This is a genomic window from Amycolatopsis sp. NPDC004747 (assembly GCF_053601335.1).
The window spans coordinates 168,649-224,521 of sequence record NZ_JBSGBQ010000011.1; the positions used below are offsets into that span (position 1 = coordinate 168,649).

A 55,873-nucleotide genomic window follows, 5' to 3' on the forward strand; every position below is an offset into this window, starting at 1 on the left:
GCCCCGGCGAACAGCCGCCCCAGGCGACCGCGATCTGCGCCCCGGCGAGCAGCCGCCCCAGCGAGCTCCGATCCGGCACGCCCCAGGCTCCCCCGGCGATCCCCGCCCGGCTCAGCGCGGGGTGAGCACGCAGAACTCGTTGTCCTCCGGGTCGGTCAGCACCCGCCACGGCAGCGTGGGCCCGCCCAGGTCCGCCGGTGCCGCACCGATCGCGATGACCTCCCTCACCGCCTCGGCGTGCTCGGTCTCCGCCGGGGGTGCCACGTCCAGGTGCACGCGGTTCTTCACCCGCTTGACGTCGTCGTTGCGCAGGAACTCCAGCCACGGCCCCCGGCCGGACGGTGCGCGCAGCCCCACCAGGCCGTCGTCTTCGCGGGCCCGGACCGGCCAGCCCGTGATCCGCGTCCAGAAGGCCGCCAGGAGCTCCGGGTCGTGGGCGTCGACCAGGATCGACGCGACCGCGCCGGTGTCCGCGTACCGCTCGCGGGGTTCGAGGACGCAGAACTCGTTGCCTTCCGGGTCCGCGAGCACCACCCAGGGCACCTCGCCCTGCCCGAGGTCGACCCGGCGGCCGCCCAGCTCCAGGGCGCGCGCCACCAGCTCGGCCTGGTGCTCCGGTGTCCTGCTCGCCAGGTCCAGGTGGATGCGGTTCTTGACCTCCTTGGGTTCGGGAACCGGCACGAAGACGAGGTCGAGGTCCCAGCCATCGCTCTCCGGAGCCCGGACGTCGATCTCACCGGGCTCCTCGACGGCGACGTGCCAGCCGAGCAGCGCGGCCCAGAAATCCGCCAGGACTTCCGGCCGCGCCGCGTCGATCACCAGGTTCACCAGGCGCGTGGTCATGCGGCGCAGGCTAACCGCCACCTCCGACAGTTCCGGTTCGGCTTCCCCACCGGCCGGGTCATCGGGTCGCGAGCCGCAGCAGGGCCCAGAGCTGGGCCGCCTGGTCGTGCACGCCGCGCACGGTCACCGCGGTCAGGGACGCGCGGCCCCAGAGCCACAGGTAGACCTGCGCGGGCTTGGCCGTGACGACGTCGTCCGCGGCCTCGGCCTCCTCGGCCGAACAGCGCCAGGCCTCCGTGGTGTCGGGTCCCGCCCGCGCGATCCAGCTGTGCGCGCCGGCCCGGACGCCGACCGAGCCCGCCTTCGTGCCGGTCAGGCCGAGCATCGGCAGCTTGTGCCCGAACCAGAGGGTGAGCACCTCGTCGATGCCGTCGATCGCGACGTCGTCGGGCACGCCGCGCGGCTCGGCGCCCGCCGCCTGCTCGACGTCGACCCGGTGGACGACCGTCTCGTGCAGCATCCGGCGGCGCCAGAACCCGTACGTCCGGTCCGCCGGCCACCAGGTGTCGGCGGGCTCCTCCGGGTCGTGCGCGGCGAGCTCGTCGAGCAGTTCGGTGAGGCCCGCCTCCAGGAATTCCCGCAGGCTCTGGCCCGGTTCGGGCTCCTGCGGCCAGTCTTCGGGGCTGCGGCCGTCGGTCAGCCGGCGCCGGGCCATCCGGTAGAGGCTCCCGACGTGCCGGGCGACCTCGCCGAGCGACCAGCCCGGGCAGGCGGGCACCGGTGCCTCGGTCGGCGCCGCGTGCACCACCTCGGCCAGCAGCCTGCCTTCGATTCCCAACGCCGTGAGCAACCGCCCCTGGTCGACCGGGCCGTGCTCACGCGACATGGGCTTCCCCGGTGATCGGCAGGCCGTGCACGAGACGGCGGACGAGTTCCAGGAACGGCGTGGCGGCGCCCACCAGCCCGGCGGCGGACTCGGCGGTGACCTTCCCGGTGATCCCGGCCTGCGCGGCGGCGCGGGTGGCCGAGTTGCTGGCGAAGAAGGCGGACCACTCCCGCAGTTCGGGGGCGACGGAGTCGAGCAGGTCCCAGGTGCTGGCGGGCCGGGCCCGCCCCCGGTGCGGCCGCCCCCGCGCGGCGAGCACCGCGGCGGCTCCCCGGAGGGCGGCGAGGTAGGCGCCGATGAAGCGTTCGGCGGGCCGGCTTTCCTGGGTGGCCTCGGCGAGCCCGCGCCGGGCTTGCGCCAGCAGCCCGGCGGCGGCCGGCGAGGCGGGCGGACGCAGGGACATGGGCAGCTGGGACTGGTCGGAGTCCGCACCGGGCGGACGGAGCGAACTGGGCAGCCCGGATCCGCCACCGGCCGGCGGCTCGGGAACGGGCGACGACACGATGGGCGGCTCGGCCTGCGGCGCATCCACAACCGCCGCCTCCGGACCAGCACCGGCAACAGCCGAAGCCCGCCGCGACTGCCCCGGATCCACGAAAGCGGCCTCACCCGGCCGCACCTGCAGATCGGAAATCGGCGACGACACCTCACCCGGCTCCGCCTGCGACGCATCCACGACCGCCGCCTCCGGACCAGCGCCGGCAACAGCCGAAACCCGCCCCGGCTGCCCCGGATCCACGAAAGCGGCCTCACCCGACCGCACCTGCAGACCGGAAATCGGCGACGACACCTCACCCGGCTCCGCCTGCGGCGCATCCACGACCGCCGCCTCCGGACCAGCGCCGGCAACAGCCGACGCCCGCCCCGGCTGCTCCGCGGCCGGCAGCTCCAGCTGCCCGGAATCCACGACAGCGCGCTCTGCCCGGCCGGCACCCGCCGAGCGGCCCTGCTCCGGGATCGCCGAAGCCGGAAGCTCCAGCTCGGCCTGCCCGGCACCCACCGCCCGCGACTCGGACTCACCGGAATCCGCCGCGACCGAAGACGCGACCGAAGGCGACGCCGCCGCCGAAGTGCACAAGGAGATCGGCAGCTGGGGCTGCCGGGGGTCCGCCGGGTGCTGGCGGGGTTCCGGTCCGGGCGTCAAGCACTGGCGGGACCGGCCGCGCCGGGCCCCGGCCGGGGCCGGCTGCGGGCGCAGCGACATGGGCAGCTCGGGCTGCCCGGGATCCGTGGGGGACACGACCTTGACGGACATGGCGACCCTCCTCCTGCGCGGGTGGGCCCGACCGGGTGTCCGGTGCCGGGACCGGCTCCGGGCACCTGAGCGGTGCGCGCCCACCGAATGTCGAACGCCTGTTCGAACAATTTCCAGAGTAACCCCCGACCCGGTGCCCGCTCAACCCCGGGCGGGCGTGGTGCGGGACACCAGGTCGGTGGCGTGATCTCATAGGTTCATGAGTTCGCTGGAGCACCCCGCCGTCGCCAAGGTGGCGGCCGCGCTGGCCGAAGCCGGGCAGCAGGCCGCCGCCGAGGGCATCCGTGTCCTGCCCGCCGAGGTCCGGACCGCCGCGCAAGCGGCCGAAGCACTCGGCGTGCCCGTCGGGGCCATCGCCAACAGCCTCATCTTCCGCCTGGGGTCCGACAAAAAAGCGCTCCTCGCCCTCACCTCGGGCGCCCACCGCGCCGATCCGGCCACCCTCGAACGGCTGGCCGGCGGCGAAATCGGCAAGGCCGACGCCGATTTCGTGCGGACGCACACCGGGCAGCCGATCGGCGGCGTCGCCCCGGTCGGGCACCCCGAGCCGCTGCCCACCCTGGTCGACACCGCGCTGCGCGAGCACGACGTCGTGTGGGCCGCCGCCGGGCACCCGAAGGCCGTGTTCCCCACGACCTTCGCCGGGCTGGTCGCGTTGACCGGGGGCACCCCGGGCGCGCTCGGCGGCGCGGAGGAGGATGGGCAGCCGTGACCGCGATGCCCGCCGGCTGCTCCCGGTACGTCCAGCTCTCCGCGGAGGAGTTCCGCGCCCGCCTGCCCGAGGCGCTCGACATCTACGTCCGGGCGATGCGGTACCCGGCGGGCACCGCCGAGCAGCGCGCGCCGATGTGGCTCACCCACGCGCTGCGCGAGGGCTGGCGCTGCATGGCCGCGCTCGACGCCGACGACGTCCTGCTCGGCGTGGCCTACGGCTACCGCGGCCGGGCCGGGCAGTGGTGGCACGAGCAGGTGCGCCACGGCCTGAGCCGCCGGTCCGGGGCCGCCGAGGCCGACCGCTGGCTGGCGGACTACTTCGAGCTGACCGAGATCCACGTCCGGCCGGAGAACCAGGGCCACCAGATCGGCGAGGACCTGCTCCGCAGCCTCCTGGAAGGCGTCCCGAGCGCGAACGTCCTGCTGTCGACGCCCGAGGGGACGAGCCGGGCGTGGAAGCTCTACCGCCGCACGGGCTTCGTCGACGTCCTGCGCGACTACCACTTCGCCGGCGACCCGCGGCCGTTCGCGATCCTGGGGCGGGCGCTGCCCCTCGACCCGCGCTGAGCCGAGGGGCAGCGGCCCCTCAGCGCGGCTCGGGCCGCCAGTAGCCGACGACCAGCGCCGCGACCAGCACGGCGGCGCCGCACCACGCCGGGCCGCTCAGCCGTTCCCCGAGCAGCGCGGCGGACAGCACCGCCGCCGTCAGCGGTTCCAGGACCGCCGACAGCGAGCCGAGCACGGGGTGGGCGTCGGCCAGACCGCGCAGGTAGGCGGCGTACGCGAGCGCCGTCGGCACGGCGCCGAGGTAGCAGACGGTCGCGAGCACGTCCGCGTGCAGCGGGATCGCCATGCCGGACCAGCTCGCCACCGGGAGCAGCAGCAGGCCGCCGGTGAGGCAGCCGAACGCCGTCGTCGAAAGCGGATCCAGGCCGGCCACGGGCTTCGCGGTGACCAGGGTGAGGGTCGCGAAGCCGGCGGCCGCGAGCAGGGCGAAGCCGAGGCCTCCGAACGAGACCGCCTCGCCCGGTGACCACTGGAGCAGCGCCAGGCCGGCGAGGGTGCCCGCCACGGAGACCAGCGTCCAGCGGCGGGGTTTCCGCACCGACGCGAGGGTGACGACGACGGGCGCGGCGCCGATCGTGGTCATGGTGGCGACGCTCACCGAGCTGAGCGCGACCGCGGCGAAGTAGCTCGCCTGGAAGAGGGCGAACAGGCCACCGACGGCGAGGACGCGTTTCGCCGCTTCGGGCGTGCGCGGGAGGGCGCCGCCTTTCAGGAGGACGATCGCGACGACACCGCCGACGAGCAGCCGGTAGTCGGCGACGGCGAGCGGGTGGAGGCCGGCCCGCCGCGCGAGCAGCGAACCGGCGAGTCCGCCGGTGCCCCAGAGGACACCGGCGAGGACCAGCGCGGCCGACGAGCGGGCGCGCGTGGGTAGGGCGAGGGACATGAACGCTCCTGCGTCTGCGTCGAAGGAAAGGGAGTTCGACGAACGCGGGGCGGTGCGCACCACGAATCAGCCGCGGGTCATGGGGAGACCACGCGGCGAGGGACCACCCCGCTCAGCCGCGGGGCGGTGGGGTGACGAAGAGAATCCGGTGCACGCGACGGAACCTAGCGGCAGCTGCGAAGCGGGGCCACCGGATTTCCCGGTGACCCCGTCTCGGACTCAGTCCAGGCCGGCCAGCTGCTCCCGCAGCGTGTCCAACCCCATCCCGCCCATCTTCAGCGCCTCCGTGTGGAACCGCTTGATGTCGAAGCCCGCCCCCGCGCGGGCCTGGGCCTCGGAGCGGGCCGCCAGCCAAAGGCGCTCGCCGATCTTGTACGCCGGGGCCTGGCCCGGCCAGCCCAGGTACCGGTCGATCTCGTCGCGGATGTGGGCCTGGTCGGTGATCGTTCGGGTCAGCATGAACTCCAGGCCCAGCTCCGGCGTCCACCGCGAACCCTCGTGGAAGCCCGTTCCCGCCGGGATCGGCAGCTCCAGGTGCATGCCGAGGTCCACCACCACGCGAGCCGCGCGGAACAGCTGCTCCGACAGCATGCCCAGGAGGTCGCCGTCGTCCGAGAGGTAGCCCAGTTCCTCCATCAGGCGCTCGGCGTACAGGGCCCAGCCCTCCGCGTGCCCCGAGGTGAACGCCAGCAGCCGCTGGTACTTGTTCAGCGCCCCCGACTGGTCCACCGCCGTCGCGATCTGGAGGTGGTGGCCCGGAGCTCCCTCGTGGTACACCGTGCTCGTCTCGCGCCAGGTGCTGAACTCTTCGCGGCCCGCCGGCAGGGACCACCACATGCGGCCCGGACGCGCGAAGTCCTCGCTCGGGCCCGTGTAGTACGCGCCCACGCCGCCACCGGGCGGGGCGATCTTGCACTCCAGGGCCATCACCCGGTCGGAAATCTCGAAGTGCTTGCCGCGCAACGACTCCAGGGCGCCGTCGGAAAGGCGCTGCATCCACGCCTCGAACTCCGCGCGCCCCCGGACGCGGTAGCGCGGGTCCGCGTCCAGTGCCGCCGCCGCCTCGGCAGGCGAAGCGCCCGGCTTGACGCGGTTCGCCACCGCGCGCAGCTCGGTCTCGATCCGGGCGAACTCCGCCCAGCCCCACTCGTAGGCCTCACGCAGGTCCAGCGCCGCGCCGACGAAGTAGCGGGACCACAGGCGGTAGACGTCCTCGCCGACGGCGTCCTTCACCGGGGCCTTCGGGGCCAGCTCGGCCCGCAGGAAGCCGGCGAACTCCGCGAACGCCTCGTCCGCAGCCCGCGCGCCCTGCGCAAGGTCCGCCTTCAACGCCGAATCCGGCGAAGGCGCGACGAGCTGGGTGAAGAAGCCCGTCTCCTCCTTCAGGCCCGCCCACGTCTCACACTGCTCCGCCACCTTCGCGACCTGCCGCAGCGCCGCGACGTGCCCCGCGTCGGCCGCCGAAAGCAGGCCGCCGCGCATGTTCGCCAGCGCCTGCGGGACCTCGGCGATCCGGGCCGAGACGACCGCCCAGTCCTGCTCGGTCTCACACGGCATCAGGTCGAACGCCATCCGCAGCTCCTGCACCGGGCTGGAGATGACGTTCAGGCTCGCCACGTCCAGGCCGGCCTCGTGGATCTCCAGCTCCAGGCCGACGCGCTCGCTGAACACGGCCTTGGCGGCGCGCTCGGCGGCGTCCCGCGGCTCGGCGGCGGTGACGGCGGCGTGCGCCCGCGCGGCCAGGCCGGCGCGCTCGGCGTACCCGTCCGCCGAGTAGTCGGTCAGCCGGTCGTCGTGCCCGGCGATGCCGTGCGCGGTCGCCGCGACCGGGTCGGCGGCCGCGTAGTCGTCGACGTAGCGGTCACAGATTTCGTGCACGCCTTCGGAAGCAGTAGAAGCCATGCCCGGCACGCTACCGGGCCACACAGACTCGTTGGTACGTACTTAAGCACGGGCTGGGACGAGACCCAGCCGCGCGATCACCTCGCGCGTCGCCTTCGAGCGGTTGAACGTGTAGAAGTGCAGGTTCGGCACGCCCTCGGCGATCAGCTTCTCGCACAGTTCGGTGGTGACGTCGATGCCCGCCGCGCGGAACGCCTTGGGGTCTTCGGCCAGGGGTTCGAGCCGGTCCAGGAGCTTGCGCGGTGCCGGGGCGCCGGACAGCTTGATCGTCGTCTGCAGGGTCCGCATGGTCGTCAGCGGCATGACGCCCGGCAGCACCGGGACGTCGCAGCCGGTCGCGGCGACCCGGTCGCGCAGGCGCAGGAAGTCCTCGGCGTCGTGGAACAGCTGCGCGATCGCGAAGTCGGCACCCGCCCGCAGCTTGCGGACCAGGTACTTCGTGTCCGACTCCAGGTCCGACGAGCGCGGGTGGCCGTAGGTGTAGGCCGACACGCCGATGCAGAAGTCCCCCAGCGACCGGACCAGCTGCACCAGCTCTTCGGCGTAGGTCAGGCCCTCCGGGTGCGGGATCCAGTCGCCGTAGACGTCGCCGGGCGGGTCGCCGCGCAGCGCCAGGATGTTGCGGACGCCGACCGAGGCGTACCAGCCGATCACGTTGCGCAGCTCGGCGACGGAGTGGTTGACCGCGGTCAGGTGCGCCATCGGCACCAGCGTCGTCTCGGTCGCGACGCGGGCGATGCTGCGGATGGTGCCGTCGCGGCTGGAGCCGCCGGCGCCGTAGGTGATCGACATGTAGGCCGGGTCGTACGGCTCGAGCTCCCGGATCGCCTTCCAGAGGACGGCCTCGTCCGCCGTGTCCCGGGGCGGGAAGAACTCGATGGAGAACTTCGGCCCGTCTCCTCGCAACCGCTCGATCACCGACGTCATACCTCGAATGTTAAGGGTCACCGCTTTAGACTCGATACAGGAGTGAGCGATGAGGGACGACGACGCGAGCTGGGACGAAGACGTGCGCCTGGCCGTTTACCGCGCCTTCGCCGACCGCGGCCGCGCGCCGACCGGGCCGGAGCTGGCCGACGCCGCGGGCGGCTCGCTGGCCGTCGCGAAGCAGGCCCTGCACCGCCTCGCCGACGCCCACCACCTGGTGCTCGACGAGTGCGAGCACGTCGTCCTGGCCCACCCCTTCGCCGCGAGGTCGTTCGGCTTCTCCGTGATGGGCGCGCGCACGCTGTGGTGGGGCGGCTGCGCGTGGGATTCGTTCGCCATCCCCCACCTGGTCGACGCCGAGCCGGAGGTGCTGGTCGCGACCCGCTGCCCCGGTTGCGCGCAGCCGCACGCGCTGGTGGTGAACCGGACCGTGCCGCCCGAGGGCGGCCAGGTGGCGCACTTCCTGGTGCCCGCGGCGCAGATGTGGGACGACGTGCTGCACACCTGCGCGAACCAGCGCCTCTTCTGCTGCGAGTCCTGTGTGGACGCCTGGCTGGCGGAAACCGGGCAGGCCAAGGGTTCCGTGCTCGACCTGGTCACCCTCTGGCGGCTGGCCCGCGGCTGGTACGCGGGCCGGCTGGAGCGCGGCCACCGGCGGCGCGAGCCGCACGACGCCGTCGCCTACTTCGCCGAAGCGGGCCTCACGGGTCCGTTCTGGGCCGCCGGCGCGAAAGTCTGATTCGCCACATCCGGGTGACCCGGCCGCCTGCGTCCCCGCGGGTTCGGCGAGGATGGCGGGATGAACGCGCCCGTCGCCGACAGTGACCTGCCCGCCCACGTCGAGCGCGCGCTGGCCGGGTTCCTCGATCGGGCGGGCACCGCGATCCTCGGGACCGAGCCCACCGTGGCCGCCGGGATCGACGCGCTGCGCGGGTTCGTGCTCGGCGGTGGCAAGCGTTTGCGCCCGACGTTCGCCTGGTGGGGCTGGCGCGGCGCGGGCGGCGACCCGGCCGGCCCGGATGCCGAGGGCGTGCTGCAGGCGGTGTCCAGCCTGGAGCTGATCCAGGCGTGCGCGCTGATCCACGACGACCTCATCGACTCCTCCGACTCCCGCCGCGGCAACCCGACCGTGCACATCGCGGGCGCGAAGCTGCACGCCGACCGCGGCTGGCTCGGCTCGCCGACGACGTTCGGCCTGGCCACCGCGGTGCTGGTCGGCGATCTGGCGCTGGCATGGGCGGACGACATGTTCGCCGACGCCCCGCTGCCCGCGGAAACCCTGGCCGCGGCGCGCCCGGCCTGGCGCGCGATGCGCACCGAGGTGCTCGCCGGGCAGTACCTCGACGTCCGCACGCAGGCCACCGGCGACGCCTCCGTCGAGGCCGCGCTCAAGATCGACCGGCTCAAGACCGCCGCCTACACCGTCCAGCGGCCGCTGCACCTGGGCGCCGCGCTGGGCGGCGCGTCCGACGAGCTGATCGCCACGCTGCTGGAGTTCGGTGGCGAGGTCGGGGTGGCGTTCCAGCTGCGGGACGACCTGCTGGGCGTCTTCGGCGACCCGTCGGTCACCGGCAAGCCCGCCGGCGACGACCTGCGCGAGGGCAAGCGCACCCTGCTCGTCGCGCTCGGCCTGCAGCTCGCGGCCGAGAAGCGCGAGCAGGCGGCGGCCACGGTGATCGCGGACGCGATCGGCGACGCGGACCTGTCCGACGAGGGCGTCGAGACCGTCCGGATGGCGTTGCACCAGGTCGGCGCGGTCGACGCGGTGGAGCGGCGGATCGACGAGCTGACGACGGCGGCGATGGCCGCGCTGGACCGCGCCCACCTGGCCGAGCCGGCGCCCGCGGCGCTGACCGGGCTGGTCGTCAAGGCCACCCAGCGGACGTACTGACGTGCGGACGATCGACCGGGCCGCCGGCCACGTCGTCGTCATCGGGGCGGGGCTGGCCGGGCTTTCGGCGGCCCTGCACCTGCTCGGCGCCGGGCGGCGGGTCACGCTGCTGGAGCAGGCGGACGTCCCGGGCGGCCGGGCCGGCCAGCGCAGCTTCGACGGCAACGCGGTGGACACCGGCGCGAGCGTGCTCACCATGCCGGAGCTGCTGGAGGAGGCGTTCGCCGCGGTCGGCGAGTCCCTCGCGAAGAACCTGCGCCTGACCCGGCTCGACCCGGCCTACCGCGCGCGGTTCGCCGACGGCAGCTCGCTGGCCCTGCGCACCGACGGCGACGCGATGGAGGCCGAAATCCGCGCCTTCGCCGGCGCCCGCGAGGCGGCGGGCTACCGGGCGCTGCGGCGCTGGCTGACCGAGCTGTACGCGGCGCAGAAGGACCGGTTCATCGGGGCCAACTTCGACTCGCCGCTCGACCTGGCCCGCCCCGAGCTGGCGAAGCTGGCCGCGCTGGGCGGTTTCGGGCGGCTCGGCCCCCGTGTCGCCCGCTTCCTGCGGGACGAGCGCGTCCGGCGGCTCTTCACCTTCCAGGCGCTGTACGCCGGCCTCGACCCGGCCCGCGCGATCGGCGCGTACGGCGTGATCGCGTACATGGACACGATCGGCGGCGTCTACTACCCCGAAGGCGGCATGGGCGAGATCGGCCGGGCGATGACCGGCGCCGCCGTGCGGGCGGGCGCGGACGTCCGGTTCGGCACCGAAGCGGCTTGGCTCGAACGGGTGAACTCGGGGGTGCGCGCGGTCCGGACGCGCTCGGGTGAGCGGATCGCCTGCGACGCCGTCGTGCTGGCCACCGAGCTGGGCACGGCCTACCGGCTGCTCGGCGCGCGGCCCCGCCGCCCGCTGCCGCTGCGCTACTCGCCGTCGGCCGTGGTCCTGCACGGGCGGACCACCGCGAAGTGGGACCTCGGGCACCACACGATCTTCTTCGGCGGGGCCTGGGAGCGGACGTTCGCCGAAATCATCCGCGAGGGCAAGCTGATGGGCGACCCGTCGCTGCTGGTCACCCGGCCGACGGCGACCGACCCGGGGCTGGCCGGGCGCGGCGGCGAGATCGTTTCGGTGCTGGCGCCGGCGCCGAACCTGCGTCGCGGCCCGATCGACTGGGACCGCGTGCGCGGGCCGTACCGCGAAGAGCTGCTTCGCACGCTGGAGGCGCGCGGCCTGACCGGGTTCGGCGACGAGTTCACCGTCGACGAGACGATCACCCCGGCGGACTGGGCGGCGCGCGGGCTCGCGGCCGGGACGCCGTTCTCGCTGGCGCACACGTTCACCCAGACGGGTCCGTTCCGGCCGGCGAACCTGGTCCGCGCGGCGGGCAACGTCGTGCTGGCCGGCAGCGGAACCACCCCCGGCGTCGGCATCCCGCCGGTGCTGGTCTCCGGACGACTGGCGGCGGAAAGGATCACCGGCCGGTGAACGAACTCGACGCGGCGGGCATCACCGGCGCGGGCCTCCGCGCGGCCTACACCGAGTGCCGCCGCATCAACGCCCACTACGGCCGCACGTTCTTCCTGGCGACGCGGCTGCTGCCGGCCCGGGCCCGGCCCGCCGCGCACACGCTGTACGGCTTCGCGCGGATGGCGGACGAACTGGTCGACAACCCGGCACCGGGCAGCGACCCCGCGACCGAGCTCGACCGGGTCGGCGGCATGGTCGACGTCGTCTTCGCGGGCGGCGACCCGGCCGAGCCGGTGCTCGTGGCCCTGGCCGACACCGTGCGGCGGTACGGCCTTTCGCGGGAGCTGTTCGACGCGTTCCTGAAGTCGATGCTGGCGGACCTCGAGCCGGTCGAGTACCGGACGTTCGCCGAGCTCGACGAGTACGTGTACGGCTCGGCCGCGGTGATCGGGCTGCAGATGCTGCCGGTGTTCGGCACGGTCGGGCCGCTCGCCGACGCCGAGCCGGGCGCGATCGCGCTGGGCGAGGCGTTCCAGCTGACCAACTTCCTGCGCGACGTCGGCGAAGACCTCGACCGGGGACGGCTGTACCTGCCGACCTCGGAACTGGCCGCGTTCGGCGTCTCCCGTGAGCTGCTCGAGGCGAGGCGGCCCGACCCGCGGATCCGGGCGGCGCTGGCGTACTTCGTCGCGCGGACGCGGGCGGTGTACCGGCGGGCCGAGGGCGGGGTCGCGTTGCTGCGCCCGGAATCGCGGCCGTGCGTGCGGACGGCGTTGACGTTGTACGAGGGCATCCTCGACGAGATCGTCGCGCTGGACTACGACATCCTGACCCGCCGGGCCGTCGTGCCGAAGTCGCGGAGGCTGGTGGTCGCACTACCCCCCTTGGTTTCGGTCTGGGCGAGCGAGACGTTCCGGGGCGGTCGTAGGCTCGGATCATGACCGAACGACGCATCCGGATCGGCCTGCAGCTCCAGCCGCAGCACGCCGACTACGACTCCATCCGGCGCACCGCGTCGGCCGCCGAAGACCTCGGTGCCGACATCGTCTTCAACTGGGACCACTTCTACCCGCTCTACGGCGACCCCGACGGCATGCACTTCGAGTGCTGGACGATGCTCGGCGCGTGGGCGGAGTCGACGTCCCGGGTGGAGATCGGCGCGCTCGTCACCTGCAACAGCTACCGCAACCCCGAGCTGCTCGCCGACATGGCCCGCACGGTCGACCACATCTCCGGCGGACGGCTCATCCTCGGCATCGGCTCGGGCTGGTTCGAGAAGGACTACGACGAGTACGGCTACGAGTTCGGCACCGCGGGCGGCCGCCTCGACGACCTCGCGGAGTCCCTCCCCCGCATCGAGTCGCGCCTGGCCAAGCTGAACCCGGCGCCGACCCGCAAGATCCCGGTCCTGATCGGCGGCGGCGGCGAGAAGAAGACGCTCAAGCTCGTCGCCAAGCACGGCGACATCTGGCACGGCTTCGGCGACCCGGAGGTCGTCGCGCGCAAGGTCAAGATCCTCGACCAGCACTGCGCGGACGTCGGCCGCGACCCGGCCGCGATCGAGCGCTCGTGCGGCGTCCAGGGCGAGCCGGACGAGCTGGGCCCGAAGCTGCTCGAACTGGGCGTCACGACGTTCACGGTCGGCGTGGGCGGGCCGGACTACGACCTCGACGCGCTGAAGTCCTGGATCGCCTGGCGCGACAAGACCCAGGGCTGACGCTTCACCCGCGCGCCCGGTGCGCGGCGACGCGTTCGCGCGTCGCGCACCGGGGCGAGCAGAACTTCCGCGGACTCCCCCCACCCGTGTGGGCGAACGGCTTCCCACACGTGGGTGACGCGCACAGCCCTCCCGGCGGCCCCTGGCGTTCGGCCAGCAGCGACGCCAGCCCCAGCGCCGAGGACGTCACCAGCCACGCTCCCCACGGGCCGTCGTCGGCCGCGTCGAGGTGCAGGTGCCAGCCGTAGCCGTCCTCGTGATCCGTCAGGCGCGGCGGTCCCGCGTACGCGGCGAACAACGCGTTGAGCACCGAAGCCGCCGAAGCCGCATCAGGCGCCGCGAAGACTTCGCGCAGCTCGAGCGCTGCCGCCCGCAGGTCCGCCACTTCCGATGCGGACAGCGAGACGTCCGGTTCGCCGTGATCACGCAGCACCTGCGCCACCGCGGCCGGGTCGGGGGACGGTACGAGCAGGACACCCAGCAGGTCCACCGCGCGCTGCACGGAATCCTGGTGCGGAAAAGCCATGCCCCACTGTAACGTCTTGCCGGTGATAAGACGTTACCTGGCCGGTGCCACGCTCGCCCGGACCGGCGACGAGCTGTCCGGGCCCGCGCTGCTGCTGCTCGGGATGACCGCGGGCCCGCACGCCGGCGCGGCACTGCTCGCCGGGCTGACCGCGGCCGCCGCCGTCGGCGGGCCGGTGTTCGGCGCGCTGCTGGACCGCAGCGCCGCCCCGGGGCGGCTGCTCGCCGTCGCCCTCGGCGGCTACGCCGGCGGCATTGCGCTGGTCACCGCGGTCTTCGGGCAGCTGCCCCTGGGAGCCGCGGTCGCCGTCGCGGTGGTCACCGGCCTGCTCAACCCCGCCATCGCCGGGGGCTGGACCGCCCAGCTGCCCGCCCTCGCCGGGCCCGCGTTGCCGCACGCCAGCCGCTTCGACGCCATGACCTTCACCGCCGCCGCCCTCGCCGGGCCCGGTCTGGCCGGGCTGCTCGGCGGTCCCACCGGCCTGGTCGTCGCGGTCGGCCTGGTCGCCGCCGCGATCCCGGTGGCGTGGTTCCTGCCGACGCGGACCCCGAAGAAGACGCGCCTCAAGGATGGCTTCCGGGTCCTCGTCCGCAACGTGCCCCTGCGACGGGCGACCGTCGCTTCGACGATCTCCTGCGTCGGCATCGGCATGGTCACCGTGTGTTACCCGCTGCTGGGCGTGGCGCACCTGCGCGGCGCGGCGGACGGCGCGCTGCTGCTGGCCGTCCTGGCGGTGGCCTCACTGCTGGCCAACGCCGTCCTCGCGAAATGGCCGCTGCCGTGGGCCCCGGACCGGACCGTCCGGCTGAGCACGCTCCTGCTGGCCGCGAGCTGCCTCGTGGCCGCGAGCGGGCACGTCGTCGTCGCGGCCGTGCTGGCCGGGTTCGCCGAAGGTCCGCAGCTCACGGCCTTGTTCGCGATCCGCCACCGCGAAGCTCCCGAGCACGTGCGGGCGCAGGTGTTCACCACGGCGGCGAGCGTGAAGATCACCGGGCTGGCCGCGGGCGCGGCGCTGGCCGGTCCGCTGGCCGCGTGGTCGCTGCCCGCCTGCCTGCTTACCGCGGCGGGTGTTCAGCTGGTTGCCTGCTGTTCCGGCAGGTCAGAACGCCATGGCCTGGGCGCGCCGCTTGACCTCGGTGCCGTGGCTGGTCCGCAGGGCGTTGATGGGCGTGCTCCCGGGCAGGGTGTCGTCCGCGGTGAACAGCCACCGCAGCATCTCGGTCCGGGAGAAGCCGGAGTCGGCGAGCACGGTGATCGTCCCGGTCAGGCCCTTGACCACGCCGTCCTTGACGAAGAAGTCGCTGGGCACGCACAGTTCGCCACCGCGCTTCAGCGCGATCAGCTGCCCGTCGCGCAGCATCTGCCGGACCTTGTTGGCCGAAGTCCCGAGAACGGTCGCCACCTCCGCCAACGGAAGGACCGCGATGGCGGTGTCGAGGATGTCTTCGGCGACAGGAATCCCACTCACAGGTGACACTGTGCCACATTTCGTCCCCTCACCCGCTAGTGCGCACGGGTGACCCGCGAGGTCTCCTCCACGAGGCGTGGCCGATTCCGTACGATCCATACTCGTGACACGCACCCAACCCAGCCTGGTCGGCACGCTCCTGGAGCGGCGCTATCGGGTGGACCGGCTGCTCGCCCACGGCGGAATGTCTTCCGTCTATCGGGGGACGGACACCCGGCTGGACCGTCCGGTCGCGATCAAGATCATGGACCCGCGCTTCGCCGACGACCGGTCGTTCGTCGACCGGTTCGTGCGGGAGGCGCAGTCCGCGGCGCAGCTGCACCACCCGCACGTCGTGGCGGTGCACGACCAGGGCTTCGACCTGCCGCAGGGTGCGGAGTCGGGACTGGCGTTCCTGGTGATGGAGCTGGTCGACGGCGGGACGCTGCGCGACCTGCTGGACGACGAGGGCCCGCTGGACGTCGCGCTCGCGCTGAGCGTCGCCGAGCCCGTGCTGTCGGCGCTGGCCGCCGCGCACCAGGCCGGGCTGGTGCACCGGGACGTCAAGCCGGAGAACGTGCTGATCGGCCGGGTGGGGCAGCAGACCGGCGGGGCGGTGAAGGTCGCGGACTTCGGCCTGGTGCGGGCCGTGGCGAGCGCGGGCACGACCAGCTCTAGCATCATCCTCGGCACGGTCGCCTACCTCTCCCCCGAGCAGGTCGCCACCGGCGCGGCGTCCGCGCGCGGCGACGTCTACTCGGCCGGGATCCTGCTCTACGAAATGCTGACCGGCCGGGTGCCCTACACCGGGGACACGGCCATCTCGGTCGCCTACCGGCACGTGAACGACGACGTGCCGCCGCCGAGCCTGCTGCGCCCGGATCTGCCGCCCGCCCTCGACGACCTGGTCGTCCGCGCGACCCGGCGGGACCCGCAGCTGCGCCCGGCCGACGCCGGGGAGTTCCTCACCGAGCTGACCGCGGTGCGCGCCCAGCTGGGGCTGCTGCCGGTGACCGTGCCGATCCCGGTGTCCCACGCCCAGGGCGACCTCGCCGACACCGAGCGCACGCTGCCGCGGATCCCGCAGGTGCCGGACACCGAGAAGACGATGCCGGTGCACCGTCCGAACGCGACCCGGGCGCTGAGCCACGCCGCCGGGCCGGCGACCGCGCACGTGCCGCCCCTGGCCCCGCCGCCGCCGCGGCGCCGGAGCCGGCCGGAGCCGGAGAAGCCGCCGCAGAGCACCCGCAACAAGATCCTGGTGATCGCCGCGGCGGTGCTGCTGCTCGGCGGGCTGATCGGGGCGTTCGCCTTCATCCTCACCGACACCGGCGGCGACAAGACCGCGCGGGTGCCGAAGCTGGTCGGGCTGAACCAGGCCGCGGCCGGCGACGCGCTGCGGGCGGTGAAGCTGAACCCGCGGTTCAGCCAGGAGTACGACAACACGGCGCCGTCGAACACCGTGCTGCGCGCCGACCCGGCCGAGGGCACCACGCTGTCGCCGAACGCGACGGTGTCGGTGGTGCTGTCGAAGGGCCGCCCGCAGGTGCCGGACATCCGGCCGGGCACCGCGCTGCCCGACGCCGAGCAGGCGATCAAGGCGGCGCAGCTGACGCCGGTCCGCGGGACCGACGACTTCGACCCCGAGGTCCCGCAGGGGGCGGTCATCCGCACGACGCCGGCGGCGGGCAGCCAGCTGACCATCGGCGGCCAGGTCACGATCGTCGTGTCGAAGGGCCCGATCCCGCTGCCGCCGGTCCCGGACGTCACCGGCCAGTCCAAGGACGACGCGTTCAAGGTGCTGCAGCAGGCCGGGTTCGAGCCGTTCCAGGCGGGCGAGGAGTTCAAGCAGGACATCCCGGGCGGCGCGGTCACCCGGACCGACCCGCCGGCGAACGCGCAGCCGAAGGCCAAGCGGATCGGCGTGTTCGTCAACAACGCGGTCCAGGTGCCGGACGTCCGGTTCCGCTCGTTCGAGGACGCCCAGAAGATCCTGGAGCAGGCGGGCCTGAAGGCCGACCGCGAAGGCGGCCGTGGCCGCGGCCCCGGCGGAGGCGGCGGCGGGTTCGACTTCGTGTTCCAGCAGGACCCGCAGCCGGGCTCGTTCGTGGCGAAGGGCTCGAAGGTCAAGCTGAAGGGCTTCGGGGGATGATCGGCAGCCGGGGCCGGGTGACGGGCACGATCGGCCCCGGCCTCATCGGCGAGGTGCTCCTGAACGTCCGGGGCGGCACGGAAGCGTTCTACGCCTACCCGGCCGACCCGGAGGAGACGTTCACGTCGGGCACGCAGGTGCTGGTGGTGGACTTCGAACCCCCGCGGACGGTTTACGTGGAGCGGTGGCAACCCCTGAGCCGCTGACGGCGTGGAAGAGGCACCAACACACCCACAACAGAAGAGCGAGGGGGTCGGTGCCATGAGTCTCGTGGAAATCCTGCTGGTTTCCGCCGGCGGCGTCATCGCCGTGCTGATCGTCGTGTTCGGGATCCTGCGGCTGCTGTACAAAGTGGCCGAACCGAACGAGGCGCTGATCATCTCCGGGCTGGGGGTCCGCGTCGATCGGGCCGAGACGGCGGACAGCCTGGGCTTCAAGATCATCACCGGCCGCGGGGTGAACGTCATCCCCGGGTTCCAGACCGCGCGGCGGCTGTCGCTGGACACCCGCGGCGTCAACCTGCAGGTCTCCTGCGTCACCAAGCAGGGCCTGCCGGTCACCGTGCGGGCCGTGGTCATCTACAAGGTCGGCGACGACTACGCCTCGATCGCCAACGCCGCCCGCCGGTTCCTCGACCAGCAGAAGGGCATGAACGACACGATCCACGAGCTCTTCTCCGGGCACCTCCGCTCGATCGTGGGCGGGCTGACCATCGAGGAGATGATCCACAACCGGGACGCGCTCACCGGCGAGGTGCGCCAGTCCTCGGCCACCGAGATGATCAAGCTGGGGCTGATCGTCGACTCACTGCAGATCCAGGAGATCGACGACGAGTCCGGCTACATCCTCAACCTCGGCAAGCCGCACGCCGCCGCGATCGCCGCGTCGGCCCGCATCGCCGAAGCCCAGCGCGACCAGGAGGCCGCCGAGGTCGAGCAGGTCTCCGCCGCGAAGAAGGCCGCCGCCGTGCGCGAAAGCCAGATCCAGCAGGCCGGCTACCAGGCCGAGGTCGACCAGGCCCGCGCGAAGGCGTCGCAGTCGGGTCCGCTGGCCGAAGCGACCGCGCGCCAGGAGGTCGTCGTCCAGGAGACGCGGGCGGCCGAGCTGGAGGCGGCGCTGGCCGAGCAGCGGCTGCAGTCGCAGGTCCGCAAGCCGGCCGACGCGAAGGCGTACGACACGCGGACCACGGCCGACGCCGCTCGTGACGCCTCGATCGCCAAGGCCCAGGCCGAGGCGAAGGAGACCGAGCTGCGGGCCGCGGCGGACGCGACCCGCGTGAAGACGGCCGCCGAGGCCGAGGCCCAGGCCACCAAGGCCCGGGCCGAGGCGATGGCGGGCGCGACCCGGGCGACCGGTGAGGCCGAGGCCGCCGCGGCCAAGGCCCGCGGTCTGGCCGAGGCGGAAGCCGCGAAGGCCCGGGGCCTCGCCGAAGCCGAGGCGGCCCGCGCGAAGGGGCTCGCCGAGGCGGACGCGATCAAGGCGCGAGCCGCGGCGCTGGCGGAGAACCAGGAAGCCGTCGTCGCGCAGCAGCTGGCCGAGCGCTGGCCGGAGATCGTCGAGGCCGGCGCGAGCGCGTTCGGCAACGTCGACCACATGGTCGTGCTCAACGGCGCCGACGGCATGTCGGACATGTTCGCCAAGGCGCTGTCGCTCGGCGGAACCGGTCTCGGCCTGGCCCGGCAGCTGATGGACGCCATGGGCAAGCCGGCCGAGAAGGAGCTCGACGAGGCCGCGCGGAAGAACGGCGAACTGAAGCTCAGCGACTGATCCGTCACTGTCGGTGTACGGCCCCTGTGTCGCGGATCACGTTCCGCAGGGGCCGTACCCCCGTTCGGGGGCGGAAATTCCCGCTCTCTTGTCCTACCGTGGGCGCATGGTGCCGGACCGTGCGTCGCGGGCCGTCCGATGAGCTTCTTCACCGGCGGTCCCCGTGAGCGTCCCCTGTTCCCCGTTCCGGAGCAGGAGCTTTACGCGTTCAACGGACGGCACTGGACCGATCCCCCGCGCGAGCACATCGTCCCGGCGGTGCTGCCGTGGGCGCAGCCGCTGGGCCGCTCCGAACGCACGGTGGTCGCGCTGCGGGCCATCGAGGTGTGGCCGGAGGCGCTGACACTGCGCGTCACGGTGTACTCCCGGGACAGCCTGGTCGACGACCCCGCCGAGGGGCTGATCGACCACCGGCGCAAGCCCGACTACAACGGGCTGCTGATCGGCGTGCTCTACGCCGACGGCAGCCGGGCGAGCTCCGAGACGATCTCGGTGCCGTCCGCGTCCGAACCGGAGGCCCCGGTGCTGCGGGCCCAGCCGGTCGGCGGCACGCGGTTCGCCGTCGAGCACGAGGTCTTCCTGTGGCCGCTCCCCTCGGCCGGCCCGCTGAAGCTGGTCGTGCAGTGGACGGACCGGGAGATCCCGGAGACCCGCACGACGCTCGACGGCGGCGCGATCCGCTCCGCGGCGAAGGACGCCGCGGAAATCTGGCCGGGACTCGGCAGGCGGCAGGTGAACGGCCTGCCGGTGCGCCGCGTCGGCAAGCAGGTCGCGCTGACCCCCGATTGGGGGCCGTCGGTGGCCCGTGCGGAAGCACCCCCGCCTGCTCCGGCCGAATGAATCTTCCTCTTGATCTGTGAGCCCGGGCACCGCGGCCCGGGGTATCTCGAATGGATGAACGGGGTGGGTAGTTAGCGTCGTGGAAACACTTCGACCACCCGGCCGTCATGTCGGGCTGGTGCAGTGGGTCCAACCCCTTCCGACGCACGTGGCCGTGCGCCCCCCGCGAACCCGGAAAGGTCGCCCATGGCAGGCTCGCCGCTCAGCGCACTCGACGTCGCTTTTCTTTGCCTGGAAAGCGAAACCACCCCGATGCACATGGGAGCGGTGGTCACCTTCACCGCCCGCGGCTCGGTGGACCCGGCCGCGTTGACGGCGCTGCTCGCCCAGCGCGCCGCCCGGCTGCCGAAGCTGCGCCAGCGGGCGCGCGCGGAGCTGTTCCCGCCGGGCTCGGCCAGCTGGAGCGACGACCCGGCTTTTGTTGCGGCCGACCACATTCACCACGTCGTGTTGAGTTCGCTGTACGAGCCGGACCCGCTCGCGGCGTATGCGTCGCGCTGGATCGCCGAGCCGCTCGACACCTCCCGGCCGTTGTGGGACCTGACGCTCGTCACCGGGCTGCCGGCCGGGAAGTTCGCGCTCCTGCTGAAACTGCACCACGCGCTGACCGACGGCGCCGGCGCGTACGCGGTCGCGGCCGGGCTGCTCGACGGCGTGAAACTGCCGGAGCGGAACCCTTCGCCGATCCCCGCCCCGCGCTCCACTTTGGACACGGTGAAGGACGCGCTGGGCACGGTGTGGGGCCAGGCCGGGATCGCCTCGTCGCTGGTGCGGGCGGCCCGCCCGCCGCTCTCGCCGGTGTCGGCACCGCCGTCGCCCGAGCGGCGCCTCGGGTTCGTCCGGCTGCCGCTGACCGAGCTGCGCCGGGTGCGCCGCGCGCACGGCGGCACGACCAACGACGTCGTCCTGGCGGTGCTGTCCGGGGCCCTGCGCGAGTGGCTGGTCAACCGCGGGCAGCGCGCCGACGGCCGCACGCTGCGCGCGCTGATCCCGGTGAGCGTGCGCGGCCGGGCCGGGGAGCAGCTCGGCGGCAACAAGCTTTCGGGCTACCTGTGCGACCTGCCGGTCGGCGAGGACGACCCGGTCGAGCGGCTGCGGGCGGTCCGCCGGGCGATGACCCGCAACAAGGCGGCGGGCCCGAGCCGCGGCGCGGGTGCCCTGCCGCTGCTGGCCGACCACGTCCCGCCGCTGCTGCACCGCCTGGGCACCCGCACGGCGGGCCAGGCCGCGCCGATGCTGTTCGACCTGGTGGTCACGACGGTCCCGCTGCCCCCGGCCCGCCTCTCCCTCGACGGCGCCCGCCTGGCGGAGGTCTACCCGTTCGTGCCGCTGGCCCCGCGCCACGCGGTGGGCATCGCGGTGGCGACCTACCGGGATTCGGTCCACATCGGACTGCAGGCCAACGGCGCGGCGGTCCCGGACGTGGGTTCGCTGCGGGACGCGGTGCTCAAGTCGGCGGCCCGGCTGCTGGACGCCTCCTAGCACCACTCACCTGCGGGCCCCCCGAGACCGCCGGGATGCGCCCCAAGGCCACCTTGGGTGCGTCAGACGCAACCAAGGCCGCCTTGGGGCGCTCGGGTTGAGCGGGGGCCAGGGCCTCAGCCGCGGAGCATCTCCGCGACCAGGAAGGCCAGCTCCAGGGACTGCTGTGTGTTCAGCCGCGGGTCGCAGGCCGTCTCGTAGCGGCCCGACAGGTCGATGTCGGAGATCTCCTGGGCGCCGCCCAGGCACTCCGTGACGTCCTCGCCGGTCAGCTCCACGTGGATGCCGCCCGGGTAGGTGCCCAGCTTGTTGTGCACCTCGAAGAAGCCCTGGACCTCGTCGACGATCCGGTCGAAGTGGCGGGTCTTGTAGCCGGTCGACGACTCGTGGGTGTTGCCGTGCATCGGGTCGCACTGCCAGATGACCTTGTGCCCGGAGGCTTCGACCTTCTCCACGATCGCCGGCAGCACCTCGCGGACCTTGCCGTTGCCCATCCGCGCGATGAGCGTCAGCCGGCCCGGCTCGTTGCGCGGGTCGAGCCGCTCGACGTACTCCAGCGCCTGCTCCGGCGTGGTCGTCGGGCCGATCTTCAACCCGATCGGGTTGGCCAGCAGCTCGGCGAAGGCGATGTGCGCGCCGTCCAGCTGGCGGGTCCGCTCGCCGACCCAGAGGAAGTGCGACGACAGGTTGTACAGCTTCGGGTTGGCCGCGTCGGCGTTGTCGAGGCGCAGCATCGAACGCTCGTAGTCGATCAGCAGCGCCTCGTGGCTGGCGAAGATCTCCGTCGACTGCAGCGACGTGTCCGTGACGCCGCACGCCGACATGAACCGCAGGCCGCGGTCGATCTCGTTGGCCAGCGACTCGAAGCGCTGGGCGGCCGGCGACGCCGACACGAAGTCCTTGTTCCAGTCGTGCACCTGGTGCAGGTCAGCCATGCCGGCCGCGGTGAGGGCGCGGACCAGGTTCATCGCGGCGCCCGCGTTCGCGTACGCGCGGATCATCCGGCCGGGGTCCGGCACGCGCAGCTCGGGCTTGGCGACCAGGGAGTTGATGATGTCGCCGCGGTACACCGGCAGGCCCAGCGCGTCCGTCGCGGCCGAGCGCGGCTTCGCGTACTGGCCGGCGATGCGGCCGACCTTGACCACCGGCAGGCTCGCGCCGTAGGTGAGCACGACCGCCATCTGCAGCAGCGTGCGCAGGTTGGCGCGGATGTGCGGCTCGGTGTTGGATTCGAACGTCTCCGCGCAGTCGCCGCCCTGCAGCAGGAAGGCCTCGCCGCGGGCGACCATGGCCAGCCGGTCCTTGAGCCGGTCGATCTCGGCCGGGACGGTGATCGGCGGCACGCTCTCCAGCACGCCGCGGACCCGGCGGGTCGCGTCGGGGTCCGGCCACTCCGGCTGCTGCGCGGCCGGGAGCGCCAGCGCCTTGTCGAGCCGTTCCCGCAGTTCGGGCGGCAGGGGCGGCAGCTCGGGCAGTGTGTCGACGGGGACGTCCACAGTCCAGTTCACGCAGACCAGGATAAGGTTCCCGGTTCGCAGCGCTGCGCCCGGTTGGCCACCGGAGTGGTGCGCTCACGCAGCGCGACCACACCACCCCGGGAGGTGCCCCCGGCTCAGCAGGGCCGCACCGAGGCCACCGTCAGCCCGGCGTTGGCACTCGAGAAAGCCGGGATCCGCACCGCGAAACCGAGGTATTTCGGCTGCGAGAACAAACACCAGGCGTTCTGGCTGCCGTTGCTTTCGGAAAACGCGTTGAACGGCGGATCGATCGATGGAATCGGTCCCGCCGTGCACATCGCCGTTCCGTTCGGGCCGTGCAGCCACAGCGCCTCCGGGATGCAGACCGGGCCTGGTACCGCGGGTTGCGCGGACGCCGACGGCGCGGCCAGCAGCACCGCGGCCAGGACGGACACGACGAAGAACATCATCTTTTTCATCATTTTCCCCTCGAATCCCCCGAGGGGGAAATGTCCCCCTCACCGTTCAGACTGACAGGAACCGTCCGTCGCGGGGAAGACCCCGTCACGCAGATAGCCCAGCACCGCTTCGTTTCCGCAGGCGTTTTCCCGGGTGAAGACGCCGTGCCCGCCGTCGTCGACGGTCACCATCCGCGCGCGGGCCCCGAACGCCGCCCGCGTCTCGCGGGCGCCGGACAGCGGGGTCGCCGGGTCGCGCCGGTTCTGCACCAGCAGGACGTTCGCCGGGCCGGGGCCGCCGACGCGCACCGGCGGCTCGGTGCGTTCGACCGGCCAGAACGCGCACGGGTTCACGTTCGCCGCGGCCGGGCCGAACATCGGGTGCGCGGTCCGTTCGCGCTCGACCGCGCGCTGGTAGTAGCCCACCTGTTCGGGCCAGTCGGAGTCGTTGCAGATCACCTGGAGCTGGAGCGCGGCGCGGTTGTCGCCGTCGAGCGGCCCGGCCGCGGCCTGTGCGGTGCCGGCCCATTCCCGGGCCAGCGCCGGGAAGGAGGCGTCGTCGTAGAGCCCGTTCCACGTGTCCGACCGGAATTCCGGTCCGCGGACGGCGGCGAGCTCGAAGAACTTCGCCGTCACCGCGGCCGGCGTCCGGCCTAGGTGGTAGACGTCGTCGCGCGCGGCCGCCCACGCGGCGAAGTCGGGAAAGCGGTCGTCGAAGCCTTCGGCGAAGCGCTGGTTGGCGCGGACGTCGAGCCCGCGCGGGCCGAGGACGCTGTCGAGCACGATCCGGTCGGTCCGGCCGGGGAACATCGACGCGTAGGCGGCGCCGAGGTAGCTGCCGTACGAGACGCCGTAGTAGGAGATCTTGTTCTCCCCCAGCGCTTCCCGGATCCGGTCGAGGTCCCGTGCGGTGTTCGCGGTCGTCATGTGCGGCAGCAGGTCCGTTGTGGACGCACGGCCGCACTTGCCGGCCACGGCCCGCGCCTTCGCCGCGGTGGCGGCGACCTCCCGCGGCCCGGCCGCGTACGGGCCGAGCACGGCGCCGCGTTCTTCCGGCGTCGTCATGCCGCACGTGACCGGCGTGCTGTAGCCGGTGCCGCGGGGGTCGAACCCGACGACGTCGTAGGCGTCCGGCAGGCCGGAGCCGCCCACGCGCTGCACCAGCTGGGCGGGCATGGCGAGCCCGGGACTGCCCGGCCCGCCGGGGTTCATCAGCAGCACACCGCGGCGCTTGCCGGGTTGGCCCCGGTGGCGGGAGAGCGTGAGCTCGATGGTGCGATCGGGGTGGGCGTAGTCGAGCGGCACGCGCAGGGTGGCGCACTCGAGACCGGCCGTCGGGGACGGCGACATGCCGTAGTCCGGGCAGGGGGCCGTCCACTGCAGTCGTGGTGCCGCCTCTGCCGGGGGTGCCGCGAGCAGGGGCAGGAAGGCCAGGGCGATCAGGGTTTTCCGCATGCCCCGAGCTTGCTGGGGGTTGCTCGCGCGGACGTCAGCCCAGGGACCGGAACCGAGGCTCCGCCCCTGGGCTGACGGGGATCACGCGGCTTGCGCGCGGTTGTACAGGTTCTGTGCGTCGGCGCCGAAGTACGGCCCGAACATGTAGCCGGGCAGGAAGTTGTAGCCGAAGCTGTTCACCGAGGCCTGCACGCCGGTACCGGTGGCCTCGTTGAACGAGAGGAACCACGGGCCGCCGCTGGAGCCGCCGGTCATGTTGCAGCTCATGCCGTGGTCCTTGGTCAGCAGGAAGTCGGTGAAGGTGCTGCCGCTGCAGTAGATCAGCTTGGTGCCGTCGTAGGGCGCGGCGGCCGGGTAGCCGAAGGTGTACATGTTCTGGTTCTTCGGCTGGTTGAAAGCGATGCCCTGCGCCCCGACGACGTCGGTGAGCCGCTGCGAGTTCAGCGGGTTCACCACGGCCATGCCGACGTCGTAGTTGATGTCCTCACTGGCTTCCCACTGCGGCGTGGTGAGGGTGGTCTTCGCGGTCCACTGGCCGTAGGGGGCGTTGCCGTTGTTGTAGCCGGGGACGAAGACCCACTGGGTGTGCCAGGTGCCCTGGTACTTCACGCAGTGCCCGGCGGTGACGACGACACTGCCGTTGGTGCTGGTGACGGCGTCCCCGGAGCACGACGCTTTCTGGCCGTTGAAGAGGAAGAAGACGCGCCCGGCGGTCTGGGTGACCTTGCCACCGCCGGTCCAGGGCCCGCCGCCGTTCGGGATGCTCTGGATGATCGCGCTCTGCCCCTTGGCCACGTCTGCCGGCGCTGCGGCGGGGGCCTTGACGAGGGAGTCCATCGGGACGGCCGCCCGCATGGCGTCGGGCGTCCAGAAGGGTTTCGGTGCGGCCTGGGCCGGGGTGCCGACCAGGGCGAACGCAAGGGAGAGGACGGCCGTGACGACCGCGGCCCGGAATGTCGTGCGCTTCAAGACACCCACCTTCCGCGAAAGTGAATTGCCGCAAAAGCGGCACAGCTACTCGAAAGTAGTTGGCTGTGTACAGAGTGCACAGCCGCCGTTCGGCGTAACGCTTTCAGGCCGGTCAGACGTCTTCCGATCCCAGCCCCACTCGCAACTCCTGCAGGCGGATGAACTGATCGACGATCTCCGTGACACCGGGGTGCTCGTCCGGCAGGAGCGCCGGCAACACCGATGGCCATTCGCTCGACTGCGCCACCTCCGCGAGGATCTGGGATCGCGCGGGTTCGGCCAACCGGCGGGCCATCGTCAGCAACACCGAACTCCTGCTGTAGGCGCGGAGCGACGTGCTCACGAGTTGCAGCGCGCGCTCCAGATCGCGTTCGGCCAGCCGTTCGAGGAAAGCCGTGCCGGCGGTCGCATGCGGTTCGACACCCAGGCTCGCCAGCACATCGAGACCATCGCCGTAACCGGCAGCGCCCATCGCCTCCGCCAGTGGCTCCACCAGCCGAAAGGCGAACACCTCGTCGTTGCCCCGGTCCCGGACGACCGCTACCGCGCGCTCGATCCGGCCCATGGCGCACAATTCTTTGATAACGGCACTGTAGGCAAGCCGGCGATCATGGGAATCCTCGATCTTTTTAGCGAACCCGAACGCCCGATCCGGAAGGCCCGCGGCACAATAGAAGTCCACCAAGCGGGTGATCGCAAAGCTGTCGGAAGGGATCTCGGCCACGCGTTCGCCGACCTGATCGACGATGCGACGTACGTCCTCCTGAGCCCCGGCAGCACGGTGGCGCCGCAGCAGCGTCGCCATCGACTCCGCCAGCTCGGCCGCCCGGTTGAGCCGCACGATCACCTGCTCGGCCAGTTTCACCTCGCCCGCATTCGCCAGCAGCCTGGCGATCTGCGGAAAGTCGTGCCGCTCCGCACCGGAGGCGAGCAAGATCCGGGCGAGCCGCTCGGCGGCAGGCACGTCGTTCGTGGCAACTACGAAATCGACAATGCTCCGGAAGGAGCTGCTGTGCCGGTAATCGTCCCCCGGGCGGCGCGCGGCGGATTCCGCCCGCGAGGCGAGGTTTTCCGCCGTGTCGATGTCCCCGAACTTCAGCACGCCCTCGGCGAGTGCCGTCAATGCAGCCGCGCGCGTCTCGGGGCCGACGCGGACTCCGGGCTGCCCGAACTTCCTCCTCAACAGTTCCATCGCCCGCTCGTATCCGTCGCGCGCAGCGACCGACTCGAGCACCAGGGACAACCCGCGCCTGCCATAAGTGGAGGTCATGGAACCGACAAGCGATTCGGCGTAGTCGATGTGACCAGCGTCCAGGGCGATCCTGATGAGCTCGTAGACCAGCTGCTCGCGACGATTCGAGTCGCCCACCCCGAACACTTTGGCGCCGGCGGCTTCGAGGTCGGCACGGGCCAGGTCTTCGAGCTCGAGCCGGGAAAGAATGCTCTGGGTGAAAGCCCCTGCCGATGCCGCAAGAGCGTACGCCGCTTCCGCATCGCGCTCCTGCAAGAGGCGGCGTGCGGCCCGCTCGACCACCTCCGCGCGAAACACCGGATCGAAGTTGTTCGACAGTTCGACGGCGCGATCGATCTCCCCTCGCTCGATCAACCGGCAGGCCACGAAGAAACGCGCGCTGAACCGGGCGTCGTCGTCGGCTATCCCATCGGCGGCAGCCAGCATCGAAGCGGGGTCGCTCGCCGGACCGGCCACCGGCAAAGTCAGCAGTGCCCGGCTTCGCCAGCTCGCATCTTCAATGGCTTCAGCCATCGCCCGTGCCCGCTCGACATCACCGCCGGCCGCGACTTCACCGATGAGACGCCGCCTGACGTACGAGTGCCGCTTTTCGTCGACGACCTCGGCCACTATCCGGTCGGCGCGATCCACCTGTCCGGCTCGCGCCAAAGCCACAGCCAGCTCCGACACCGCCTCGACCCTCCGCGCCCGCGCCGAGATGGAGCGCGCGAGTGCCACCGCACGGTCGAACTTGCCCAGCCGGGCCCACAGCGCAGGCAAGCGCGCCGGAGTCCGGGCGTTACGGGCACCGAGGTCGGCACGGTGCATGGCCAGCTTGACGAGGCTCACCACATCGACCTGAGCCGACGCGGAGACCGCTGCGTGGGCCACCGTGATCTCGGCCTGCGCCGAGGCCTCACCACCGGACACCTCCAGCAGGCGTTCTTGCCGTGCCAGGTCCGTAACGCACCCGACCAGCCGCTCGAGCTGTCCGTTCTCCTGCAGGAGCCTCGGATAGCCGAAGAGGAGGAACTGAGGCGTGGACACGGGCCAGCCTTGATCCCGGTACCGATCCGCCCAGGCAGTGATCCGATCGCGATAGCCGTGAAGAGCCTCCTCGCCGAACCTGAGTACCGCTTCGTCTTGGAGCCCTTCGTGGCCCATCAGGTAGATTTCCGGAGCCGAGCCGGGGCTGCAGCGAGCCTCCCGGCGGCTGAACACCCTGCTCCCGACGCTGTTCAAGATCGCGCGGACGCACGACTCGACCCGGTCGGAGCGGCCGGTGGGTCCGAAACGGGTGCCGTCGTCCGTTGCGGGGACGTTGCCGCCGCGGATGAGTTCGACCAGGTCGTCCCGGCTGAGCCCACCCCGGGCAGCGACCAGAAAACCCAGCGTGTCCCTGGCTTCGCGCATCTCGGCATGGAGAAGCCGGTCGAGATCGTGTTCCTTGTCCTGCCGCACCGCGGATGCCGCGGGCGAGGGTTCGAGTTCTCGGACGATCGCCGGGTCGTGGAGGGGGTGTTGCTCGTGGAGCACCGCTGGCACACCGGGACTCGACCGCCCGCTGACGATCACCCGCATGCCGTGGGCGGGCCTTCGAGGCAGCAGAGCCGCGATGCTTTCGGCCCCGCCTGCCCCTCGGTCCTCGTCCAGTCCGTCCACGACCAGGATCAGCCGTCGGCCGTTGCCTGCACTGGCTTCCGCGGCCGCGTCCAGCAGGCCCGGGAAGTCCGCGGCGCCGGCCTTCTCCGGCTCCGGGATGCCCAAGACCTCCGCCAGCTGGGGGATGACGGCGGCCAGAAAGCCCGCTCGGTTGTCGGATTCCGCGTCCCGTCCCGAGATGAAGAACGAGACCAGCTGAACCTCCGCGGGTGGAGCGAGCACGAATGACGCCATGAGAGCGGTCTTGCCGCTCCAGGCGTCGGCTCTCCACCACGCGTAGGACGGCGCGGGGTCGGGTTCCCGGCAAAACCGTTCCAGCTCCGCCAGCTCGGTTTCCCGCCCTACCAGGTGATCCGGTGCGAATTCGCGGACGGTCCCCCGATACCACGACTTGGCGATGCCGCGCGTTCCGTAGTGGAAGCCGCCCGCCACGTACCCGACCTGGACGATGTCGCCGGTGCCGCCGTCGCCCACGGAGGTCGAATTCACTACGCTTCCCGGCTCTTCTTCCGCCGGCTGGGTCATCGACGATCCTCCCTGCACCGCTGATTCTCCCAGGTCGCTGCCAGCACGTCCATTGTTACGGCACAACGCCGAAGGCCCCCTCGCCAGCGGCGAGGGGGCCTTCGGAAAACGAACGGATCAGACGACCGCCAGCGGCAGCGCCGTCGGGTGCACCGGCGCCGGCAGGTCCGACGCGCCGGTCAGGTACGTGTCCACCGCGTTGGCCACCGAACGCCCCTCCGCGATCGCCCACACCACCAGCGATGCCCCCCGGTGCGCGTCACCGCAGACGAACACCCCCGGCGTCTCCGTCTGCCAGTCCGCGCCACACGACAACGTCCCCCGGCGGGTCAACGAGAGACCCAAGCCGGAAAGCAGCGGCATCTCCTCGACGCCCTCGAAGCCGATCGCCAGCAACACCAGGTCCGCCGGGAGCGTCTCCACCTCGTCGTTCACCGGGATCACCTCACGCCGCCCGGAAACCGGGTCCTTCTGGACTCGGACCTGCTGCAGCTCCACAGCCGTCACGCGGCCCTCTTCGGAACCGACGAAACGGCGCACCGCCACCGCGAACTTGCGCTCGCCCGCCTCCTCGTGCGCCGCGTACGTGCGCAAGATGTACGGCCACGTCGGCCACGGGGACCGCGCGTCGTCCCTCGCAGAAGGCGGCATCGGGTACTGGTCGAGCTGGGTCACCGACAGCGCGCCCTGGCGCGTTGCCGTTCCGTACGAGTCCGCGCCCGTGTCGCCGCCGCCGATGATCACCACGTGCTTGCCGCGGGCGTCGATCGACGGGGGGCCGTCGCCCTCGACGTACTTGTTGGCCGGGACCAGGTGCTCCATCGCCAGGTGGATGCCCGCCAGCTCGCGGCCCGGCGTCGTCGTGTCGTCGCGGCCGCGCAGGGCGCCCACCGCCAGGACCACCGCGTCGTACTGCGCGCGCAGGTCCTCCACCGACAGGTCGACGCCGACCTCGCAACCCGTCACGAACCGGGTGCCCTCCTTGCGCAGCTGCGCCAGGCGGCGGTCGAGGACCTTCTTCTCCATCTTGAACTCGGGGATGCCGTAGCGCAGCAGCCCGCCGAGGCGGTCGTCGCGCTCGTACACGGTGACCTCGTGGCCCGCGCGGGTCAGCTGCTGCGCCGCCGCGAGGCCGGCCGGGCCGGAGCCGACGATCGCCACCCGGCGGCCACTGGACACTTCGGACACCTGCGGCTGGACGTAGCCCGCTTCCCAGGACTGGTCGGCGATCGTCTGCTCGACGCGCTTGATCGCGACCGGCCCGCCGGACAGCGGCGAGATCGACAGCACGCAGCCGGCCTCGCACGGTGCCGGGCACAGCTTCCCGGTGAACTCCGGGAAGTTGTTGGTGGCGTGCAGCCGGTCGCTCGCCGCGGCCCAGTCGCCGCGGCGGACCAGGTCGTTCCACTCCGGGATCAGGTTGCCCAGCGGGCAGCCGGAACCGCCGGAGTGGCAGAACGGGATGCCGCAGTCCATGCACCGCGACGCCTGCTTGCGCACCTGTTCGTTGCGCTCGGCCGGGTCGACGTCCGCATAGACCTCGCCCCACGAGGAAAGCCGCTCCTCGTAAGACTTCTTCGCGGGCTCTTCGCGCTCGAACTTCAGGAAACCGGTCGGGTCAGCCACGAGCGGCCCCTGTGTCCTGCGGGATACCCGCACCCAGTCGGCCCTCGCGGCCGGGGCTTCGCCAATTGTCAGCCACGAGCGGCCTCCATGATCGCCTCGTCGACGTCGCGGCCCGCGGCACGAGCCGCCTTCGCCGCGTCCAGGACCCGCTGGTAGTCGCGCGGCATCACCTTGGTGAACGCCACGGAGCGGCGCGGCCAGTCGCCGAGCAGCGAGGCCGCCACCGCGGAGCGGGTGAGATCGTAGTGCTGTTGCACGGTTTTCTTGAGCCACGCCAGGTCGTCGGCGGTCGGCCGCAGCAGGTCCACCATGTCCTGGTTGACCTTCTTCGCGTCGACGTCGAGGACGAAGGCGATGCCGCCGGACATGCCGGCCGCCAGGTTGCGCCCGGTCGGGCCGAGCACCACCGCGCGGCCGCCGGTCATGTACTCGAACGCGTGGTCGCCGACACCTTCGGCGACGACCGTGGCGCCGGAGTTGCGGACGCAGAAGCGTTCGCCGACCTGGCCGCGCAGGAAGATCTCGCCGCCGGTGGCGCCGTAGGCGATCGTGTTGCCCGCGATCGTCTGCGCCTCGGCGGCGAAGGACGCCTCCGGGTCGGGACGGACGACGACCCGGCCGCCGGAGAGACCCTTGCCGACGTAGTCGTTCGCGTCGCCGACCATGTCGAGGGTGATGCCGCGCGGCAGGAACGCGCCGAGCGACTGGCCCGCCGAGCCGGTGAGCGTGACGTGGATCGTGCCCTCGGGCAGCCCGTCCCCGCCGTAGCGGCGGGTGATCTCGGAGCCGAGCAGCGTGCCGACGGTCCGGTTGACGTTGCGCACCGGCAGCTCGATGTTGACCTGGTGCGCGTCTTCCAGCGCCGCCTCGGCGAGCTGGATCAGCGTGCGGTCCAGGGCGTGCTCGAGACCGTGGTCCTGGCCGCGGGTGCGCCGCTTGGCGCCGCCGTACGGCGTCTCGGTGGGCATCTCGAAGATCGGCGCCAGGTCCAGACCGGACGCCTTCCAGTGGTCGACGGCCTCGTCGGTGTCCAGCAGCTCGGCGTGGCCGATGGCCTCGTCGAGCGTGCGGAAGCCCAGCGCCGCCAGGGTTTCCCGGACTTCTTCGGCGACGAACTTGAAGAAGTTGACCACGTGCTCGACCTGGCCGGTGTAGCGCTTGCGCAGCTCGGGGCTCTGCGTGGCGACGCCGACCGGGCAGGTGTCGAGGTGGCAGACGCGCATCATGATGCAGCCCGCGACGACGAGGGGGGCCGTCGCGAAGCCGTACTCCTCGGCGCCGAGCAGCGCCGCGATGACGACGTCGCGCCCGGTCTTCATGGCGCCGTCCACCTGCACGGTGATCCGGTCGCGCAACCCGTTGAGCAGCAACGTCTGCTGGGTCTCGGCGAGGCCGATCTCCCACGGCGTGCCCGCGTGCTTGAGCGAGTTCATCGGGGACGCGCCGGTGCCGCCGTCGTGGCCCGAGATGAGCACGACGTCCGCGTGCGCCTTGGACACGCCCGCCGCGACCGTGCCGACACCCAAAGAGGACACCAGCTTCACGTGGATGCGGGCGTGCTCGTTGGCGTTCTTGAGGTCGTGGATCAGCTGGGCCAGGTCTTCGATGGAGTAGATGTCGTGGTGTGGCGGCGGGGAGATCAGGCCGACGCCCGGCGTGGAGTGCCGGGTCCGCGCGATCCATGGGTACACCTTGTTCGGCGGCAGCTGACCGCCTTCGCCGGGCTTCGCGCCCTGCGCCATCTTGATCTGGATGTCGTCGGCGTTGACCAGGTACTCGCTGGTGACACCGAACCGGCCGGAAGCGACCTGCTTGATCGCGCTGCGGCGCTCGGGGTCGTAGAGCCGCTCGGGGTCCTCGCCGCCCTCACCGGTGTTGGACCGGCCGCCGATGCGGTTCATCGCGATGGCGAGGGTTTCGTGCGCCTCGGCGGAAATCGAGCCGTACGACATCGCGCCGGTGTTGAAGCGCTTGAAGATCGCCTCGGCCGGCTCGACCTCGTCGAGCGGCACCGGCTCGCGCACGCCGTCCTTGAAGGAGAACAGCCCGCGCAGCGTGCCACCCTCGCGGTAGAGGCGGTGCACCTCGTCGGTGTACTTGCGGTAGACCTCGTCGCGGCCGGTCTTGGACGCGTGCTGCAGCAGGAACACCGTCTCCGGCGTGAACAGGTGCAGCTCGCCCTCGCGGCGGTAGGCGTACTCGCCGCCCGTCTCGAGTCCACGGTGGACGCGGTCGGTCGGGTTCTCCGGGTACGCACGGCGATGCCGCGTCGCGACCTCTTCGGCGAGCACCTCCAGGCCGACGCCGCCGAGCTTCGACGACGTCCCGGTGAAGTACTCGTCGAGCAGGTCCTGGCTCAGTCCGAGCGATTCGAAGACCTGGGCGGCGGTGTACGCGCCGACCGTGGAGATGCCCATCTTGGACATGATCTTCAGGACGCCCTTGACCAGCGCCTGCACGTAGTTGCGGACCGCCTTCGCCGGCTCGATGCCGGTGACCGCGCCCTGCCCGATCATGTCCTCGATGGTCTCGAAGGCCAGGTAGGGGTTGACCGCGGCGGCGCCGTAGCCGAGCAGCAGCGCGATGTGGTGCACCTCGCGCGCGTCGCCGGACTCGACGACCAGCGCGACGCGCAGGCGTTCCTTGGTGCGGACCAGGTGGTGGTGCACCGCGGAGACCAGCAGCAGCGACGGGATCGGCGCCATCCGGTGGTCGGAGTCGCGATCGGACAGCACGAGCGTGCGCGCGCCGGCGGCGATGGCCTCGGACGCCTCACGGCGGACGCGCTCGATCGCGCTCGCCAGCGCCTCGGCGCCACCGTCCACTTCGTACAGTCCGGAAAGGACACTGCAGGCGAACCCGGGGAGGTCACCGTCGTCGTTGATGTGGATGAGCTTGGCGAGCTCGTCGTTGTCGATGACCGGGTACGGCAGCTTCAGATGACGACAGGAGGCCGGGCCCGGGGCCAGGAGGTTGCGCTCCGGGCCCATGATCCGCGCCATGCAGGTGACCAGCTCTTCGCGGATCGCGTCCAGCGGCGGGTTCGTCACCTGGGCGAAGTTCTGCTTGAAGTAGTCGTAGAGCAGGCGAGATCGCTGCGACAGCACCGCGGGCGGGGTGTCGGAACCCATCGAGCCGATCGGCTCGCTGCCCTTCTCGGCCATCGGCGCGAGCAGGATCTTGAGCTCTTCTTCGGTGTAGCCGAAGGAAAGCTGACGGCGCAGCACCGAGTCGTGGCTCTGCACGACGTGGTCGCGGTCGGGCAGCTCGGCGATCTGGAGCAGGCCCGCGTGCAGCCACGAGTCGTAGGGCAGTTCGGCGGCCAGCGCGGACTTGACCTCTTCGTCGTCCACGATCCGGCCGGCCTCGGTGTCGACCAGGAACATCTTGCCGGGCTTGAGCCTGCCCTTGGCGACGACGTCCTTCGGCGCGACGTCCAGGACACCGGCCTCGCTGGCCAGCACGACGCGGTCGTCGGCCGTGCGCCACCAGCGCGCCGGGCGCAGGCCGTTGCGGTCCAGCACCGCGCCGACCAGGCTGCCGTCGGTGAAGGTGACGCAGGCCGGGCCGTCCCACGGTTCCATCAGGCTCGCGTGGAACTGGTAGAAAGCGCGGCGCTCGGGCTTCATGGTGGCGTGGTTCTCCCACGCCTCCGGGATCATCATCAGCACCGCGTGCGGCAGCGACCGGCCGCCCAGGTGCAGCAGTTCCAGGACCTCGTCGAAGGACGCCGAGTCCGAGGCGTCCGGCGAGCAGATCGGGAACAGCCGCGAAAGGTCGCCCTCGATGACGTCGGATTCCAGCAGCGCTTCGCGGGCCCGCATGCGGTTGCGGTTGCCGCGGATGGTGTTGATCTCGCCGTTGTGGGCCACGAACCGGAACGGGTGCGCCAGCGGCCACGACGGGAAGGTGTTGGTGGAGAAGCGGGAGTGCACCAGCGCGATGGCGCTTTCCAACCGCTCGTCACGCAGGTCGGCGAAGAACGCGGGCAGCTGCTCCGGCGTCACCATGCCCTTGTAGACGATCGTCCGCGAGGACAGCGACGGGAAGTAGGTGCCGCAGCCGGCGTTCGCGCTTTCGTGCTCGACGCGCTTGCGCAGGCAGAAGGCGAGCCGGTCCAGGTCCAGACCGGACTTTCCGTCGGCACTGACGAAAAGCATGGCGAAGTGCGGCATCACCGAGCGGGCGGTCGGGCCGATGTCGGCGCGGTCGGCGTCGACCGGGACCTCGCGCCAGCCGAGGACCTCCAGGCCCTCTTCGACGGCGACGCGTTCGGCCAGCTCGACGGCCTTGCGGCGCTGCTCGGCGTCCTGCGGCAGGAAGGCGATGCCGGCGGCGTAGGTGTGGTGGCCTTGTTCGTCGGGTACGGGCAGCTCGAAACCGGCTTCGGCGCGCAGCAGCGCGTCGGGCAGCTGCAGCAGGATGCCGGCGCCGTCGCCGCTGGTGGGCTCGGCGCCCGCGGCGCCGCGGTGGTCGAGGTTCGTCAGCGCGGCCAGGCCGTCGGTGACGATGCCGTGGGAACGGCGTCCGCGGATGTCGGCCACCATGGCCACACCGCAGGAGTCCTGCTCGGTCTCCGGGTCGTACAGACCCTGCTTGCCGGGCATGGCGGAGAAGATCAACGGGACCTCCTTCGTCGTCTTGTCGTGCGGGGCCGGGCTACCGGCCGGGGGAGCGCACGGGACGACGATGGCCCGCTTCGTTAGCGCGACTTTAACACCTGGGAAACATGGCAGCAGCATCTCAGAGCGCCCCGGACGGCGTCGGACGGTAACGATCTGGCTGCGCGGAACGACGTAGTTCCTGATAAGCTTCCAGTAGTTCGTTCGGCTAAGTATACGGCCCGGAAACTCCCGTCAAGTCTAACGTGACGTGATCGGTGCACTGTGTCCGCGGTCACTAGAACGTGTTACATTTCGCCGCATGATCCTCGATCGGTTCAAGCTCACCGACCAGGTCGCGGTGGTCACCGGCGCCGGACGCGGAATCGGCGCGGCCACCGCGGTGGCCCTCGCCGAAGCGGGCGCCGACGTGGTCATCGCGTCCCGCACCGAGTCCCAGCTCGACGAGGTCGCCGCGCGGGTTTCGGCGGCAGGCCGCCGCGCGGTCGGAGTACCGGTGGACCTGTCCTCACCGGACGCCGCGGCCGCACTGGCCGAGACGGCGGTGTCCGAGTTCGGCCGCCTCGACCTGGTGGTCAACAACGTCGGCGGCACGTACCCGCGCCCGTTGCTGGAGTCGACGGTGGAGTTCATGGAGGAGGCGTTCCGCTTCAACGTCGCGACGGCCCACGCGCTGACCGTGGCGGCGGCGCCTCACCTGGTCAAGGCGGGCGGCTCGGTGGTCAACATCTCGTCGGTGATGGGCCGCGTCGCGGGCCGCGGGTTCGCGGCGTACGGAACGGCGAAGGCGGCCCTGGCGCACTACACGCGCCTGGCGGCGGCGGACCTGGCGCCGAAGGCGCGGGTGAACGCGATCTCGGTGGGTTCGGTGGCGACCTCGGCACTGGAGATCGTGGTCGGCAACCCGGAGCTGAAGGACAAGATGGAGTCCGCGACACCGCTGCGCAAGATCGGCGAAGCGGAGGACATCGCGGCGACGGTGGTGTTCCTGGCGTCCCGGGCGGGCGGGTACATCACCGGCAAGATCCTCGAGGTCGACGGCGGGTTGCAGGTGCCGAACCTGGAACTGGGCCTGCCCGACCTCGGCTGAGCCCGCCCGAAACTGTCGGTGCCTCCCGATAGCGTGGAAACCGGGGGCGGCGCCCCAGCCCCGCACACGACGAAGGCCGCCACCGGCATCCCGGCGACGGCCTTCGGAAAGCCGCTCAGCTCTCGTCGGTCTTCTTCGGCTCCTCGGCCGATGCCTCCGCGGAAGCCGGCTTCTCGGCGGCCGGAGCTGCCACCTTCGCGTGCTCCCCGCCGGACGCCGACTCCGGCTCACCAGCGGCCGCCGACTCCGGCTCCGCCTGCTCGGCGACGGGAGCCTCGGCCACGCCCGCCTCCGCAGGCGAGTCCGAAGCCGGCTCGGCGTCCTTGCTCACCAGCGTCTCCGGCGCCTCCCGCGGCCCCCGCTTCGCGGCGACCACGAAGTACGCCATCGCCCCCAGGAACAGCAGGATCGACGTCCACACGTTCACCCGCAGCCCGAGGATGTGGTTCGCGGTGTCGGTCCGCATCATCTCGATCCAGCCGCGGCCCACCGTGTACCCGGCCACGTACAGCGCGAACGCCCGGCCGTGGCCCAGCTTGAAGCGCCGGTCCGCCCACACCACCAGCAGCGCGACCAGCAGGTTCCAGATCAGCTCGTACAGGAACGTCGGGTGGACCGGGCTGACGTCCAGCGGAATGTGCCCGGTCGCGACACCGTTCAGCAGGTTGTTCGGGTCGTCGACGTTGAAGCGCTGGTAGACCTCCAGGCCCCACGGCAGGTCCGTGTGCGCGCCGTAGAGCTCCTGGTTGAAGTAGTTGCCGATGCGGCCGATCGCCTGCGCGACGACGATGCCCGGCGCGACCGCGTCCGCCATCGCCGGCAGCGGGATGCCCTTGCGGCGGCAGGCGATGAGCGCGCCCACCGCGCCGAGGGCGATCGCGCCCCAGATGCCCAGGCCGCCGTCCCAGATCGCGAACGCGTTCCACGGGTTGCGGCCCTCGGTGAAGTACAGCTCCGGGTCGGTGATCACGTGGTACAACCGGCCGCCGACCAGGCCGAACGGCACCGCGAACACCGCGATGTCGATCACCGTGCCCTTGGTGCCGCCGCGGGCGATCCAGCGTCGCTCGCCCCACCAGATCGCCACGACGATGCCGGCGATGATGCACAGGGCGTACGCGCGGAGCGGGATCGGTCCCAGGTGCCAGACACCGCGGTCGGGGCTCGGGATCGTCGCGAGGTAGGCGCTCATCACGCGGCCACCGTAGCGCTAAGGCGCCGGAGCATCCAAGGCGGCCAGGTAGCCCGCCACCAGCGCGTGCGCGACCTGGGTGACGGCTTGGTCACGCGGCAGGAACCGCTCGTCGTGCAGGCTCGGCACGCCGGCCGTGTCGCCGAGGCCGACGAACATCATCAGCCCGCGGGTCTCGCCGCCGCAGTAGTGGGCGAAGTCGTCCGCGCCGAACGAACGGAACGCCTCGTCGACCACGAACCCCGCGTGCCGCAGCCAGCGCTGGGCTCCCGAGGCCAGCGCGGCGTCGTTGTCCAGGACCGGCTCGCACGGGCTGATCTCCAGCTCGGCCGTGCAGCCGTGCGCCCGGGCGGTGCCGTGCACGATGTCGGCCAGGGTCTCCAGGGCGCGTTCGCGGTCCTTCGCGCGCATCAGGCGCAGCGAGCCGAACGCGCTCGCGCTGTTCGGGACGACGTTGGCCGCCGCGCCGCCCTGGATGCGGCCGATCGAGCAGACCGCGCCGAACACCGGGTCGATCCGGCGGGACGCGAGCTGCTGCAGGCTCACCACCAGCTGCGACAGCGCCAGGATCGGGTCGCGCAGCAGCTGCGGGTAGCCGGCGTGGCCGCCCTGGCCGTGCATGGTGACCTCGAACTCGTCGGTCGAGGCGTTCACCGGTCCCGGCACCGCCGAGACGACGCCGTGCGCGATCCGCGGCTGCACGTGCGCGCCGATCACCGTGTCCACCCCGTGCGCGGCCAGCACCCCGGACTCGACGACGTCGAGCGCGCCGGGCGGCGACGTCTCCTCCCGCGGCTGCAGCAGCGCCAGGATCGGCCGGGGCACGCCCACGCGGACCGCCGCGCGGCCGACCGCGACCAGCGCGGCGAGGTGGACGTCGTGGCCGCACGCGTGCATGAACTCGTTCCCGGACGCCCAGGGCACGCCGGTGCCCTCCAGCACCGGCAGCGCGTCGAGCTCGGCCCGCAGCGCCACGGCCGGGCCTTCGCCGCCGGGCAGCGGGATCGCGCGGCCGGTCTTGGCGACGCGGGTGCCCTCGCCCGCGCCGAGCGCGCCGGCCACCAGCCGGGCGGTGTCCTCCTCGTCGCCGGAGCCGCGGGGGTCGGCGTGCACGGCGTGCCGGAGCTCGACGGCGGCGGGCAGTTCGGCGGCGATCGCCTGCGTCCACCGGGTCCACAGATCACTCACACGGGCTCCAAGCGGTAGATCCTCTTCGCGTTCTCGTGTCCCACCAAAGCACACAGCCGGACGGCGTCCTTTTCGGACATCGCGTCGGCGTCGAGCGCGGCGCGCACGAAGTCCGACAGGCCCTGCCGGAACAGGGCCGTGCCCAGGTGGTACAGCTCGGCCAGGCCGAAGGCGTCGGTGGAGAAGAGCACCTTCCCGAACGGCGCGAGCTCCAGCAGCTCGGCCAGCACGGCCGGCGCCCGGAACCCCGCGTTGTGCGTGATGAGCCCGGCGTCGACGAACACGTGCTCGAAAACCTGCGCCAGATACGCGGCGTGGCGGTGGAACGGGTAGTTGTGCAGCAGCAGGATGGGCACACCGCGGCCGCGCGTGGCCCGCAGCAGCGGCGTGAGCAGCAGCGGGTCGCACCGGTGCAGGTCGACGTCGGCGTCGCCGTAGCCGACGTGGAACTGCACCGGCAGGCCCAGGTCGAGGCCGGTGAAGACGAGGTGGCGGTGCAGCACCTCGTCGGCCAGCCGCCCGCCGCCCGCGGCCAGCCAGCGCCCGGCCGCGGCTTCGACCTCCGACGGCGACGGCGGCGAACCCGCCAGCCCGAGCCCGACCCGGTAGGCGGCGATCGACTTGAGCCCGACGGCCTTTTCCGCGCGTTTCCCCAGCTCGTCGGCGAAGGCGGCGGCGAACCCGGTCGCGGTGGCTCCCCCGATCACCGCCTCCGCCACCTGTTCCAGCCGGACGACGTCGTGCGCGCGGGCGCCCGCCAGCCCGGCGAACCCGGCGGTCGTGGTCAGCGCGTCCGGCAGGAACCCGCCGTCCAGCAGGAAGTCGGTCGTGCCGGTGGCCCGCAGGAACCGCCGGGCCACCTCGGCCGCGCCCAGTTCGGCGCGGCGCCGCAGGTAGGCCTCGGCCGGGGCGTGCTTCGGCAGGTCGAGCACGGGCGCGCAGCGGGCGCGCACGGCCAGCCCGATCAGCGACTCGAACAGGCTCGTGCCCAGCGGCGAGGGCGCGTCGGCCTCGGTCAGCATCGCCTCGAAGTCCCCGCGGGTGACGTCACGGGTCACCACGCCGTGGCAGTGGTGGTCCACCAGCGGCAGGTCCGCGACGAACGGGAGCAACCCGGTCATGCGCCTCCGTCCACACTCGTCAGCCTCTCCCCCACCCTACGAGCGAACCCGGGCGCGGACAGGACGGCGAGCACCGCGAGCACCAGCACCGCCGCGGCCACCACCGGGAACCACCGCGCCGGCCCCTCGGCCGGGTACGGCACCACGTTGACGTACACGGTGTACCCGAGCACGGCAAGCGCGCCGATCGGGAACACGAGGTGCCAGGCCGGCACGCGCAGCCGGCGCTTGACGAACAGCAGCAGGATCGCGCCGATGGTGGTGAGCAGGTAGATGACCAGCAGGATGAGCGTGCCGATCGAACCCGACCAGGCGAACGTGTCCGACGCGGTCGCGCCGAAGAACACCGCGCACACCACGATGACCAGCGCCGCCGCGGCGGTCACGGCGCTCACCGCGGCCACCGGCGTCCCGCGCGAGGACGTCCGGCCGAGGCCGCCGCCCGCGTCGCGGCCCAGCGCGTAGAGCAGCCGCGAACCGCCGACGACGCAGGCCAGGCAGCAGCCGAACGCGCTGATCGCCGCGCCCACGCTGATCACGTCGCCGACCCAGGCGCCCGCGTACCGGCTGCCGAGGTCGCCGAGCAGGGACGGCGAGTCGTGGAACGCGCCCGCGTCGCCGCCGAACGCCATCATCTCCACGGCCGTCACCACCACGAAGTAGAGGCCGCCGAAGACCGCCGTGCCGAGGATCGCGCGCGGGATGTTGCGCTTCGGGTCGCGGGTTTCCTCGCCGAGCGTCGCGGCGGCTTCGAACCCGGCGAACGACAGGAACCCGAACACCGCGCCGAGGAACACCCCGGACAGCCCGGTCTCCGGGACGAAGACCGACATCGTGAACCGCGCGCCGCCGGGGGCGTTCCCGGCAACCAGCCGGACGAGGATCACCGCGGTGACCAGCAGGATCACCGCGATGGTCGCCCCTTCGACGGCGAGCAGCGTGCTCGTGCCGCGGCGCGCGGGCAGCACGGCCAGCAGCCACGCCCCGGCCAGCGCGACGGCGGTCAGCACGAACGGGCCCCAGGACGGCGGATCCGGCCAGATCCCGGTCTGGGTCAGGAAAGCCGTGCCCAGTGTCCCCGCGGCCGAGCTCGTGACGACGGCGTAGAACGTGTACGTCCCGAGGAGCCCGATGCCGGAGACGACGCCCGCGCGCGGGCCGAGCGTGGCGCCGACGAAGGCGTACACCGAACCGGCGTGCTGGTAGTACCGGCAGAGCTTGACGAAGCCGTACGCGACCAGCAGGACGCCGACCGCGGAGAGCAGGAAGGCGAGCGGCACGGCGCGCCCGGCGGCGGCCGCGGTCTGCTGGGGGTTGATGTTGGCGGCCATGCTCGGAGCCATCAACGCCACGGACAGGCCGACGGCCTGCCAGACCGACAGCGTCCGGCGCAACCCTGGACGGGTTTCGAGGGTGTCTGACACGATCTTCACCTCTTTCCCAGGCGAGAAAACTCAGTGAACATCGACGGGGGCAGGATGAGCCAGCTCGATCGGGCAGAACTCGCGCAACAAGGCGCACTCCGGGCCGACGCCCTGCGCGCCGCCGGCGTGGAGCTCGTCGCGTTGACCTTCGTGGACAACAGCGGCATCGCGCGGGTGAAGGCGGTTCCGGTGGACCGGCTGTGGTCCGCCGCGGCCTGGGGCGTGGGCGCGTCGAACTCGTTCGACTTCTTCCTGGCCACCGACGACATCGCGGGCGGCACGCATTCGCGCGGCCCGGTCGGCGACCTGCGGCTGCACCCGGACCTCGACGCGCTCGTGCCACTGGCCGCGCAGCCGGGCTGGGCGTGGGCGCCGGCCTGGCGGTACGACCAGGAAGGCGAGCCGCACCCGCAGGACGCGCGGGCGCTGGCCGCCGCCGCGACGGCCCGGCTCGCGGACCTGGGCTACAACGCCCGGACGGCGTTCGAGATCGAGTGGGTCGTCACGGCGGCCGACGCGCCGGACGACCCGCGCTCGGCCACCGCGGGTCCCGCCTACGGCTTCGCGCGGCTTTCGTCGCAGGCGGGCTACCTGCGCAAGCTGGTGTCCACGTTGGCCGCCCAGGGTGTCGCGGTGGAACAGATCCACCCGGAGTACGCGGCAGGGCAGTTCGAGGTCTCGGTCGCGGCGGGCGACCCGGTGCGCGCGGCGGACGTCGCGGTCCTGACCCGCGAAACCATCCGGACGGTGAGCGAGCAGTACGGGCTGCGGGCGTCGTTCACACCGAAGTTCGCCCCGGACGGCGTCGGCAACGGCGGCCACGTCCACCTGAGCATCTGGGACGGCGACCGCAACCTGTGCGCCGGCGGCGACCGGCGGTTCGGGCTCACGGAGACGGCGGAGGCGTTCGGCGCCGGCCTGCTCTCCCGGCTGCCGGCGCTGCTGGCGATCGGCGCGCCTTCGGTGGTCAGCTACCTGCGGCTCGAACCGCACCACTGGGCCGGGGTGTTCCGCGTGTGGGGCCTGGAAAACCGCGAGGCGCCGCTGCGGCTGGTCCAGGGCCCGGCCGGGCAGCGCGACCGGGCGGCGAACTTCGAGGTCAAGTGCTTCGACCTGACGGCGAACCCGTACCTGGTGGTGGCCGCCCTGATCTTCGCGGGCCTGGCCGGGGTCGAGGCCGGGGAGAGCCTGCCGGAGCCGGTCGACGTCGACCCCGGAACGCTGCCCGCCGCCGAACGGCTGCCGACCTCGCTGGCCGAAGCGGTGACGGCGTTCGAAGCCGACCAGGCGTTGACGTCGGCGTTCGGCCCGGAGCTGGCCACGACGCTGGTGGACGTCCGCCGCGGCGAGCTCGACCGGCTCGGCGCCCTGCCGCCGGACGAGCTGTGCGCCCTGGTGCGGTACCTACATTGACCTGAGCGCCTTGGCGACCTCGCTGCGCAGCTGCGGGAGCTTGGCGTAGAGCTTGTCGCCCGGGCATTCGGTGTTGTAGTAGTCGCGGTGGCCCTTGATCTCCTCGACCGGGATGCCGTACTGGCGGCAGATGTAGGCGCAGAAGACCACGAGCGAGGCGAACTGCGCCTCGGGCGGCTCGACGCTGGTGTAGAGGCCTTCGTTCTCGATGCCGATGGCGTTGGTGTTCTGCCCCGGGCAGTGCGCGCCCTGGATCATCGTGGTGCGCCCGCGCAGCGCGTCGAGGCTGCCGTGGCGCCCTTCGAGCCGGTACCCGCCGCGGCTGACGGTGAAGTGCTGGCCGGTGTCGGCCCAGCCGTTGTTGTCGATGTGGTCGTGCTGGTCGTCCCGCGCGACCTGGAAGGCGTGGGCCAGGGAGTAGTCGGTGCTGTTCGCGCTGGCGATGTGGTGGACGAGGATCCGGTTCGCCGGGTGGTCGAGCGTGGTGAGCGCGTCGGCGGGCGGCCGGGCACCCCACTCGGCACAGCTGTAGATCCGCGGCTCGGTGCCCGCGGCTCGGGCCGCCCCGGGAAGGACCAGGCCGGCGGCCCCGGCGACGGCGAGGCCGGCGGCACCGCGGAGGAAGCTGCGCCGCGGGAGGTGTGCGATGTCCATGGCGCGGACTCTCCCGCGGCGGCGTACAGCTTTCGTACAAAAGGCGTCACCAGGCCAGCGAAAACCGCACCGGCAGCGCCGCCAGGCCGCGGAACAGCGGCGACGGCCGCCACTCGAGCTCCTCGGCCGGCACCGCCAGCACGACGTCCGGGAGCCGGTCGAGCAGCACTTCGATCGCCGCCTCGGCGATCACCTTGGCGATCTCCTGGGCCGCGTACGGGCACCGGTGGTCGCCGTGGCTGAACGACATGTACGCCTGGTTGCCGGTCGACGCCTGCGGGACCGGCCGGACGAGCGGGTCCTGGTTGGCCGCGGCGAGCCCGAGGATGAGCAGGTCGCCCTTGCGGATCTGCCTGCCGCCGAGCCGGAGGTCGTGGGCGGCGAACCGGCCCGGGAAGTTCTGGGTGGGCGTGTCCTCCCAGAGCACCTCGTTGAGCGCCTGGCCGACGCTGCGGCGGCCGCCGGACAGCGTCATCGCGAAGCGGTCGTCGGTGAGCATCAGCCGCAGGGTGTTGCCGATCCAGTAGGCGGTCGGCAGCTGCCCGGCGTTCATCAGGTGCAGCAGGTCCTCGGTGATCTCCTCGTCGGCGAGCGCGGCCGGGTGGGCCAGCAGCCGCGAGGTGACGTCGGGCCCGGGGTCGCGGCGTTTGGTCTCGACCAGCAGCCGCACCCTGTCCCGGACGCGCCCGTACGCCTCGTTCGCGCCTTCGCCGGCGGCGTGCGTCCGGTAGACGTCGTTGACCAGTTCGGTGGTCTCCGCCTCCGGCACGCCGATCATCCGGGCGACGACGGGCAGCGGCACCCCGTCGGCGTACTGGGTGATCAGGTCGGCCTCGCCGCTCCCGGCGAAGGCGTCGATGAGCTGGTCGGCCACCTGCTGGGCCCGCGCGCCCAGGTCGAACTGGTCGACGGCGCCGAGCGCTTCGTCGAGCGCCTCGGCCCGCCGCCGGTGCTCGGCGCCCTCGGCGAACATCATCGTGGGCTGGTAGCCGAGCAGCGGCAGCAACGGCCAGTCGGGCGGGACGCGGTCCCAGGCGTTCCAGCGCCGCGAGTCCCGCCCGAAGGCCTCCGGGTTGCTCACGACGTGCTGCAGTTCGCGGTAGCCCAGCACCAGCCACGCCGGCACGTCCCCGTCGAGCAGGACCGGGGCCACCGGCCCGTGCGCGCGCCGCATCTCCGCGTAGAGATCCGCGGACTTCTGCTGGAACTGCGGCCCGGACAAGCGCGTGGCGACGACGGGCTGAGGAGTGGTCATGAAGCGGTCTCCCGGGCGGAGGACAGGGCGAAGAGGTGGTGGACGAGGGTGAGCAGCACGGTCTTGCTGGAGTCGCGGCGGCGGGCGTCGCAGTCGATCAGCGGCACCTCGGCGGACAGGTCGAGCGCCTTGCGCACCTGGTCGAGGGAGTGCTTCGGCTCGCCGAAGTTGTTGCGCGCCACGATGAACGGCGTCCCGTGGTGCTCGAGGCGGTCGATGGAGTACCAGGAATCGGCCAGCCGGTCGGTGTCCACCAGCACGACCGCGCCCAGGGTGCCGGCGAACAGGCGGTCCCAGAGGAACCAGAACCGTTCCTGGCCCGGGGCGCCGAACAGGTACAGCACCATGTGCTCGTTCAGGCTGATCCGCCCGAAGTCGAACGCGACCGTGGTGGTGGTCTTGCCGTGCGAGGCGCCGACGTCGATCCCGACGCCCGCCTGCGTCATGGTTTCCTCCGTGCTCAGCGGGCGGATTTCGCTGACCGAACGCACCATGGTCGTCTTGCCGACCCCGAACCCGCCGACGATCACGATCTTCAGCCCGTCCCTGGCGGTGCTCGGCAGCGGGGTCCGGACGTCCTGCTCAGAGCTTCTTGAGTCCAACGAGTACCTGCTTCAGGGTTTCGAGGTCGGGCAGATCGGTGTCGACGGGAGCCGAGGACGGGTGGCGGGCGGTCACCCGGCCGGTGTCGAGCAGGTCGCACAGGAGGATCTTCACGACGCTCACCGGCAGGCCCAGCTCCGAGGCGACCTCGACCATCGCCGTCGGGTGCCGGCACAGGTGCAGGATCTTGACGTGCTCGGACTGCATGCCCGGGACCGGATCGCCTTCGCTCACGATCAGCGTCACCAGGTCCAGCGCGCTCTCGTTCGCGCGGCTGCGCCCGCCGGTGACCGTGTACAACCGGTCCGGGTCCTCGCGGTGGAGGTGTTCCCGGCTCATCTCATCCGGCCCCGGTGTGCTGGGGGCGGGGCGGCGCGGTGAGGTACTCGCCGAGCTGCTCGACCAGCTCGTTCATGTTGTGGCCGACGAGGCCCACGTCCGCCTCGTCGTCGGCGATCACGGCGAGGTGCGCGCCGGCGCCGGCTTCCACGATGAACAGCATCCCGCCGTGGAACTCCGTCATGGACTGGCGCACGCCGCCGGTGCCGTCGCCGAATTCGATCGACGTGCCGTAGGCCAGGCTCTGGATGCCCGAGGCGATGGCGGCCAGCTGGTCGGCCTGGTCGATCGTGAGCCCGCGGGTGTGGCAGAGCTTGAGGCCGTCCTTGGACAGCACCAGGGCGTGCCGCGTGCCCGGCGTCTTGCCCAGGAGGTTCTCCAGCAGCCAGTCGAGGTCGTGGTCCGTGGTGTTCATCGGCGGTCCTCCGAGGGAGCAGAAGGGCGGGTTCCCCGGCCGGCCGCGTGGAACGCGCTGAACTTCGCCCCGGCGTCGGCCCGCGCCGGGGCGGGACTCGCCGCCGGTGCCGGGACGGGCTTGGGCGCGGCCGCCAGCGTCTGCCCGCGCCGCCGCTGCGGCAGCCCGGACAGTTCACTCTCCACTTCGGACTCGGCGGGCGGGACGGGCGCGGCGGGCACCTTGGCGGGCGCGGTGCGCACCTCCGCCGGGCTCGGCGTGGCCGGCGGGGCGTCCGGTTCGGGCTGGGAGATCAGGGTGCGCGGGATCATCACCACCACGCCGGTGCCGCCCCGCGCGGACGGCCGGAAGTGCACGGTCAGCCCGTGTTTGCGCGCCAGGCACCCCACCACCGCCAGCCCCAGCCGGGTCCCGGAGAGCGTGGTGAGGTCCAGCGGCTCGGCGGACACCGCCCGCACGGCACGCTCCAGCGCGGCGGCGCTCATGACGAGGCCGCTGTCCTCGATCGTGACGACGACACCCGCGTGCACCTCCTCCACGTAGACGTGCACGTCCTCCGACGGCGGGGAGAAGCTGGTGGCGTTGTCCATCAGTTCGGCCAGGGCGTGCATGACCCCTTCGGCGGCGTACCCGGCGACCGCGACGGTGCTGGTCGAGTGCGTCCGCACGCGCTGGTAGGCGCTGATGCGCCCCATCGCCCCGCGCAGGATGCTCTCCATCACGATCGGCTTGGTCCAGCGCCGGCCGGACCGGGCCCCGGTCAGCACCGCGATGCTGTCGGCCAGGCGCCCCGCCTGCGCGGTGCTGTGGTCCAGTTCGAGCAGGTCGCCGAGGACGTTTTCGTCGTACCGGCCTTCCATTTCGCGCAGGTCGGCCAGCATGCTGGTGGCCAGCGCCTGCACGCGGCCGGCGGCGTTGGCGCAGGCCGCCATCGTGGCCGCGCGCATGCGCTCGCCCCGGCCGATCTCCCGCGCGACCGTCTCGAGCAGCCGCCGGTGCGCGCCGCCGACGGACGCCGGCACTTCGGCGAGCGCGGTGTCCGCCGACGCTCCGTCGCGCACGCGCCGGACCACCGCGGGCAGCGTCTCGTCGGCGAGCCGGGCGGCCTCCGCGTCCACCACCGCGATCCGGTCACGGAAGTGGCGTGCCAGCTGCGCGCAGTACGCGAGGCCCGTGACGGCCGCGCACACCACCGCGGCGGCCACCGCGCCGGACCAGGCCACGACCGTCCGGTCCGCCGCGGAGACACCGGCCGCCAGCCACCAGCAGGCGCCGCCGGTGAGGACGATCGCGACCGGCAGGACGAACAGGGCTCGACCCATCGGCGGGCGCGCTGCCCGACCGGGGGCGGGTAACTGCACTGACATCGATGAGGTCCTCGTGGGCGGTCGGAAACAGGGACTTCAGGTGCTCGCCACGCAGCGGAACCCGATATCGGGCAGTGCACGGGAACCGCGCACGGGTTTGCCCGGCATTCACTGAAGGGGTTCGCCTGCGAACGGCCGTGGAGCGGCGAGCAAGACCTTAGCGCCGATCTTTCCCGTCCGTAAGAGTCAATCTTCGGCGGCGTATTCTTTCCCGGTCGGGGACGTTTCCGGGAAGTCAATTCCCAACGAATTGGCCCGAATGCCGAGGAAACCGGCGAAGAATTGGCATTCGGCGTAATCGCGGGGCCGGGGATTTCCGCCCGCGGTCACCGTCTCGGGCGCGCTGCCGCAGCGCCGGAGGTGTCCCCGGCGCTCGTCCGGCCGCGCGATTTGCGGGAGGTACCCCACGTCCTGCTCGATGGACGAACGGGCGCGCTCCGGGTCAGGCGGTCGCGACCGCCCGGCGCACACCGTCGGCCAGCTCGGCCGACAGGGCACGCACCCCGGCCGTCCCCTCGGCCGCCGCGGTGACCAGCGCCGAACCCACGATCACCGCGTCCGCGAACGAGGCCACCTCGGCCGCCTGGTCGCCCGAGCGCACGCCCAGGCCCACGCCGATCGGCAGGGAAGTGTGCGCTCGTGTGCGGCGGACCAGCTCCTCGGCCCCCGCGCCGACCTGGTCGCGCGCGCCCGTCACGCCCATCACCGCGGTCGCGTAGATGAAGCCGGACGACGCGGCCGCCGTCAGGGCGAGCCGCTCCTCCGAAGACGAGGGCGCCACCAGGAACGTCCGGTCCAGGTCGTGCTCTTCGGACGCCTTCAGCCACGCGCCGGCCTCGTCCGGGATCAGGTCCGGGGTGATCAGGCCGAGCCCGCCCGCCGCGGCGAGGTCGCGCGCGAAGCGGTCCACGCCGTAGCGGTTCACCGGGTTCCAGTACGTCATCACGACCGCGCGGCCGCCCCGCGAAGCCACCGACTCCACCACCTCGAACACGTGCTTGAGGCGGAAGCCGTTGTCCAGCGCCGTCACCGAGGCCGCCTGGATCGTCGGGCCGTCCATCACCGGGTCCGAATACGGGACGCCGACCTCGATCAGGTCCGCTCCCCCGTCGACGCAGGCCGCGATCAGGTCCTTCGAGCCCTCGACCGTCGGGAAGCCCGCGGGCAGGTAGCCGACCAGCGCGGCGCGGCCCTCCGCGCGGGTCGTCGCGAAGAGGTCGTCCAGCCCGCTCATTCGTTCACCAGTCCGAACCACTTGGCCGCCGTGTCCATGTCCTTGTCGCCGCGGCCGGAGAGGTTGACCACGATCAGCCCGTCCGGGCCCAGCTCGCGGCCCAGCTCCAGCGCGCCGGCCAGCGCGTGCGCCGACTCGATCGCCGGGATGATGCCCTCGGTGCGCGACAGCAGCTTGAACGCGTCCATCGCCTGGGCGTCGGTGATCGGGCGGTACTCGGCGCGGCCGGTGTCCTTGAGCCACGCGTGCTCGGGACCGACGCCCGGGTAGTCCAGCCCGGCCGAGATCGAGTGCGACTCGACCGTCTGGCCGTCCTCGTCCTGCAGCAGGTACGTCATCGCGCCGTGCAGGTTGCCCGGGGTGCCCTTGGTCAGCGTCGCGCCGTGGCGGTTGCCCTCGATGCCCTCGCCGCCCGGCTCCAGCCCGACCAGCCGCACCGACGGGTCGTCGTAGAAGCCCGAGAAGATGCCGATGGCGTTCGACCCGCCGCCGACGCAGGCCGCGACGACGTCCGGCAGGCGCCCGGCCTGCTCGAGGATCTGCTCGCGGGCCTCGGTGCCGATGACGTGGTGGAAGTTGCGCACCATGGTCGGGAACGGCGCCGGGCCGGCCGCCGTGCCGAAGAGGTAGTGCGTGGTGTCGGCGTTGGTGACCCAGTCGCGCAGCGCCTCGTTGATCGCGTCCTTCAGCGTCCGCGACCCGGTCTTGACCGGGATCACCTCGGCGCCGAGCAGCCGCATGCGGGCCACGTTCAGCGCCTGGCGCTCGGTGTCGACCTCGCCCATGTAGACGACGCAGTCGAGGTCGAGCAGCGCGCACGCGGTGGCCGTCGCGACGCCGTGCTGGCCCGCGCCGGTCTCGGCGATGACCCGCTTCTTGCCCATCCGCTTGGTGAGCAGCGCCTGGCCCAGCACGTTGTTGATCTTGTGCGAGCCGGTGTGGTTGAGGTCCTCGCGCTTGAGGAACACCCGCGCGCCGCCGGCGTGCTCGCCGAAGCGCTTGGCCTCGGTGAGCAGCGACGGGCGGCCCGCGTACTCGCGCAGCAGGCGGTTGAACTCGTTCAGGAACTCCGGGTCGTGGCGGGCCTTGTCGTACTCGGTGGCGACCTCGTCGACGACGCCGATCAGCGCCTCCGGCATGTACCGCCCGCCGTACGGGCCGTAGTAGCCGCGCTCGTCCGGGTCGTGCTTGTCGTGCTGCTCGGTCACCGCGACGGCCTCGGGCAGGCGGGGTGGGAACCGGCGGTGACCAGCTTGACCAGGGCGCCCTTCGGGTCGCCGGAGGCGACGAGCCCCTCGCCGACCAGCACCGCGTCGGCGCCGTGGCCGGCGTACGACATCAGGTCGCCCGGGCCGCGGACGCCGGACTCGGCGACCTTGTAGACGTCCATCGGCAGGCCGGGGGCCAGCCGCGAGAAGACGTCCCGGTCGACCTCGAGGGTGTGCAGGTTGCGCGCGTTGACGCCGATGACCTTGGCACCCGCCTCGAGGGCCCGGTCGGCCTCCTCGGCGTTGTGGATCTCCACCAGCGCTGTCATGCCGAGCGATTCGACGCGGTCGAGCAGCGCGACGAGCGCGTTCTGCTCCAGCGCGGCGACGATCAGCAGCACCATGTCGGCGCCGTGCAGGCGGGCCTCGTGCACCTGGTACGGGCTGACGACGAAGTCCTTGCGCAGGATGGGGATGTCCACCGCGGCGCGGACCGCGTCCAGGTCGGCCAGCGAGCCGCCGAAGCGGCGCTGCTCGGTGAGCACGCTGATCACGCGCGCCCCGCCGGCTTCGTAGTCCTTCGCCAGCGCGGCCGGGTCGGGGATCTCGGCCAGCTCGCCCTTCGAGGGGCTGCGCCGCTTGACTTCGGCGATCACGCCGATGCCGGACTCGCGCAGGGCGGCCATCACGTCGCGGGGCGCCGGGGCGGCGGCCGCGCGGATCTTCAGCTCGTCGAACGGCAGCGCGGATTCCCGCACGGCGAGATCTTCCCGCACGCCGGCGACGATGTCTTCGAGCACGCTCACCGGGCGCCCCCACCAGGGCGCGTGCTCACGGATTCACTCGCAAGGTCGCTCACAAAAACCTTCCCCTTCCCGCCGAAACGATGCTAACCCCCGCATCCGAGCCGCCCGGTTCCGGGTGTGCGCGTTACTCCGAATGCCTGCCCCGGACGTCCGTGGGGTCTTCCCCTTCGGACAGCGCCTCCCACAGCTCCGCGTCCGGGTCACGGACCTTTTTCCGGGTCGCCGGGGCCGCGTACTTCGCGCCGAGCCGGGTGGCCCGGGCCGCGCCCTTGACGGCTGCCAACCCGCCGGCGGCGACGAGAATTCCCCCGAGCACCGCGAGGCCGCGCCCGAGCAGCATCTGGGCGACCGGCAGGCCGTCGGCGTAGCCGGAGAACCGGACGCCGTCGACGCCGCTCCAGACCGCCGCCACGCCGGCCAGTGCCAGCACGACGCCCAGCACGCGCCGCGCCCAGCCCCCGGTGGCCACCAGCCCGGCCACGCCGGCCAGTGCCAGCAGCGCCAGCGGCACGAGCGCGGTGGCCCGCTGCTCGCCGGTCTCGCGGTACAGGACGATCCCGCGCACGCCGCCGTCGCGGAACTCGGCGAACCACGTCAGCCGTGACGCACCCCACAGCGCGGCCGCGCCGAGCAGCAGGGCGAGCACGATCATCCACAGTGGACGCTTCGCCGCCGGGGCGGCCGCGGCCACCGGGCCGGCTTCCGGCGTGTCAGACATGGGCGGAGTCCGCGGCCGGGTCGAAGGCGCCCGCCGCCACCATCGTCTGCGCGGCGGCGACCGCCGAGAGCACGGTCCGGGCCTTGTTCAGCGATTCGGTGTCCTCGTAGTCCGGCACCGAGTCGGCGACCACCCCGCCCCCGGCCTGGACGTGCGCGATGCCGTCCTTGACCAGCGCGGTGCGGATCGCGATCGCGGTGTCGGCGTCGCCGGCGAAGTCGAGGTAGCCGACGACCCCGCCGTAGAGCGCGCGGCGGACCGGCTCCAGCTCCTCGATCAGCTCCATCGCGCGGACCTTGGGCGCGCCGGAGAGCGTCCCGGCCGGGAAGCACGCCGTGACCGCGTCGAACGCCGTCTTGCCCTCGGCCAGCTCGCCGGTGACGGTGGACACGATGTGCATGACGTGGCTGTAGCGCTCGATCTGGAAGAAGTCGACGACGCGCACGGTGCCGGGCTTGCAGACCTTGCCCAGGTCGTTGCGGCCGAGGTCGACGAGCATCAGGTGCTCGGCGCGCTCCTTCTCGTCGGCCAGGAGGTCCTTGGCCAGCTGCGCGTCCTCCTCCGGGTCGGCGCCACGCCAGCGGGTGCCCGCGATCGGGTGCGTGGTCGCGCGGCCGTCCCGCACGGTGACCAGCGATTCGGGGCTGGAGCCGACGATGTCGAAGCCCTCCAGCCGCAGCAGGTACATGTACGGGCTCGGGTTGGACGTCCGCAGCACGCGGTAGATGTCGATCGCGTCGGCCGCGGTCGGGATCTCGAACCGTTGCGACGGCACGATCTGGAACGCTTCACCGGCCTTGATCGCCTCGACGGCCTTCTCGACGGCCGCGTGGAAGTCCTCCTTCGACCGCTTCCGGGTGAATTCCGGCGCGGGCCGGTCGAACGCGGCGACGGTGGCGGGCGCGGCCACCTGCAGCTGCTCGGTCATCGCGGAGAGGCGGGCCACGGCGTCGTCGTAGGCCGCGTCCACGCGCTCGGGCGAGTCGTCCCAGTTGACGGCGTTCGCGATCAGCGTGACCGTGCCCTCGTGGTGGTCGAACGCGGCCAGGTCGGTGGCCAGGAGCATGGTCAGCTCGGGCACGTCGAGGTCGCGCTCGGCCAGCTCCGGCAGCTTTTCCAGCCAGCGCACGGCGTCGTAGCCGATGTAGCCGACCATGCCGCCGGTCAGCGGGGGCAGGCCGGGCAGCGGCTCGGTGTGCAGGGCCTCGATGGTCTCGCGCAGCACCTGCAGCGGGTTGCCTTCGGAGGGCAGGCCGACCGGCGGGGTGCCGGTCCAGACCGCTTCGCCGTCGCGGACGGTGAGCGCCGCCGGGCTGCGGACGCCGATGAACGACCAGCGGGTCCAGGACGCGCCGTTTTCGGCCGACTCGAACAGGAACGTGCCGGGCCGGTCGGCGGCGAGCTTGCGGTACACCCCGATCGGCGTCTCGCCGTCGGCGAGGACCCGGCGCACGACCGGGATCACTCGGCGGCTCTCGGCGAGGGCGCGGAAGTCTTCGCGGGAGGGGCTGACCGTGCCGGGACCGGCCGAACCGGCGGATGCGCTGACCATGGCCCTCATTGTGCCGGTCCCCGGAGGACCGGCGACGCTGGGTGTCGAATTCAACGTTCATTGAATTCCAGTGGTCCGTGCGTCATGATGGAGCCGTGAGCACCACCGACCACCCCGAGACTACTGCCCGCCGCCGCGGCCGCAGGCCGGCCGGCCAGGACACCCGCACGACGCTGATCGAAGCCGCGCGGGCGGTGTTCGCCGAGACCGGCTACGACGGGGCGACCGTGCGCGCGATCGCCACCCGCGCCGGCGTCGACGCGGCGATGGTCAACCACTGGTTCGGCAGCAAGGAGGGCCTGTTCGCCCAGGCCGTCCTCGAGCTGCCGTTCGACCCGCTGGAGCTGCAGAAGGCGCTGCGCAACGGGCCCGACGACGAGCTGGGTGAACGGATCGTCCGCACCTTCATCACCCGCTGGGACAGCGCGGGCGGCGGCCAGTTCGTGGCGCTCATCCGCAGCATCACCGGCCACGAGCAGGCCGGGCACGTGCTGCGCGACTTCTTCCAGCGGTTCTTCAGCGCGCTGATCACCTCGGTCGGCTCCGACCGCATCCCGCTGCGGATGAACCTGTGCGCGACCCAGATGGTGGGCCTGGGCATGGTCCGGTACGTCGCGAAGTTCGAGCCGCTCACCACCGAGGAGGTCGAGGTCCTGGTGCGCGCGATCGCGCCGAACCTGCAGCGCTACCTCACCGGTGACATCGGCTGAGCCCGCGGTCCGGCGGCGTACACCGGGACGCAGTGCGGCCCGGCCCGGCCGGGCGCGGGTGGGAAGAGGACGACCATCTGCCGCCCCCAGCCCCCGATCCACGCGCGGCGGCGGACCACGGCGTCCGGGCGGTGCAGCGACGGCGCGCACCGCAGGTCGATGCCGCTGCCGTCGCGGTAGCGGGCCTCGATCTCCACCGCGCGCCGGACCTGCGGCACGGCGGTCACCGTCGCGATCCGCCACCCGGTCGCCGCGACCGCGCGGGCCCGGCGCCACCAGCCCAGCGCCACGGACGCCGCCAACGGCAGCACGATGAAGCCCGTCACCAGCAACACGACGCCGAAACCCACGAGGACCCCGTCGTCGTTCGCCTCTTCGGTGGTGCGGACGCGCGCCGGGCCGGCCGGGTCGTAGACGACCGTCACCGGGTCGCCTTCGTGGTACTCACGTCCGGAGTCGAGGGCGATCTCCGCCACCCGGGAACCGCCCGGTGCCTCGTACCGCACCTCGATCGTCGGGGTGCCGCGGGCCGGGTCGTGGACGGCGACCACCGAGCCGCCGGTGCGGGCGCCGGTGACCAGGAGGTTCGCCGCTGCCCGCTCGGCCGCCATCACGGCGGCGAGGCCGGCCGCGAACACCACGGCCCAGGCGGCGGCGATCCCGGCGGCGCGGAGGGCGGTCCGGCGCAGGCGCGCGGTCTGCGCGGCGAGGTCGACCCGGCCCTCGCCGTGGGAGCCCTCGCGCGTGGGCAGCCAAGCGCCGAAGTCCGGCACCTCGGCGAGCCGCCGCCGGTCGGGGGCGTGCAGGCGGTGCACGCCGAACGCGGCGAGGGCCAGGGATCCGGTCAGGATCACGGCCTCACCGAGGAGTTCGCCGTCCGCGAAGCCGTAGCCCGGGGTCAGCAGCGAGTACGCCGTGCCCGCGCCGAAGAACAGGAAGGTGAGCATCGCGGCCACGATCAGCACGAGCCGGCCCCGCCGCAGCTCCATCAGCCCAGTTTAGCCAGTTCAGCGGCGGCTTCCGCCCACCGAGCGGGGCGCGACGGGTGACCGGCGGCGGCAAAACGGCGAGCAAGGGAATCCGGTCCCCTGGTTCGAACCGCCGCGACAAGGACGAAAACCCGAAAGCGCCCACCTCGGCTCCGGACGAGGCCTCGCAGGGGATCCACCGGCCGAGCTCAACCGCGAAGCACGCCCGTCACCCGAATGCCGGAATGAATGGCGATTCCGCGCATTTCGTGGACACCATTCGCACATCCGGGGAATCGACGCGATTCGTATTATCGGCTCATGAAGCCAACGTCTTCGGGACCCGCCGCGAGAACTCTCGCCGCTTCGCTGCGCGAAGAACGCGAAGGACGCAAAGTCGGTCTGCGCGTTCTCGCCGACGAGCTGGGGATTCTTCCCCAGCTGTTGTCGGCGTGGGAGAAGGGGATTCGCCTGCCGAGCGTCGAGGACGTGTCGGCGATCCTGGCGCTGCTCGGCATCCACGGGGAGAAGCGCGACCGGATCCGCACCCTGGCCCGGCACGCCCGCGAACCCAATTGGCTGGCCTCGACCAACGCCGACATCTCCCACGCCCTCACGGCATTGCTGGCCTTCGAGAGCACGGCCACCAAGATCACCGCCTGGTCGCCGCTGCTCGTGCCCGGACTGCTGCAGACACCGGACTACATCCGGTCGATCATGGAGGCATCTTCGGTCAACATCGAGGAAGCCGACAAGCGCCTGCGCATCCGGCTCAAGCGGCAGGCGGTGCTCACTCGGCAGGACCCGGTCGCGCTCCGCGCTCTGATCGGCGAGTGGGCGATCCGGGAAACCGTCGGCACCCCGGAGATCATGTCCGACCAGATCGATCACCTGATCGAAGTATCGCGGCGCACGAACGTTTCCGTGCGCGTGGTCCCCGCCGGAATCGGCTACCACATCGGTCTGCTGGGACCGTTCGAGATCTACGAGTTCCCCGGCACGCCACCCATCACCTTCGTCGAACATGTCCATTCGAGCGCTTTCCTGCACGAAAAAACGCAAACCCTCGCCCACCAGCGGGTGGTTAAGATGCTTGGCGAGCAGGCGTTGAGCGAGGCGGCCTCCCGAGAGCTCCTCGAGGAGGCGGCACACTAGCGGAGGCGACCACATGGCCGTTTGGCGGAAGTCCTCGTACAGCGGGGAAAACTACAGCTGCGTCGAGGTGGCGCTGGGACCGGTCGTGGGCGTGCGGGACACCAAGGCCCGCCAAGCCGGTCAGCTGACCGTCTCCGCGCGGGCCTGGCGTTCCGCGCTCGACCGCCTGGCTCAGGATCCCGGCAGCCACCGGTAGGTGGCGGCCCGCGCCCGGAACAGCACCGCCTTCTCCCGCCAGGGTGGCTTGGGCGGGACGAA

At 72.3% G+C, this 55,873-nt stretch carries 50 protein-coding genes (1 of these 50 cut by a window edge); 17 read left to right on the plus strand and 33 right to left on the minus strand.

All coding sequences use genetic code 11. The features are described from left to right. Positions 1-111 precede the first annotated feature (111 nt). The 3 genes from ACWEGE_RS19800 to ACWEGE_RS19810 are packed head-to-tail and all read right to left on the minus strand — an operon-like array spanning position 112 to position 2,924. Complete coding sequence (locus ACWEGE_RS19800) at positions 112-843, minus strand: VOC family protein (protein WP_449661901.1); 732 nt, start codon at positions 841-843, stop codon at positions 112-114. Between the two features lie 58 nt (positions 844-901). Continuing rightward, positions 902-1,669, minus strand: coding sequence for a maleylpyruvate isomerase family mycothiol-dependent enzyme (locus ACWEGE_RS19805; RefSeq protein ID WP_449661902.1), 768 nt, complete (start codon positions 1,667-1,669; stop codon positions 902-904). Continuing rightward, positions 1,659-2,924 carry an SAV_6107 family HEPN domain-containing protein gene (locus tag ACWEGE_RS19810; RefSeq protein WP_449661903.1) on the minus strand — a complete coding sequence of 422 codons (1,266 nt, stop codon included), beginning with the start codon at positions 2,922-2,924 and terminating at the stop codon, positions 1,659-1,661. The genes ACWEGE_RS19805 and ACWEGE_RS19810 overlap by 11 nt, the downstream gene beginning before the upstream one ends. A 199-nt stretch (positions 2,925-3,123) precedes the next feature. Here ACWEGE_RS19810 and ACWEGE_RS19815 point away from each other — a divergent pair, with 199 nt between their 5' ends. Continuing rightward, positions 3,124-3,636, plus strand: coding sequence for a YbaK/EbsC family protein (locus tag ACWEGE_RS19815; protein WP_449661904.1), 513 nt, complete (start codon positions 3,124-3,126; stop codon positions 3,634-3,636). Beyond that, positions 3,633-4,205, plus strand: a complete 573-nt coding sequence (locus tag ACWEGE_RS19820; RefSeq protein ID WP_176175852.1) for a GNAT family N-acetyltransferase — start codon at positions 3,633-3,635, stop codon at positions 4,203-4,205. The genes ACWEGE_RS19815 and ACWEGE_RS19820 overlap by 4 nt, the downstream gene beginning before the upstream one ends. A gap of 19 nt (positions 4,206-4,224) precedes the next feature. Here the strand turns inward: ACWEGE_RS19820 and ACWEGE_RS19825 are convergent, their stop codons facing one another. The 3 genes from ACWEGE_RS19825 to metF form a co-directional block, all read right to left on the minus strand. Beyond that, a complete protein-coding gene (locus tag ACWEGE_RS19825) occupies positions 4,225-5,091 on the minus strand; it encodes a DMT family transporter (RefSeq protein WP_449661905.1) in 867 nt (288 codons plus the stop codon). 219 nt (positions 5,092-5,310) lie between these two features. Next, a complete protein-coding gene (locus ACWEGE_RS19830) occupies positions 5,311-6,993 on the minus strand; it encodes a DUF885 domain-containing protein (RefSeq protein WP_449661906.1) in 1,683 nt (560 codons plus the stop codon). Between the two features lie 42 nt (positions 6,994-7,035). Further along, the gene (gene metF, locus ACWEGE_RS19835; protein ID WP_449661907.1) at positions 7,036-7,920 is read right to left on the minus strand and encodes a methylenetetrahydrofolate reductase [NAD(P)H]; all 885 of its coding nucleotides are present in this window, start codon (positions 7,918-7,920) and stop codon (positions 7,036-7,038) included. A 49-nt stretch (positions 7,921-7,969) separates the two neighbouring features. Here metF and merB point away from each other — a divergent pair, with 49 nt between their 5' ends. Genes merB through ACWEGE_RS19860 form a run of 5 tightly spaced genes read left to right on the plus strand, consistent with a single transcriptional unit; the run spans position 7,970 to position 12,984 of the window. Next, on the plus strand, positions 7,970-8,659 hold the full coding sequence (gene merB, locus ACWEGE_RS19840; protein ID WP_449661908.1) for an organomercurial lyase: 690 nt from the start codon (positions 7,970-7,972) through the stop codon (positions 8,657-8,659). A gap of 60 nt (positions 8,660-8,719) precedes the next feature. Then, on the plus strand, positions 8,720-9,811 hold the full coding sequence (locus ACWEGE_RS19845) for a polyprenyl synthetase family protein (RefSeq protein ID WP_449661909.1): 1,092 nt from the start codon (positions 8,720-8,722) through the stop codon (positions 9,809-9,811). A 1-nt stretch (position 9,812) separates the two neighbouring features. Further along, on the plus strand, positions 9,813-11,285 hold the full coding sequence (gene crtI / locus ACWEGE_RS19850; protein WP_449661910.1) for a phytoene desaturase family protein: 1,473 nt from the start codon (positions 9,813-9,815) through the stop codon (positions 11,283-11,285). Beyond that, positions 11,282-12,208 (plus strand): phytoene/squalene synthase family protein, encoded by a 927-nt coding sequence (locus tag ACWEGE_RS19855; protein WP_449661911.1) that lies wholly within the window; start codon positions 11,282-11,284, stop codon positions 12,206-12,208. Before crtI ends, ACWEGE_RS19855 begins: the two co-directional genes overlap by 4 nt. Continuing rightward, entirely contained in the window at positions 12,205-12,984 is a 780-nt protein-coding gene (locus tag ACWEGE_RS19860) for an LLM class F420-dependent oxidoreductase (protein ID WP_449661912.1), read from the plus strand. Before ACWEGE_RS19855 ends, ACWEGE_RS19860 begins: the two co-directional genes overlap by 4 nt. A gap of 4 nt (positions 12,985-12,988) precedes the next feature. On the opposite strand, the gene ACWEGE_RS19865 is transcribed toward ACWEGE_RS19860, so the two are convergent. The 3 genes from ACWEGE_RS19865 to ACWEGE_RS19875 all read right to left on the minus strand — a co-directional run bounded on the left by ACWEGE_RS19865 (position 12,989) and on the right by ACWEGE_RS19875 (position 14,978). Next, positions 12,989-13,510, minus strand: a complete 522-nt coding sequence (locus ACWEGE_RS19865) for a CGNR zinc finger domain-containing protein (RefSeq protein ID WP_449661913.1) — start codon at positions 13,508-13,510, stop codon at positions 12,989-12,991. Between the two features lie 240 nt (positions 13,511-13,750). After that, the gene (locus ACWEGE_RS19870) at positions 13,751-13,927 is read right to left on the minus strand and encodes a hypothetical protein (protein ID WP_449661914.1); all 177 of its coding nucleotides are present in this window, start codon (positions 13,925-13,927) and stop codon (positions 13,751-13,753) included. 682 nt (positions 13,928-14,609) lie between these two features. After that, positions 14,610-14,978 carry an Rv2175c family DNA-binding protein gene (locus tag ACWEGE_RS19875; RefSeq protein ID WP_310976460.1) on the minus strand — a complete coding sequence of 123 codons (369 nt, stop codon included), beginning with the start codon at positions 14,976-14,978 and terminating at the stop codon, positions 14,610-14,612. A 103-nt stretch (positions 14,979-15,081) separates the two neighbouring features. Here ACWEGE_RS19875 and pknB point away from each other — a divergent pair, with 103 nt between their 5' ends. The 5 genes from pknB to ACWEGE_RS19900 all read left to right on the plus strand — a co-directional run bounded on the left by pknB (position 15,082) and on the right by ACWEGE_RS19900 (position 21,198). After that, on the plus strand, positions 15,082-17,109 hold the full coding sequence (pknB, locus tag ACWEGE_RS19880; protein WP_449661915.1) for a Stk1 family PASTA domain-containing Ser/Thr kinase: 2,028 nt from the start codon (positions 15,082-15,084) through the stop codon (positions 17,107-17,109). Beyond that, the gene (locus ACWEGE_RS19885) at positions 17,106-17,315 is read left to right on the plus strand and encodes a hypothetical protein (protein WP_003100783.1); all 210 of its coding nucleotides are present in this window, start codon (positions 17,106-17,108) and stop codon (positions 17,313-17,315) included. The genes pknB and ACWEGE_RS19885 overlap by 4 nt, the downstream gene beginning before the upstream one ends. Before the next feature lie 55 nt (positions 17,316-17,370). Further along, positions 17,371-18,876, plus strand: a complete 1,506-nt coding sequence (locus ACWEGE_RS19890) for an SPFH domain-containing protein (protein ID WP_449661916.1) — start codon at positions 17,371-17,373, stop codon at positions 18,874-18,876. Positions 18,877-19,014: 138 nt separating this feature from the next. Continuing rightward, positions 19,015-19,716: a hypothetical protein gene (locus ACWEGE_RS19895; protein ID WP_449661917.1), complete on the plus strand. Its 702-nt coding sequence runs from the start codon at positions 19,015-19,017 to the stop codon at positions 19,714-19,716. A 186-nt stretch (positions 19,717-19,902) separates the two neighbouring features. Beyond that, entirely contained in the window at positions 19,903-21,198 is a 1,296-nt protein-coding gene (locus ACWEGE_RS19900; RefSeq protein WP_449661918.1) for a wax ester/triacylglycerol synthase family O-acyltransferase, read from the plus strand. 116 nt (positions 21,199-21,314) lie between these two features. Here the strand turns inward: ACWEGE_RS19900 and ACWEGE_RS19905 are convergent, their stop codons facing one another. The 7 genes from ACWEGE_RS19905 to gltB form a co-directional block, all read right to left on the minus strand. Then, on the minus strand, positions 21,315-22,706 hold the full coding sequence (locus ACWEGE_RS19905) for a class II 3-deoxy-7-phosphoheptulonate synthase (RefSeq protein WP_449661919.1): 1,392 nt from the start codon (positions 22,704-22,706) through the stop codon (positions 21,315-21,317). A gap of 104 nt (positions 22,707-22,810) precedes the next feature. Then, positions 22,811-23,134, minus strand: a complete 324-nt coding sequence (locus tag ACWEGE_RS19910) for a hypothetical protein (protein ID WP_449661920.1) — start codon at positions 23,132-23,134, stop codon at positions 22,811-22,813. Between the two features lie 39 nt (positions 23,135-23,173). Continuing rightward, a complete protein-coding gene (locus tag ACWEGE_RS19915; RefSeq protein ID WP_449661921.1) occupies positions 23,174-24,568 on the minus strand; it encodes an alpha/beta hydrolase in 1,395 nt (464 codons plus the stop codon). A gap of 81 nt (positions 24,569-24,649) precedes the next feature. After that, positions 24,650-25,537, minus strand: a complete 888-nt coding sequence (locus ACWEGE_RS19920) for a trypsin-like serine peptidase (RefSeq protein ID WP_449661922.1) — start codon at positions 25,535-25,537, stop codon at positions 24,650-24,652. 112 nt (positions 25,538-25,649) lie between these two features. Continuing rightward, positions 25,650-28,955 carry a hypothetical protein gene (locus ACWEGE_RS19925; RefSeq protein ID WP_449661923.1) on the minus strand — a complete coding sequence of 1,102 codons (3,306 nt, stop codon included), beginning with the start codon at positions 28,953-28,955 and terminating at the stop codon, positions 25,650-25,652. 117 nt (positions 28,956-29,072) lie between these two features. Further along, on the minus strand, positions 29,073-30,581 hold the full coding sequence (locus ACWEGE_RS19930) for a glutamate synthase subunit beta (protein WP_449661924.1): 1,509 nt from the start codon (positions 30,579-30,581) through the stop codon (positions 29,073-29,075). A gap of 68 nt (positions 30,582-30,649) precedes the next feature. Next, positions 30,650-35,203 carry a glutamate synthase large subunit gene (gltB, locus tag ACWEGE_RS19935; protein ID WP_449661925.1) on the minus strand — a complete coding sequence of 1,518 codons (4,554 nt, stop codon included), beginning with the start codon at positions 35,201-35,203 and terminating at the stop codon, positions 30,650-30,652. Positions 35,204-35,504: 301 nt separating this feature from the next. On the opposite strand from gltB, the gene ACWEGE_RS19940 reads away from it, so the two are divergent. Next, positions 35,505-36,293 carry an SDR family oxidoreductase gene (locus ACWEGE_RS19940; protein ID WP_449661926.1) on the plus strand — a complete coding sequence of 263 codons (789 nt, stop codon included), beginning with the start codon at positions 35,505-35,507 and terminating at the stop codon, positions 36,291-36,293. Between the two features lie 115 nt (positions 36,294-36,408). On the opposite strand, the gene lgt is transcribed toward ACWEGE_RS19940, so the two are convergent. The 4 genes from lgt to ACWEGE_RS19960 are packed head-to-tail and all read right to left on the minus strand — an operon-like array spanning position 36,409 to position 41,218. Next, positions 36,409-37,485, minus strand: a complete 1,077-nt coding sequence (gene lgt, locus ACWEGE_RS19945) for a prolipoprotein diacylglyceryl transferase (RefSeq protein WP_449661927.1) — start codon at positions 37,483-37,485, stop codon at positions 36,409-36,411. An 18-nt stretch (positions 37,486-37,503) separates the two neighbouring features. Then, positions 37,504-38,673, minus strand: coding sequence for a M20 metallopeptidase family protein (locus ACWEGE_RS19950; RefSeq protein WP_449661928.1), 1,170 nt, complete (start codon positions 38,671-38,673; stop codon positions 37,504-37,506). Further along, positions 38,670-39,794, minus strand: coding sequence for an amidohydrolase family protein (locus ACWEGE_RS19955; protein WP_449661929.1), 1,125 nt, complete (start codon positions 39,792-39,794; stop codon positions 38,670-38,672). Before ACWEGE_RS19955 ends, ACWEGE_RS19950 begins: the two co-directional genes overlap by 4 nt. Next, positions 39,791-41,218: an APC family permease gene (locus ACWEGE_RS19960; RefSeq protein WP_449661930.1), complete on the minus strand. Its 1,428-nt coding sequence runs from the start codon at positions 41,216-41,218 to the stop codon at positions 39,791-39,793. Before ACWEGE_RS19960 ends, ACWEGE_RS19955 begins: the two co-directional genes overlap by 4 nt. Before the next feature lie 54 nt (positions 41,219-41,272). Here ACWEGE_RS19960 and ACWEGE_RS19965 point away from each other — a divergent pair, with 54 nt between their 5' ends. Continuing rightward, on the plus strand, positions 41,273-42,631 hold the full coding sequence (locus tag ACWEGE_RS19965; RefSeq protein WP_449661931.1) for a glutamine synthetase: 1,359 nt from the start codon (positions 41,273-41,275) through the stop codon (positions 42,629-42,631). On the opposite strand, the gene ACWEGE_RS19970 is transcribed toward ACWEGE_RS19965, so the two are convergent. The 11 genes from ACWEGE_RS19970 to ACWEGE_RS20020 all read right to left on the minus strand — a co-directional run bounded on the left by ACWEGE_RS19970 (position 42,623) and on the right by ACWEGE_RS20020 (position 52,782). Further along, positions 42,623-43,285 carry a peptidoglycan recognition protein family protein gene (locus ACWEGE_RS19970; protein ID WP_449661932.1) on the minus strand — a complete coding sequence of 221 codons (663 nt, stop codon included), beginning with the start codon at positions 43,283-43,285 and terminating at the stop codon, positions 42,623-42,625. The two genes, ACWEGE_RS19965 and ACWEGE_RS19970, sit on opposite strands and share 9 nt — an antisense overlap. 46 nt (positions 43,286-43,331) lie before the next feature. Then, positions 43,332-44,540, minus strand: a complete 1,209-nt coding sequence (locus tag ACWEGE_RS19975; RefSeq protein WP_449661933.1) for a cytochrome P450 — start codon at positions 44,538-44,540, stop codon at positions 43,332-43,334. Continuing rightward, entirely contained in the window at positions 44,537-45,070 is a 534-nt protein-coding gene (locus ACWEGE_RS19980; protein ID WP_449662026.1) for a GTP-binding protein, read from the minus strand. The genes ACWEGE_RS19975 and ACWEGE_RS19980 overlap by 4 nt, the downstream gene beginning before the upstream one ends. 52 nt (positions 45,071-45,122) lie before the next feature. Beyond that, positions 45,123-45,482 carry a DUF742 domain-containing protein gene (locus ACWEGE_RS19985; protein WP_449661934.1) on the minus strand — a complete coding sequence of 120 codons (360 nt, stop codon included), beginning with the start codon at positions 45,480-45,482 and terminating at the stop codon, positions 45,123-45,125. A 1-nt stretch (position 45,483) separates the two neighbouring features. Continuing rightward, positions 45,484-45,897: a roadblock/LC7 domain-containing protein gene (locus ACWEGE_RS19990; protein ID WP_449661935.1), complete on the minus strand. Its 414-nt coding sequence runs from the start codon at positions 45,895-45,897 to the stop codon at positions 45,484-45,486. Next, positions 45,894-47,219 carry an ATP-binding protein gene (locus ACWEGE_RS19995; RefSeq protein WP_449661936.1) on the minus strand — a complete coding sequence of 442 codons (1,326 nt, stop codon included), beginning with the start codon at positions 47,217-47,219 and terminating at the stop codon, positions 45,894-45,896. The genes ACWEGE_RS19990 and ACWEGE_RS19995 overlap by 4 nt, the downstream gene beginning before the upstream one ends. A gap of 487 nt (positions 47,220-47,706) precedes the next feature. After that, positions 47,707-48,498, minus strand: coding sequence for a tryptophan synthase subunit alpha (gene trpA, locus ACWEGE_RS20000; RefSeq protein ID WP_449661937.1), 792 nt, complete (start codon positions 48,496-48,498; stop codon positions 47,707-47,709). Next, positions 48,495-49,706, minus strand: coding sequence for a tryptophan synthase subunit beta (gene trpB / locus ACWEGE_RS20005; RefSeq protein ID WP_449661938.1), 1,212 nt, complete (start codon positions 49,704-49,706; stop codon positions 48,495-48,497). The genes trpA and trpB overlap by 4 nt, the downstream gene beginning before the upstream one ends. Beyond that, positions 49,703-50,512 (minus strand): indole-3-glycerol phosphate synthase TrpC, encoded by an 810-nt coding sequence (gene trpC, locus ACWEGE_RS20010; protein ID WP_449661939.1) that lies wholly within the window; start codon positions 50,510-50,512, stop codon positions 49,703-49,705. Before trpC ends, trpB begins: the two co-directional genes overlap by 4 nt. Before the next feature lie 124 nt (positions 50,513-50,636). Continuing rightward, a complete protein-coding gene (locus tag ACWEGE_RS20015) occupies positions 50,637-51,164 on the minus strand; it encodes a Trp biosynthesis-associated membrane protein (RefSeq protein WP_449662027.1) in 528 nt (175 codons plus the stop codon). A 58-nt stretch (positions 51,165-51,222) separates the two neighbouring features. Then, positions 51,223-52,782, minus strand: a complete 1,560-nt coding sequence (locus ACWEGE_RS20020) for an anthranilate synthase component I (RefSeq protein ID WP_449661940.1) — start codon at positions 52,780-52,782, stop codon at positions 51,223-51,225. Between the two features lie 95 nt (positions 52,783-52,877). Here ACWEGE_RS20020 and ACWEGE_RS20025 point away from each other — a divergent pair, with 95 nt between their 5' ends. Beyond that, a complete protein-coding gene (locus tag ACWEGE_RS20025) occupies positions 52,878-53,492 on the plus strand; it encodes a TetR/AcrR family transcriptional regulator (protein WP_449661941.1) in 615 nt (204 codons plus the stop codon). Here the strand turns inward: ACWEGE_RS20025 and ACWEGE_RS20030 are convergent. Continuing rightward, complete coding sequence (locus ACWEGE_RS20030; RefSeq protein ID WP_449661942.1) at positions 53,468-54,481, minus strand: hypothetical protein; 1,014 nt, start codon at positions 54,479-54,481, stop codon at positions 53,468-53,470. The genes ACWEGE_RS20025 and ACWEGE_RS20030 overlap by 25 nt on opposite strands. 300 nt (positions 54,482-54,781) lie before the next feature. On the opposite strand from ACWEGE_RS20030, the gene ACWEGE_RS20035 reads away from it, so the two are divergent. Together ACWEGE_RS20035 and ACWEGE_RS20040 are read left to right on the plus strand one after the other, a co-directional pair. Next, entirely contained in the window at positions 54,782-55,615 is an 834-nt protein-coding gene (locus tag ACWEGE_RS20035; protein ID WP_449661943.1) for a helix-turn-helix domain-containing protein, read from the plus strand. A 13-nt stretch (positions 55,616-55,628) separates the two neighbouring features. Continuing rightward, positions 55,629-55,811: a DUF397 domain-containing protein gene (locus tag ACWEGE_RS20040; protein ID WP_449661944.1), complete on the plus strand. Its 183-nt coding sequence runs from the start codon at positions 55,629-55,631 to the stop codon at positions 55,809-55,811. Here ACWEGE_RS20040 and ACWEGE_RS20045 read toward each other — a convergent pair. Further along, positions 55,787-55,873, minus strand: the 3' portion of a protein-coding gene (locus ACWEGE_RS20045; RefSeq protein ID WP_449661945.1) for a hypothetical protein. It continues 441 nt past the right edge of the window; 87 of the gene's 528 nt are visible here — the last part of the coding sequence; the start codon falls outside the window, past its right edge; it ends in the stop codon at positions 55,787-55,789. The two genes, ACWEGE_RS20040 and ACWEGE_RS20045, sit on opposite strands and share 25 nt — an antisense overlap.

Excerpts from the sequence above, each read along its gene's own strand:
- ACWEGE_RS19845 (WP_449661909.1), top strand. The coding sequence starts at position 8,720 with ATGAACGCGCCCGTCGCCGACAGTGACCTGCCCGCCCACGTCGAGCGC.
- ACWEGE_RS19985 (WP_449661934.1), bottom strand. The coding sequence starts at position 45,482 with ATGAGCCGGGAACACCTCCACCGCGAGGACCCGGACCGGTTGTACACG.
- ACWEGE_RS19815 (WP_449661904.1), top strand. The coding sequence starts at position 3,124 with ATGAGTTCGCTGGAGCACCCCGCCGTCGCCAAGGTGGCGGCCGCGCTG.
- ACWEGE_RS19865 (WP_449661913.1), bottom strand. The coding sequence starts at position 13,510 with ATGGCTTTTCCGCACCAGGATTCCGTGCAGCGCGCGGTGGACCTGCTG.
- ACWEGE_RS19885 (WP_003100783.1), top strand. The coding sequence starts at position 17,106 with ATGATCGGCAGCCGGGGCCGGGTGACGGGCACGATCGGCCCCGGCCTC.
- ACWEGE_RS20035 (WP_449661943.1), top strand. The coding sequence starts at position 54,782 with ATGAAGCCAACGTCTTCGGGACCCGCCGCGAGAACTCTCGCCGCTTCG.
- ACWEGE_RS19805 (WP_449661902.1), bottom strand. The coding sequence starts at position 1,669 with ATGTCGCGTGAGCACGGCCCGGTCGACCAGGGGCGGTTGCTCACGGCG.
- ACWEGE_RS19910 (WP_449661920.1), bottom strand. The coding sequence starts at position 23,134 with ATGAAAAAGATGATGTTCTTCGTCGTGTCCGTCCTGGCCGCGGTGCTG.
- ACWEGE_RS20040 (WP_449661944.1), top strand. The coding sequence starts at position 55,629 with ATGGCCGTTTGGCGGAAGTCCTCGTACAGCGGGGAAAACTACAGCTGC.
- ACWEGE_RS20020 (WP_449661940.1), bottom strand. The coding sequence starts at position 52,782 with ATGGTCAGCGCATCCGCCGGTTCGGCCGGTCCCGGCACGGTCAGCCCC.
- ACWEGE_RS19975 (WP_449661933.1), bottom strand. The coding sequence starts at position 44,540 with ATGACCACTCCTCAGCCCGTCGTCGCCACGCGCTTGTCCGGGCCGCAG.
- ACWEGE_RS20030 (WP_449661942.1), bottom strand. The coding sequence starts at position 54,481 with ATGGAGCTGCGGCGGGGCCGGCTCGTGCTGATCGTGGCCGCGATGCTC.
- ACWEGE_RS19830 (WP_449661906.1), bottom strand. The coding sequence starts at position 6,993 with ATGGCTTCTACTGCTTCCGAAGGCGTGCACGAAATCTGTGACCGCTAC.
- metF (WP_449661907.1), bottom strand. The coding sequence starts at position 7,920 with ATGACGTCGGTGATCGAGCGGTTGCGAGGAGACGGGCCGAAGTTCTCC.
- ACWEGE_RS19800 (WP_449661901.1), bottom strand. The coding sequence starts at position 843 with ATGACCACGCGCCTGGTGAACCTGGTGATCGACGCGGCGCGGCCGGAA.
- ACWEGE_RS19915 (WP_449661921.1), bottom strand. The coding sequence starts at position 24,568 with ATGCGGAAAACCCTGATCGCCCTGGCCTTCCTGCCCCTGCTCGCGGCA.
- ACWEGE_RS19890 (WP_449661916.1), top strand. The coding sequence starts at position 17,371 with ATGAGTCTCGTGGAAATCCTGCTGGTTTCCGCCGGCGGCGTCATCGCC.
- ACWEGE_RS19825 (WP_449661905.1), bottom strand. The coding sequence starts at position 5,091 with ATGTCCCTCGCCCTACCCACGCGCGCCCGCTCGTCGGCCGCGCTGGTC.
- ACWEGE_RS20015 (WP_449662027.1), bottom strand. The coding sequence starts at position 51,164 with ATGATCGTGCTCGCCCTGCTGCTCGGCGCGGCCGCGCTGTGGGGTGCG.
- ACWEGE_RS19970 (WP_449661932.1), bottom strand. The coding sequence starts at position 43,285 with ATGGACATCGCACACCTCCCGCGGCGCAGCTTCCTCCGCGGTGCCGCC.
- ACWEGE_RS19965 (WP_449661931.1), top strand. The coding sequence starts at position 41,273 with ATGAGCCAGCTCGATCGGGCAGAACTCGCGCAACAAGGCGCACTCCGG.
- ACWEGE_RS19810 (WP_449661903.1), bottom strand. The coding sequence starts at position 2,924 with ATGTCCGTCAAGGTCGTGTCCCCCACGGATCCCGGGCAGCCCGAGCTG.
- ACWEGE_RS19925 (WP_449661923.1), bottom strand. The coding sequence starts at position 28,955 with ATGACCCAGCCGGCGGAAGAAGAGCCGGGAAGCGTAGTGAATTCGACC.
- ACWEGE_RS19870 (WP_449661914.1), bottom strand. The coding sequence starts at position 13,927 with ATGGCGTCGAAGCGGCTGGCGTGCGGCAACGCGGGCCCGGCGAGGGCG.
- ACWEGE_RS19990 (WP_449661935.1), bottom strand. The coding sequence starts at position 45,897 with ATGAACACCACGGACCACGACCTCGACTGGCTGCTGGAGAACCTCCTG.
- ACWEGE_RS19895 (WP_449661917.1), top strand. The coding sequence starts at position 19,015 with ATGAGCTTCTTCACCGGCGGTCCCCGTGAGCGTCCCCTGTTCCCCGTT.
- ACWEGE_RS19940 (WP_449661926.1), top strand. The coding sequence starts at position 35,505 with ATGATCCTCGATCGGTTCAAGCTCACCGACCAGGTCGCGGTGGTCACC.
- trpA (WP_449661937.1), bottom strand. The coding sequence starts at position 48,498 with ATGAGCGGGCTGGACGACCTCTTCGCGACGACCCGCGCGGAGGGCCGC.
- ACWEGE_RS19955 (WP_449661929.1), bottom strand. The coding sequence starts at position 39,794 with ATGACCGGGTTGCTCCCGTTCGTCGCGGACCTGCCGCTGGTGGACCAC.
- ACWEGE_RS19900 (WP_449661918.1), top strand. The coding sequence starts at position 19,903 with ATGGCAGGCTCGCCGCTCAGCGCACTCGACGTCGCTTTTCTTTGCCTG.
- ACWEGE_RS19860 (WP_449661912.1), top strand. The coding sequence starts at position 12,205 with ATGACCGAACGACGCATCCGGATCGGCCTGCAGCTCCAGCCGCAGCAC.
- lgt (WP_449661927.1), bottom strand. The coding sequence starts at position 37,485 with ATGAGCGCCTACCTCGCGACGATCCCGAGCCCCGACCGCGGTGTCTGG.
- merB (WP_449661908.1), top strand. The coding sequence starts at position 7,970 with ATGAGGGACGACGACGCGAGCTGGGACGAAGACGTGCGCCTGGCCGTT.
- ACWEGE_RS19995 (WP_449661936.1), bottom strand. The coding sequence starts at position 47,219 with ATGGGTCGAGCCCTGTTCGTCCTGCCGGTCGCGATCGTCCTCACCGGC.